Source organism: Cruoricaptor ignavus (assembly GCF_900141665.1).
GTDB lineage: Bacteria > Bacteroidota > Bacteroidia > Flavobacteriales > Weeksellaceae > Cruoricaptor > Cruoricaptor ignavus.
Map to the genome: position 1 here is coordinate 1 of NZ_FQYI01000012.1, position 49,414 is coordinate 49,414.

General features: G+C 44.7%; 66 protein-coding genes. 5 read left to right on the forward strand and 61 right to left on the reverse strand.

Features of this window, described 5'->3' with window-relative positions:
• Positions 1–202 precede the first annotated feature (202 nt).
• Entirely contained in the window at positions 203–1,444 is a 1,242-nt protein-coding gene (locus BUB43_RS10175; RefSeq protein WP_073180794.1) for a tyrosine-type recombinase/integrase, read from the forward strand.
• 157 nt (positions 1,445–1,601) lie between these two features.
• On the opposite strand, the gene BUB43_RS10180 is transcribed toward BUB43_RS10175, so the two are convergent.
• The 26 genes from BUB43_RS10180 to BUB43_RS10305 all read right to left on the reverse strand — a co-directional run bounded on the left by BUB43_RS10180 (position 1,602) and on the right by BUB43_RS10305 (position 22,403).
• Positions 1,602–1,859 carry a helix-turn-helix domain-containing protein gene (locus BUB43_RS10180; protein WP_083541284.1) on the reverse strand — a complete coding sequence of 86 codons (258 nt, stop codon included), beginning with the start codon at positions 1,857–1,859 and terminating at the stop codon, positions 1,602–1,604.
• A gap of 2 nt (positions 1,860–1,861) precedes the next feature.
• Positions 1,862–2,854, reverse strand: coding sequence for a site-specific integrase (locus BUB43_RS10185; protein WP_073180798.1), 993 nt, complete (start codon positions 2,852–2,854; stop codon positions 1,862–1,864).
• Positions 2,851–3,432, reverse strand: a complete 582-nt coding sequence (locus tag BUB43_RS10190; protein WP_221404008.1) for a ParB N-terminal domain-containing protein — start codon at positions 3,430–3,432, stop codon at positions 2,851–2,853. Before BUB43_RS10190 ends, BUB43_RS10185 begins: the two co-directional genes overlap by 4 nt.
• Complete coding sequence (locus tag BUB43_RS10195) at positions 3,429–4,559, reverse strand: phosphoadenosine phosphosulfate reductase domain-containing protein (RefSeq protein WP_083541289.1); 1,131 nt, start codon at positions 4,557–4,559, stop codon at positions 3,429–3,431. Before BUB43_RS10195 ends, BUB43_RS10190 begins: the two co-directional genes overlap by 4 nt.
• Positions 4,537–5,391 carry a hypothetical protein gene (locus tag BUB43_RS10200; protein ID WP_073180800.1) on the reverse strand — a complete coding sequence of 285 codons (855 nt, stop codon included), beginning with the start codon at positions 5,389–5,391 and terminating at the stop codon, positions 4,537–4,539. Before BUB43_RS10200 ends, BUB43_RS10195 begins: the two co-directional genes overlap by 23 nt.
• Positions 5,388–7,028, reverse strand: coding sequence for an SNF2-related protein (locus tag BUB43_RS10205; protein ID WP_073180802.1), 1,641 nt, complete (start codon positions 7,026–7,028; stop codon positions 5,388–5,390). The genes BUB43_RS10200 and BUB43_RS10205 overlap by 4 nt, the downstream gene beginning before the upstream one ends.
• Entirely contained in the window at positions 7,028–7,567 is a 540-nt protein-coding gene (locus BUB43_RS10210; protein ID WP_073180811.1) for a hypothetical protein, read from the reverse strand. The genes BUB43_RS10205 and BUB43_RS10210 overlap by 1 nt, the downstream gene beginning before the upstream one ends.
• Positions 7,568–7,579: 12 nt before the next feature.
• Complete coding sequence (locus tag BUB43_RS10215) at positions 7,580–8,167, reverse strand: hypothetical protein (protein WP_073180813.1); 588 nt, start codon at positions 8,165–8,167, stop codon at positions 7,580–7,582.
• A 41-nt stretch (positions 8,168–8,208) separates the two neighbouring features.
• A complete protein-coding gene (locus tag BUB43_RS10220) occupies positions 8,209–8,463 on the reverse strand; it encodes a hypothetical protein (protein ID WP_073180815.1) in 255 nt (84 codons plus the stop codon).
• Positions 8,464–8,465: 2 nt separating this feature from the next.
• A complete protein-coding gene (locus BUB43_RS10225; RefSeq protein WP_073180817.1) occupies positions 8,466–8,681 on the reverse strand; it encodes a hypothetical protein in 216 nt (71 codons plus the stop codon).
• Between the two features lie 41 nt (positions 8,682–8,722).
• Positions 8,723–9,412, reverse strand: coding sequence for a hypothetical protein (locus BUB43_RS10230; RefSeq protein ID WP_073180819.1), 690 nt, complete (start codon positions 9,410–9,412; stop codon positions 8,723–8,725).
• Positions 9,413–9,812: 400 nt separating this feature from the next.
• A complete protein-coding gene (locus BUB43_RS10235; protein WP_073180821.1) occupies positions 9,813–10,160 on the reverse strand; it encodes a hypothetical protein in 348 nt (115 codons plus the stop codon).
• A gap of 216 nt (positions 10,161–10,376) precedes the next feature.
• Positions 10,377–11,117: a LamG-like jellyroll fold domain-containing protein gene (locus BUB43_RS10240; protein WP_073180822.1), complete on the reverse strand. Its 741-nt coding sequence runs from the start codon at positions 11,115–11,117 to the stop codon at positions 10,377–10,379.
• The gene (locus BUB43_RS11300) at positions 11,117–11,812 is read right to left on the reverse strand and encodes a hypothetical protein (protein WP_221404009.1); all 696 of its coding nucleotides are present in this window, start codon (positions 11,810–11,812) and stop codon (positions 11,117–11,119) included. The genes BUB43_RS10240 and BUB43_RS11300 overlap by 1 nt, the downstream gene beginning before the upstream one ends.
• A gap of 57 nt (positions 11,813–11,869) precedes the next feature.
• Positions 11,870–12,316 carry a M15 family metallopeptidase gene (locus BUB43_RS10250; protein WP_073180824.1) on the reverse strand — a complete coding sequence of 149 codons (447 nt, stop codon included), beginning with the start codon at positions 12,314–12,316 and terminating at the stop codon, positions 11,870–11,872.
• Positions 12,317–12,320: 4 nt separating this feature from the next.
• Positions 12,321–12,977 (reverse strand): hypothetical protein, encoded by a 657-nt coding sequence (locus BUB43_RS10255; RefSeq protein WP_143154096.1) that lies wholly within the window; start codon positions 12,975–12,977, stop codon positions 12,321–12,323.
• A complete protein-coding gene (locus tag BUB43_RS10260) occupies positions 12,974–13,261 on the reverse strand; it encodes a hypothetical protein (RefSeq protein WP_073180827.1) in 288 nt (95 codons plus the stop codon). Before BUB43_RS10260 ends, BUB43_RS10255 begins: the two co-directional genes overlap by 4 nt.
• An 8-nt stretch (positions 13,262–13,269) precedes the next feature.
• The gene (locus BUB43_RS10265; protein ID WP_143154097.1) at positions 13,270–13,701 is read right to left on the reverse strand and encodes a hypothetical protein; all 432 of its coding nucleotides are present in this window, start codon (positions 13,699–13,701) and stop codon (positions 13,270–13,272) included.
• A gap of 1 nt (position 13,702) precedes the next feature.
• Entirely contained in the window at positions 13,703–16,909 is a 3,207-nt protein-coding gene (locus tag BUB43_RS10270) for a phage tail fiber repeat family protein (RefSeq protein ID WP_073180831.1), read from the reverse strand.
• Between the two features lie 3 nt (positions 16,910–16,912).
• Positions 16,913–17,212, reverse strand: a complete 300-nt coding sequence (locus tag BUB43_RS10275) for a hypothetical protein (protein WP_073180833.1) — start codon at positions 17,210–17,212, stop codon at positions 16,913–16,915.
• Positions 17,202–17,759, reverse strand: coding sequence for a DUF6712 family protein (locus BUB43_RS10280; RefSeq protein WP_159430246.1), 558 nt, complete (start codon positions 17,757–17,759; stop codon positions 17,202–17,204). Before BUB43_RS10280 ends, BUB43_RS10275 begins: the two co-directional genes overlap by 11 nt.
• A gap of 4 nt (positions 17,760–17,763) precedes the next feature.
• Positions 17,764–18,975, reverse strand: a complete 1,212-nt coding sequence (locus tag BUB43_RS10285; protein WP_073180838.1) for a hypothetical protein — start codon at positions 18,973–18,975, stop codon at positions 17,764–17,766.
• Positions 18,976–18,980: 5 nt separating this feature from the next.
• On the reverse strand, positions 18,981–19,484 hold the full coding sequence (locus BUB43_RS10290) for a hypothetical protein (RefSeq protein ID WP_143154099.1): 504 nt from the start codon (positions 19,482–19,484) through the stop codon (positions 18,981–18,983).
• Positions 19,485–19,522: 38 nt separating this feature from the next.
• Positions 19,523–20,107, reverse strand: a complete 585-nt coding sequence (locus BUB43_RS10295; RefSeq protein ID WP_143154100.1) for a hypothetical protein — start codon at positions 20,105–20,107, stop codon at positions 19,523–19,525.
• 16 nt (positions 20,108–20,123) lie between these two features.
• On the reverse strand, positions 20,124–21,254 hold the full coding sequence (locus BUB43_RS10300; RefSeq protein WP_073180844.1) for a hypothetical protein: 1,131 nt from the start codon (positions 21,252–21,254) through the stop codon (positions 20,124–20,126).
• A gap of 6 nt (positions 21,255–21,260) precedes the next feature.
• Positions 21,261–22,403 carry a Clp protease ClpP gene (locus BUB43_RS10305; protein ID WP_073180846.1) on the reverse strand — a complete coding sequence of 381 codons (1,143 nt, stop codon included), beginning with the start codon at positions 22,401–22,403 and terminating at the stop codon, positions 21,261–21,263.
• A 133-nt stretch (positions 22,404–22,536) separates the two neighbouring features.
• Here BUB43_RS10305 and BUB43_RS10310 point away from each other — a divergent pair, with 133 nt between their 5' ends.
• Complete coding sequence (locus tag BUB43_RS10310) at positions 22,537–22,848, forward strand: hypothetical protein (protein ID WP_073180848.1); 312 nt, start codon at positions 22,537–22,539, stop codon at positions 22,846–22,848.
• A gap of 123 nt (positions 22,849–22,971) precedes the next feature.
• Here the strand turns inward: BUB43_RS10310 and BUB43_RS10315 are convergent, their stop codons facing one another.
• From BUB43_RS10315 to BUB43_RS10480, 35 genes are all read right to left on the reverse strand, one after another.
• Positions 22,972–23,205, reverse strand: coding sequence for a hypothetical protein (locus BUB43_RS10315; protein WP_073180850.1), 234 nt, complete (start codon positions 23,203–23,205; stop codon positions 22,972–22,974).
• Positions 23,193–23,498 (reverse strand): hypothetical protein, encoded by a 306-nt coding sequence (locus BUB43_RS10320; RefSeq protein WP_159430247.1) that lies wholly within the window; start codon positions 23,496–23,498, stop codon positions 23,193–23,195. Before BUB43_RS10320 ends, BUB43_RS10315 begins: the two co-directional genes overlap by 13 nt.
• A gap of 11 nt (positions 23,499–23,509) precedes the next feature.
• On the reverse strand, positions 23,510–26,977 hold the full coding sequence (locus BUB43_RS10325) for a phage tail tape measure protein (protein WP_073180854.1): 3,468 nt from the start codon (positions 26,975–26,977) through the stop codon (positions 23,510–23,512).
• Entirely contained in the window at positions 26,959–28,905 is a 1,947-nt protein-coding gene (locus tag BUB43_RS10330; RefSeq protein WP_073180856.1) for a hypothetical protein, read from the reverse strand. Before BUB43_RS10330 ends, BUB43_RS10325 begins: the two co-directional genes overlap by 19 nt.
• Positions 28,902–29,732 (reverse strand): hypothetical protein, encoded by an 831-nt coding sequence (locus BUB43_RS10335; protein ID WP_073180858.1) that lies wholly within the window; start codon positions 29,730–29,732, stop codon positions 28,902–28,904. The genes BUB43_RS10330 and BUB43_RS10335 overlap by 4 nt, the downstream gene beginning before the upstream one ends.
• Entirely contained in the window at positions 29,729–30,193 is a 465-nt protein-coding gene (locus BUB43_RS10340; RefSeq protein ID WP_143154102.1) for a hypothetical protein, read from the reverse strand. Before BUB43_RS10340 ends, BUB43_RS10335 begins: the two co-directional genes overlap by 4 nt.
• Positions 30,117–30,479, reverse strand: coding sequence for a hypothetical protein (locus BUB43_RS11305; RefSeq protein WP_159430248.1), 363 nt, complete (start codon positions 30,477–30,479; stop codon positions 30,117–30,119). The genes BUB43_RS10340 and BUB43_RS11305 overlap by 77 nt, the downstream gene beginning before the upstream one ends.
• A 537-nt stretch (positions 30,480–31,016) precedes the next feature.
• Positions 31,017–31,511 carry a hypothetical protein gene (locus BUB43_RS10350; RefSeq protein WP_073180864.1) on the reverse strand — a complete coding sequence of 165 codons (495 nt, stop codon included), beginning with the start codon at positions 31,509–31,511 and terminating at the stop codon, positions 31,017–31,019.
• A 36-nt stretch (positions 31,512–31,547) separates the two neighbouring features.
• On the reverse strand, positions 31,548–32,777 hold the full coding sequence (locus BUB43_RS10355; protein ID WP_073180866.1) for a phage terminase large subunit: 1,230 nt from the start codon (positions 32,775–32,777) through the stop codon (positions 31,548–31,550).
• Entirely contained in the window at positions 32,767–33,201 is a 435-nt protein-coding gene (locus BUB43_RS10360) for a hypothetical protein (RefSeq protein ID WP_073180868.1), read from the reverse strand. The genes BUB43_RS10355 and BUB43_RS10360 overlap by 11 nt, the downstream gene beginning before the upstream one ends.
• The gene (locus tag BUB43_RS10365) at positions 33,201–33,437 is read right to left on the reverse strand and encodes a hypothetical protein (RefSeq protein ID WP_073180870.1); all 237 of its coding nucleotides are present in this window, start codon (positions 33,435–33,437) and stop codon (positions 33,201–33,203) included. The genes BUB43_RS10360 and BUB43_RS10365 overlap by 1 nt, the downstream gene beginning before the upstream one ends.
• The gene (locus BUB43_RS10370; RefSeq protein WP_073180872.1) at positions 33,406–34,875 is read right to left on the reverse strand and encodes a DNA-methyltransferase; all 1,470 of its coding nucleotides are present in this window, start codon (positions 34,873–34,875) and stop codon (positions 33,406–33,408) included. The genes BUB43_RS10365 and BUB43_RS10370 overlap by 32 nt, the downstream gene beginning before the upstream one ends.
• A 345-nt stretch (positions 34,876–35,220) precedes the next feature.
• Positions 35,221–35,457, reverse strand: coding sequence for a hypothetical protein (locus BUB43_RS10375; RefSeq protein WP_073180873.1), 237 nt, complete (start codon positions 35,455–35,457; stop codon positions 35,221–35,223).
• 49 nt (positions 35,458–35,506) lie between these two features.
• Positions 35,507–36,424: an amidoligase family protein gene (locus BUB43_RS10380; protein WP_073180875.1), complete on the reverse strand. Its 918-nt coding sequence runs from the start codon at positions 36,422–36,424 to the stop codon at positions 35,507–35,509.
• An 88-nt stretch (positions 36,425–36,512) separates the two neighbouring features.
• A complete protein-coding gene (locus BUB43_RS10385) occupies positions 36,513–36,944 on the reverse strand; it encodes a hypothetical protein (protein WP_073180877.1) in 432 nt (143 codons plus the stop codon).
• Between the two features lie 68 nt (positions 36,945–37,012).
• On the reverse strand, positions 37,013–37,450 hold the full coding sequence (locus BUB43_RS10390; protein ID WP_073180879.1) for a RusA family crossover junction endodeoxyribonuclease: 438 nt from the start codon (positions 37,448–37,450) through the stop codon (positions 37,013–37,015).
• A gap of 138 nt (positions 37,451–37,588) precedes the next feature.
• Positions 37,589–38,179: a hypothetical protein gene (locus BUB43_RS10395; RefSeq protein ID WP_073180881.1), complete on the reverse strand. Its 591-nt coding sequence runs from the start codon at positions 38,177–38,179 to the stop codon at positions 37,589–37,591.
• A gap of 53 nt (positions 38,180–38,232) precedes the next feature.
• Complete coding sequence (locus BUB43_RS10400) at positions 38,233–38,640, reverse strand: hypothetical protein (RefSeq protein ID WP_073180883.1); 408 nt, start codon at positions 38,638–38,640, stop codon at positions 38,233–38,235.
• 94 nt (positions 38,641–38,734) lie between these two features.
• Positions 38,735–39,445, reverse strand: a complete 711-nt coding sequence (locus tag BUB43_RS10405; RefSeq protein WP_073180885.1) for a hypothetical protein — start codon at positions 39,443–39,445, stop codon at positions 38,735–38,737.
• An 11-nt stretch (positions 39,446–39,456) separates the two neighbouring features.
• Entirely contained in the window at positions 39,457–39,642 is a 186-nt protein-coding gene (locus tag BUB43_RS10410) for a hypothetical protein (RefSeq protein ID WP_073180886.1), read from the reverse strand.
• 16 nt (positions 39,643–39,658) lie between these two features.
• Positions 39,659–40,090 (reverse strand): hypothetical protein, encoded by a 432-nt coding sequence (locus tag BUB43_RS10415; RefSeq protein WP_073180888.1) that lies wholly within the window; start codon positions 40,088–40,090, stop codon positions 39,659–39,661.
• On the reverse strand, positions 40,087–40,401 hold the full coding sequence (locus BUB43_RS10420) for a helix-turn-helix domain-containing protein (RefSeq protein WP_221404010.1): 315 nt from the start codon (positions 40,399–40,401) through the stop codon (positions 40,087–40,089). The genes BUB43_RS10415 and BUB43_RS10420 overlap by 4 nt, the downstream gene beginning before the upstream one ends.
• Positions 40,402–40,415: 14 nt before the next feature.
• Positions 40,416–41,285, reverse strand: a complete 870-nt coding sequence (locus tag BUB43_RS10425) for a hypothetical protein (protein WP_143154103.1) — start codon at positions 41,283–41,285, stop codon at positions 40,416–40,418.
• On the reverse strand, positions 41,188–41,814 hold the full coding sequence (locus BUB43_RS10430; RefSeq protein ID WP_143154104.1) for a hypothetical protein: 627 nt from the start codon (positions 41,812–41,814) through the stop codon (positions 41,188–41,190). Before BUB43_RS10430 ends, BUB43_RS10425 begins: the two co-directional genes overlap by 98 nt.
• A 224-nt stretch (positions 41,815–42,038) precedes the next feature.
• Positions 42,039–43,694 carry a DEAD/DEAH box helicase gene (locus BUB43_RS10435; protein ID WP_073180896.1) on the reverse strand — a complete coding sequence of 552 codons (1,656 nt, stop codon included), beginning with the start codon at positions 43,692–43,694 and terminating at the stop codon, positions 42,039–42,041.
• Positions 43,675–43,914, reverse strand: a complete 240-nt coding sequence (locus tag BUB43_RS10440; RefSeq protein WP_073180898.1) for a hypothetical protein — start codon at positions 43,912–43,914, stop codon at positions 43,675–43,677. Before BUB43_RS10440 ends, BUB43_RS10435 begins: the two co-directional genes overlap by 20 nt.
• Before the next feature lie 14 nt (positions 43,915–43,928).
• On the reverse strand, positions 43,929–44,375 hold the full coding sequence (locus tag BUB43_RS10445; protein ID WP_073180899.1) for a hypothetical protein: 447 nt from the start codon (positions 44,373–44,375) through the stop codon (positions 43,929–43,931).
• Positions 44,375–45,136, reverse strand: a complete 762-nt coding sequence (locus BUB43_RS10450) for a hypothetical protein (RefSeq protein ID WP_073180901.1) — start codon at positions 45,134–45,136, stop codon at positions 44,375–44,377. Before BUB43_RS10450 ends, BUB43_RS10445 begins: the two co-directional genes overlap by 1 nt.
• Entirely contained in the window at positions 45,111–46,070 is a 960-nt protein-coding gene (locus tag BUB43_RS10455) for an ATP-binding protein (RefSeq protein ID WP_073180903.1), read from the reverse strand. Before BUB43_RS10455 ends, BUB43_RS10450 begins: the two co-directional genes overlap by 26 nt.
• A 4-nt stretch (positions 46,071–46,074) precedes the next feature.
• Positions 46,075–46,215: a hypothetical protein gene (locus tag BUB43_RS11310; protein WP_159430249.1), complete on the reverse strand. Its 141-nt coding sequence runs from the start codon at positions 46,213–46,215 to the stop codon at positions 46,075–46,077.
• Positions 46,216–46,370: 155 nt separating this feature from the next.
• Positions 46,371–46,634, reverse strand: a complete 264-nt coding sequence (locus BUB43_RS10465) for a hypothetical protein (RefSeq protein ID WP_073180908.1) — start codon at positions 46,632–46,634, stop codon at positions 46,371–46,373.
• Positions 46,635–46,644: 10 nt separating this feature from the next.
• Positions 46,645–46,857, reverse strand: coding sequence for a hypothetical protein (locus tag BUB43_RS11145; protein ID WP_143154105.1), 213 nt, complete (start codon positions 46,855–46,857; stop codon positions 46,645–46,647).
• 8 nt (positions 46,858–46,865) lie between these two features.
• On the reverse strand, positions 46,866–47,045 hold the full coding sequence (locus tag BUB43_RS10470) for a hypothetical protein (protein WP_073180910.1): 180 nt from the start codon (positions 47,043–47,045) through the stop codon (positions 46,866–46,868).
• Positions 47,042–47,320 carry a hypothetical protein gene (locus tag BUB43_RS10475; protein WP_073180912.1) on the reverse strand — a complete coding sequence of 93 codons (279 nt, stop codon included), beginning with the start codon at positions 47,318–47,320 and terminating at the stop codon, positions 47,042–47,044. Before BUB43_RS10475 ends, BUB43_RS10470 begins: the two co-directional genes overlap by 4 nt.
• Positions 47,321–47,424: 104 nt before the next feature.
• Positions 47,425–47,661 (reverse strand): hypothetical protein, encoded by a 237-nt coding sequence (locus tag BUB43_RS10480; protein ID WP_073180913.1) that lies wholly within the window; start codon positions 47,659–47,661, stop codon positions 47,425–47,427.
• A 124-nt stretch (positions 47,662–47,785) separates the two neighbouring features.
• On the opposite strand from BUB43_RS10480, the gene BUB43_RS10485 reads away from it, so the two are divergent.
• From BUB43_RS10485 to BUB43_RS10495, 3 genes are all read left to right on the forward strand, one after another.
• Positions 47,786–48,565, forward strand: a complete 780-nt coding sequence (locus BUB43_RS10485; RefSeq protein WP_073180915.1) for a S24 family peptidase — start codon at positions 47,786–47,788, stop codon at positions 48,563–48,565.
• Between the two features lie 127 nt (positions 48,566–48,692).
• Positions 48,693–49,040 (forward strand): hypothetical protein, encoded by a 348-nt coding sequence (locus BUB43_RS10490; protein WP_143154106.1) that lies wholly within the window; start codon positions 48,693–48,695, stop codon positions 49,038–49,040.
• Positions 49,030–49,263, forward strand: a complete 234-nt coding sequence (locus BUB43_RS10495; protein WP_073180919.1) for a helix-turn-helix domain-containing protein — start codon at positions 49,030–49,032, stop codon at positions 49,261–49,263. Before BUB43_RS10490 ends, BUB43_RS10495 begins: the two co-directional genes overlap by 11 nt.
• The last annotated feature ends 151 nt before the right edge of the window (positions 49,264–49,414 follow it).

The following is a 49,414-nucleotide window of genomic DNA, read 5'->3' on the forward strand; positions in this document are numbered from 1 at the left end:
GGAAATAGTTGATTTTCAATCATTTGCATTTTTGAGATTAGTAGACAATTCATTACGGCTCAGAAGGTTACAGGTTTGAATCCTGTCGAGCTCACAACGGCTAAAGCCTTTCCCACAACGGGTTTTAGCCGTTTTTTCTTACTTCTCGACCTGACTGGCAAATGCTTGATGTCAACATGAATGTCAACATTATGCTAATCTTATGCGCAAACAATTAAAAGAGCTCCCAAACGGATGCTCACGCACCGAGGTCTACATTTCGCCGAAAAACTACAAGACGATCCGCTCAAAATCTCAGATGCCAAAATATTGGTTCGTAGAGTGCCGGTTCTTCGACCCGAAGTTTTCCGAGAAATATCCCAATGGTTTCCAGTACCGTCGTAAATTTACAGCGACCGACCCTAAAGAATCGAAACTTTATGCTGAGGTTTACAAAGAAGAAATGGAAAAGGCGTTGGACGAATTATTCTATAATCCTATAACTAAGGAATTCGCCGCCGACAAATCACGGAAGCTTCACCCCGGATTACTTTTCTTCGATGCCATCAAAATGGCGAATGAAAAGATTTCGCCCGGCTACAAAAGCAAGAACCACGGCGTTCAGGTCCGGTGGATGCTCAGCCGCATCAAAGAACACCTATACATCTCTCGGCTTTTCGAAGTTCGGATTTCCGATGTGCGCACCTGGCACATTAAAAATCTGCTTGATATAATGGATTTAACGCCATCGGTTTATAATCGCTTCCGCTCCTACCTGATGCGATTGTTTACAGAGCTTGTGCAATACGGCTGTGTTGAGCATAACTTCATCCGAGATATTTCCAAGCAACAGGAAATCCCGAAAGTTCGCGCCGTGATGTCTCCGGAAAAGTTTGACGCAGTATTCAAATATCTGGAAATCCGCTGGCCCAACCTGTTCCGCTACGCAATTATCTTCCATTACTCCGGTGCGAGAAGCACCGAGCTGATGAAGCTGAAGGCAAAGGATGTGGATTTGGCGAAGAGAGAATTTCAGATAACGATCATCAAAGGTCACCAAAATTCCCGGGTCAAGAAGGCTATCATCCCATCGGCATTACCATATTGGGAAAGCCTGATGAGCGAGGTTAAGGATGGCGAAGAATTCCTTTTCAGCAGGTATCAGAAACCCGGAAAGATTGAAGTTGATGCGAGAACGATAACGGTAAAGTGGCGTAAGTATATTAAGAATTGTAAGGAAATTAAAGATGCTAACGGAAACATTATCGAAGTAACCGAAGATTTTTACTCGCTAAAGCACCTTTTCTTAGATAAGCTCGACAAGTTACAGCACGAAGCTAAAATCATCGACATCAATTTGGCGCAGGGTGCCGCAAGCCACACCAGCTCCAGAACTACGAGTATCTATACGGTCGGAAGTAAGGATAGGGCGATTGAAACATTGAAGCGGATAAACATTAAATAGAGGTATGTCTGCGACATCGATGTCGTAGGCATATTTTTTATTAAAAGAAAAAACCGCCTTATGGGGCGGTTAAAATCTTATTCGCAATTCACTTGGTTCGATTAAAAAGAAGTAATACTTAAATTCCATCAGCGAACCACGCTGCAAATATATTAATTTAAATTATATCGTCATTCAACTTCACTTCGATTTCCAGCACATCAAAAATCCTAACCAGCAAATCCCAGTTCAAACTGAATTTCCCCATCTCGAACCGCTGAATGGTTGACCAGCTCATTTCCGTGGCATTTGCAACTTCCTGCTGTGTCAACCCCTTCTCTTCCCTGATTTTTCTTACTGTTTCAGCTAATTTAGTCCGTTTTTTCAGTACCTCCTCGGTTACCGCCATTTCATAATTTTCCGCAAAAATATCCATTTTTATAATTCTCGTGAAAAAAAGTTGTGATTTGATATATCAATTGCGCTTTCCAGCTTGCCAATTCTAATGTAGCTCATAAAAGCCCCCTCGGTCTTATGCCCGGTAATCTTCATAATGCTCGGCCTATCTATTTTCGCCAGTTCCGCCAAGCTTGCAAATGTTCTCCGCGCCGTGTGGCTGCTTATTTTTGAATATTTCGGCACCGTTTCTTCAACGAATTCTCCTCCCTTCGTATAGTACAGTCTAACCGTATCAGTCAATCCGCACTCAAATCCAATCTTTTTAAGATAATAATTATAATGCTGGTAGCTGAACTTCCTGCCAAAATCGTAGTTGTGCTTTTCCAAAATCTTCTTAATCATCGTATGCATCGGCACCACCGCTTCAATCTTCGTCTTTTGGGAAAAATAATGGATGAACTGCATTTCCTCAACCTCAATTATGAACTTCTTGGGATTTCTAATGAATGCCAGAAAATCAGAAATTCTCATTCCGCAAAAGCAATGCATAATGAATATGTCACGAATTCGGCTCATGGCCTCACTATCAAACTCGTAGTTATAAAGCGTCTGCAAATCCTTCCAGCTCAAATAAATTTGCACGGACTCCTCCCTGATCTGTCGAATTCCAAAACCAGTCCGCATCGTCAAACCTGCGAGATGAGCACGATTAACAATGCTCTTCAACTTCGCAATGTTGGTGGAAATCGTATTCTTCCGAAATTCAAGCTCGGAAGTAAGGAAGTTCCTGTACAGTTCCGCCCAATGTGGCGATATTTCGTCAATGTAGACGGTGCCATACTTTTCTTCATATTTCTCAATCGTCATCAGGAAGGTTTTGTAGGTGCGAATGCTTCCGCCGCTGTAAATATTTCCGTCCGGCGTAAGGATTTCGCCGTTTTCTGCCGCCCTCAAAAACTGCCGCACCACCGCAACGAATTTAATTCTTACATTGCGAACAGGTAGGTTTCCAGATTTCATCACCTCGTTCATATCTCCCACGATTTTGAAAATTCCCTGTCAATATATACATCCGCAATCTTCCGCAACCGCTTCAACCTTAGGAATTCATCCGCATCAATTCCCAAAGTCTTGCAGATGACTATTTCCTCAACGCCTTCATTCAACATCCTTTGCACCAGCTCGGCGTTACCCTCAATTCTATGAACGCCTCGTGCCTTGTTGAACTGCATAGTCGCCGCCAATCGCTTGTCCATCGAATGATTCAATACTATCAGCGGCTTGTAATTGAGCTTCAGCCACTTCTCTCCGGTAATCTGGTTGCGGTGGTCTCCATCCACGATGACGAACTTCCTCTTCTCATAATCAAATATGGAAATTATCCCGAAGCAGAAACCGTTTTCCTCGATTGAAATCTTCAACAGCTTCATCTTGTCTTTCGCAACATAATTCGGGTTATAGTCGTTCGCCTCCACCAGCGACTTATGCACCATTTTTGGATAAAGCACCGGAAAATCAATACCTTTTTCGTTGTAGATTTCCTGCTCCTGCAATTGTAGGAAGTCTTCTACCGTGTCGATGAACGGCACCTTGATATCTATCGTTTTCATAAAATTTCCATCCATTTTTGCCTTCTTTTTTCCGCCGGGTCAACCTCGGCGTTGTCAATAGGCTTGTAATTATTTATGTCTGTAATTAGAATTTGGTTGACCTGCTGCCTGAAAACATAGTTGTTCTCAAACTGCTTTGAAAATCTCTCGCGAAAAATGGTCGCGTGCTCCTGATTTGGAAGCGTGTCCAAAAGGTAATCGCGATATTCCTTCCAGCTCGAAAACCTTTCCGGAAGCGTGTTTGCCTTGTAAATTCCATCCCTACCCGCATATTCCTGCGCCGTTGCGGTGCCGGGAATCCTGTCAATCATTTTGTCAACTGTTTCCGGCTCGAATTCCTGCAAAAGCCTTATGCACTCGTATGATTTCGTGTGAATCAGATTTGCCAACCTCATCTTATTCGGATTCATCCCCTTCCAATAGAACAAGTCGTAAATCTTGTTGTATGGAAGTTGGAATTTGCCGAGATAAGTCCACACATCAGAAAACCGCCAGTCGTAAATCGGATAAAAATTCACGCTGTTTTTCCTCTTCGTGCTCCACGGAATACCCGGAACGCCTTCATTCTTCGTTACGGCCCGAAACCTGTTCAAACTCTCGTCAGCTCTCAACCCGATAATCTGGGCCACGCTCTCCCTACCTGCGAACATTTCCTCCATACACTTAATCAAGCTGACGAAACCATACATTTTGATTGAAGAATCGTTCATCTTGCTGGCTCCGACCTTGCTCACATCCCAATCGATAACCTTTTTGGAAATTTCGTTCTTCGGTCTTATCCAGATTTCCTCTTTCTCCGGGTTCCACGGGTCTAAGACATTCGTGCTGATGCTTGAAGGATTCGGCAGCTTGGCGTGAATCTGAAACCAAATCGGAATCACGAACTCATCCGCCATCATCTGCTCGATGAAGTCCACCGTATGCTTATACTCAACTTCTTGATCAAGGAAGAACAGGTAAAACATCTTGTTATGTTTCCGTGCCGCCTGCAGAGCCAGATGAGTAGTCACCGTGCTATCCTTTCCACCGGAAAGACTGACTACAATAGTTTCATAATTTTGAAATATGTAGTCCATCCGCTCGACTGCGGCTTGGTATACATTCTTATTGTTGTACTTCTTCACCACTTCGCAAAATATTTATCAATTTGTTGTGCCGCAAAATCGCATCTCTGGTGTTTTTCAACTGTAGTTCGTCCGCCCCGAAGATTCCAGAAGATAAGAACACGATTTTCCCGACCTTCTCCTTCTTCAGCACATCGTAAATCTTGAACTTCAACTTCGGCTGGTTGCTCGTAACCACATATGCATCGCCGTATTGATTTGAATTCGCTAAAAACGCTTCCTGCTTCGATTTCAGATTGTCCACATACTTAATGAGCTCGTGAACTACCTTCGAACGCGTCTGCTGTTGCTCAATTACCAGCTCACGCTTCAACTTCTCATACCCGGCGATTTCTTCGTCTGTAGGTTGATAGTTAATCGTCACGCACTCGATTTCATCCACTCTGCAATCGATAAACGGTCGAATATCCTCGGCATAATTTTCGACCGTGTTCTCCTCTCCGGCGTGAAAATTCAGCATCGAAGTTCCAAAAACGGAAGTGTCGATGAACAGGAACGGTCGCACAATATTCTTCTCATCGTAGCGAAACATAAAATCATCGATGATTATAGTTTGCTTCGCCAGTTCCGTGAATCTAAAAATCTTACCATATGGATGCACATAAATTCCGTTCTTAACCAGCACATCCACGAGGAATAGCGTGGTGTTGGAATCGCACAGCATTATTTTTTCCAGAAAATATTCGTCCTGCATAAGCCTTTTCATATCGATTACCTCATCGAAACCTTCCAGCAATGGTGACTCCGAGTGGTAAATCGCTATTTTTTTTCCTTCAATACCGCTGATGAACGCAGCTCTCTCGTCGAAATCTCTGCTGACTAAAAATTTTTTCATAAATGTTTTTTGATGTAATTCTTAAGTTCTGTTTTATCTTTCAACATCGTTTTAATCTCTTCTGAAAGGTTTCCCTTCCTTGCCAAATTATTGGCTATCCGATGCTCGATTCCGCATTCCGTCCTGAAGTCGTAGATGTCCATTTCACGCGTTTGCCCCTTGCGGTCAATCCGCCCGATGCACTGCTTCCGCTCATTGTATTTAAATGAATTGCTCCAGAAAATGATGCGGTTGCAATGTTGAAGTCCGTTCAGTCCTGTGCCTCCGGAACTCATCGTCGCCACGAAGAACTGCTTCTCACGGTTCGTGAAAGCCTCCTTCTCTTCATTCCTATTGTTCCTGTTGTTTCCCGTGAACACGGCACAGTTTTCCGGCCCGAGAAACTCAACCAACCTTTCCAGCTCGTAGATATACTTGCAGAAAATTATCGTCTGACCATTCCGATAATCAGCCTTTTCCAGCAAGCTGTATTTAAAAGTGTTCAGATTAGTAATGCCTTCGTCGGTAGCTTTGAAACCGCAGGAAGCCTGTTGCATCTTCGTGAAGTAGAGGAAAATAAGCGCCGCCGGCACAGGCATATCTTTATCGAACTTGTCCATTTTTTCCAGCAGCTCTTCCTTCAGCCGGAAATATTCTTCGGATTGCTCCGGTGTCATACCACATCTGAACTCGTGGAAATTTTTCCCCGGCAAATCCATCACATCTTCTTTCCTAACTTGGTAGGTGTATGGCTCCACGAGGCCCATCAGGTAATCCACATTCTTATAACCGATAATGTCTCCACGGTCATCGCAGATGAGGTACTTCTCCTCGAAGCTTAGCCAGTTGCGCTCCCCGATAATCAAATCTGAAAGTAAGCCGTACTGCATAAACATATCCTTTATGCTCTCCGCCGGCGTTCCAGTCATAATTAGTTTGTACGAAGCTTTATCACAAACTTCCTTTATTCTTCGGGAACGCTTCGCTGTCGGCGTTTTGCAGTTGTGGCTCTCGTCAATGATGATTTGCGTTTGGTTGTCCACGAATTTCATCACTTCCAGAACGGTTCGGTCGCTTGAGCTCATTGATTCAAGTCCTACGATTTTCCATTCCAGAGTGGTGTTTTTCGCCCATTTGTCGATTTCTTCGCGGAAGTTTTTCTTCGTGGAAACAGGGCAAAAAATCAAAACCTTGTTGATTTGACCAGCTTCGAAACGGCTAATTGCCAAGTCCACCGCAACCTTTGATTTTCCCGTACCGGTGTCGGCGAACAATGCCGATACTTTCATAGAACAGCAGAAGCGCAGGGCTTGCGCCTGATGAAGCATACTGCCTTCGTGAACTGGTGTCACATCGTCTTTCAATCGCTCGTGCAGCGGAATTTTGCGGCGTTCCTTCTCGCACTTGTTGATGACTTCGTGGAACTGTCGATAAATGGAATCTACGATTTCGTTCGCCTTGCTTTCCTCCCAATTGGGATGCTGGGCGGGGCAGTAGACTTTCACGAACGGCTTGATTTTGTCGTTTACGATTTCAAACCAGCAGCTGTATTTGGTTTGACCGTAGTTGCGTTTGTACGAGAAGTAAAGGCGATTTCCGCCTTTACTTTCGTATATTTTAGATCCTTTTATGCGGCGTTGAAGTGCTTCCAGATCCATTACTTTATTTTGATATCCACATTGAAGAAATCAAACCAGCGTTTCTCAATTTCCCGCTGGATGTCTTCCCAAGTTTCCATCTTCCTGGGGTAAGCGGAAGCTCCCGGTGCGAAGAAAGAAATCATATTGAAATCCACCACCAGCTCATCTGTATACATGTGGCTAAACTGGGTGCCTGATGTGGTTCCGATGGCGATTTTCCTCGACTTTACAAGGTCTCTAATGGCAGGTAATAGGAATGGTGAACCGCTCGACCATATAATTTCTTCTACCTCTTCCTTTCCGCCGAAAATCTTCGGCTTGAACTCATCTAAGTGGTGGATTTCCCAGAAAATCTTCTGGAACGATCTTGGATGCGGGTCGTAGTCTACTATCCAGAATTTTTTACCTTCAGAAAGGTATTTAAACTGTAAAACATTCATCCCTCCCTCATCACCGTATCCGGAAATGGTATGGGACAATTTCCAGTCGTGGTTTGGATTTGGGGTGCCTCCTTGGTACCCCGTGCTAATTGTAAGTTTTTTAATATCGATTGACATTTTTTTAAGTATTTAAAGGTTTTCTAATTCTGTTTTTAATTGTGCTAAAATATCTTCTTGCTTTTTAATTTCTGCTTCGATGTCTTCCCTCCGGCGTTTCTTTTTCGGCATTTTGATTTCGCACCAGCCTTCGGCGATGGCTTCCTGCACATCGTCAAAGCGAGTGCGAGCAACAGGAAAATTCTGAATCTCGAAGTGTCCGTTTTCTATCCGGGTATTCCAGTTCTTTACAGAACCGCCAGATTGATATGTACCGGAAATCCAGATTATATTGTCGCCGAGCTTGGCTCCGGAATCCCTTCCCCAAGCCTTGGCGATTGTTCTGCCGAACAGCTCAACAGCTGCACGATCGCCTACGGCACGGAATTTTTTTATTAGAAGTGAGCAGGTTTCCACCGGCTCTTCACCGGTAGTGCCGTATATTTCCATAAGCGCCGCCTTTACATAATCTTCGATGCTGTCGTCGAAAACCCATTCTTCGGTTTTCTTATCCCAAGACCCACGAAGGTTGCGGGCCTTGGTTACGAACTCCCTGTTGAAAGGTGTTTTTACACGTATTTGGTAGTTTTCTTTGTCGTGTGTGAAATTGAAGTCTGACATGATTTCTGATGCCGAATTGCTGTTGCCGCCAGATTTAGATTTTAAATATTTATTTCTTTTACCCAGTTTTTAATTTCAAATTGTAGGTTTTCCACATCCTGATTTTTCTGCACGAAAAGGTAATCCGGATGGTCAGAGAACATTACCACAAGGTCAAAGTCTCCCCATACATCCACGACATCTGCAGCTTCTGTCAGTTTGCAATACTCATCGAATGTTAATACATTCATCAAAGCGATATTGCCAATCGCAGTCTCTTTTTTAAGTCCTTTAAGGATTATTTCTTTCGTTATCATTTTTATTTTCTTTTGTAATATTTTTCAATAAAATTTTCTGCACATTCTTCTGGATTATCTCCATCGATTCCGGAAAGAAATACAAACCCGGGAAGGAATGCTATCCACTTTGTTTCTCCCGGCATAGCATCGGCTAATACGACATAGCCAATTATTTCATCATTATCATTTCTCCTAATTTGCTGTCTTTGATAATCGTAATCAGATAAGTAATACATAGTTTATAAATTTTGATTTTAATTTTGAAAAATTGGCTGCCTTACGCAGCAGCCTTAGCGTTTTTTCTTGTGTATGGTTTTCTTTTTAATTCTTGGTAGCTGTTGTATTTCCGAATTTCTCTCGTGCTACCATCGTTCAGCAAAATCTGGAAACTGTTTCCTGTTTTGCTTTCCCATACCAGCCGCCCGACTAAATCTTCGGTCCCGGCAAACTTTACATTTCTTCCGGATCCACTCCACACATTTACATTTACTGAAACCCAGATTTTTTTGTTCTTAATTCTCAACGCGCGGTTTCTTTCCCATCTGCGCTGTTCTAAGTTTCTAACAATCTCCTTGATTTTCTCTTGGCGTGCAGTAAGCTTTTCCTTTCTGTTTTCTTCCCGGAAATCCACTTTTTTCCGGAAGGCCGTGAAGTCTTTTTTGAACGATTTTAAGATTGTGTATTTCCCAGTTTCAGCCGAGTATACACCAACGCTCCAGCAATCATCTTCCACATTGTTGGAAGTTTCGCAGTGCATTTCGCCACGGCTAAAGAAATTCCAGTGGTCTGAAATCCTGTAAGAGCCGTCCGGTTTGTGGCCCCAAGAAATGTTAGTTGCTGAGTAAAATGAATCGGAATAAGGCGATTTTGAAGCGATTTCAACGCCTTCGATAAGTTCCTTAATTTGGCTGATTGTTAATGCCTGATTAAGTGCGCGGTACAGTGCCGCTTTAGCTGAATTTTTCATAATGTTTAACGCCGTGTTTATAGTGTTGCCGACACTTTTAGTATTAATTACACTGCAAATATATAGCGTAAACGCTATATGAAGCAAGTTTTTAAATGTTAATTTAATGTTAAATTTTATATTTTTTTTCGTCCATCTTACTTTAAAAATTTGAAGCCAAAAAAGCGGCTACAAACCGTAACCGCTTTTCATCTCTTTTAGTAATTCACTCTGCTCGGTGTGGACTTTCTCAAAATGTTCGAGAAGTTTCTCAAACTGATCATCGGTAAACTTGTGATAACCAACGCTTCCAACCTTCTGCCTGACCGAAGAGTAACTCAAACCCAACACTTCTGATACCTGCCGAGAATTGTAACAGAAGGATTTGATTAAAGTTAATGATTTCTCGTGATGTGTCATTTTATTTTCTGTACTTTTCTTTCAGGTCTTCATACCTGTACTCCATCTTAGCGAGAGCTTCTCTAAGCATCTCAGAAGTCGGCTCAACCTCTACCGCGAAGATTTCTGAGTCATAGAATATTGACTCGCTCTCTTTGTTTTCTGAAACCTCAAAAACGAGGTAGAATCTGTTACTTACATAGTCTATACCTACAAAGTAGGTATTCTCTTCTTTGAATCGCTCACTGGATTTCACGAACTCTTGAAGTGTTCGTGTCCCTATTCCGCCTTGGTCTCTTAGTTCCATGTTAAGACCTAAGAATCTTTCTTCTGGTTGATTCACTTCTCCGATGATCTGTAGTGTGTTCATGACTTTAAATTTTTAATTATTATTGTTTGTTGTTTTATTTTTACACTACAAAGATACAACATTTTTTGATATATACAAAATAAACATATATAAAATATTAATTTATAACCATTATAAATAACAAAAAAAACCGGCAACTCGTGCCGGTACAGATGAAACATCTCACTTTCCTGCGAGTAGTTAGCGCAGGTTTTTCACATATTCACAAGGAGTAGTTTACTCATTGTATAAAGCAGTTATTTCCTCTTTGGACAATACTCTATTGTAAATCTTTAAGTCTTGTAAATTACCAATGAAAGGAAACGATGATGCACCACGCTGACCGATGAAGAGAATATCGTTAGCCCAATTTCCTATTAAATCTCCTGCATAAGAATCGTGTTGTATGTAAGAAAGTGAGCCGTTAACGTAGATTTGGTTCTGTGTAACGCCTAAACTCCTGTCGATTGTCGTCACTATATGAAACCAATTCCCGTTATTTATGTTTACTGTTGAATTACCTATGTTATACCCCCAAGGATGATGGTCAGAAATTTCCACTCTACCTACAAGAAAATCATTTGTAAAGACTCCAAAAGCATTATTGTTATTAAAGTTCGTGGATAATTCGACAACAACTCCTGTTTCCGTCTGAGTTGTCTTAATCCAAAACGAAATACTCACTTTATCTGAATTAATAGGTAACGGCAAAACAGTTTTAACACATCCATTTATAAACTTCAATGATTGAGTTCCTTCTTTTCTACCAGTATCGAAAGTGAGCGTACCAGTCATTATACCGTTTAATCCATTCACGGAACTATCAGCAGTATTGCCGTTAAAATTGTATGCTAATATATAATCAGTTAGTAATGGGAATGTTTGCCAAAAAACCACTCCATTTTTTGCCAAACCTTTTACGATTTGACCATTGATAGCAACTCCTTTGAAAACCTGATTATTCTTAACTGCTCCCATTATGCCCAGTAATAAATATTATTAGGATTAGAAGCACTCAATGTCTTAGCTGTGGCTTCATCTGATGCGAGAATAACACTTACTGATGTGCCATTTGCACCCGTGTCGCCCTTATCGCCTTTGTCTCCTTTCACGCCCTGAATACCTTGTATTCCTTGCGCTCCCGTTTCTCCCTTATCTCCCTTATCTCCCTTATCGCCTTTATCTCCTTTCTCTCCTTTAATCACGGAAATTTCACTCTTCTTCGCATAGTCTGAAAGTTCCTCCCTCCTTACATAACCTTCCAAACTCGCAGCGCCTCCGATGTTAATAACGCTCGTCTGAAGATTAACAGGCACCGAAACATCCCCATCCACTATCGTGAACGGCTGTATCCCATCATCCCCGCAACCGCAAGGCTCCCTGCTTATCTTTACCTTCGCCCTGTAAAACGGCTGCCTTTTTCCCGCAATCTTGGCAAAAAACCACACGGAAAACACATTCCCCGCACCTTTCTGCTTCAAAGGATTTAAGTCAAATGCCACCGTATTCCTCTGCTGAATCCTCGGTAATTGAATTCCAATAGTCCGCTCTCCAATCCTTACCTCCGCCTCCACATCGGATATACCGCTCATATCCTCGAACGGCAATAAAATGTTCGGAAGCGTGCTGTCAAATAGGTAGCAAAAACTTCCTGTTGTTAAATTACACGCCATTTTTTTACATATAATTTTTTTCGTGTTAAGAAAATCGAAAAAAATTAACCTATAGGTTTATTTCTTAAGTTCAAAATGTGGTGGATCCGTGAACCTCCAGTTTCCACCCCATTCTACCTTTATTCCCAATTTCTGCGCTGTTAAAAGAATGTGTACGGCAATCTCTTTCAACCTTCGTTCTGCTTCCCTGCCGCTTACCTGCACCTTGCCATCGAAATACGGATACAAGTCCACAGCATACCCGTATCCATCGGCTTTTGGCTGGTGGTTGCTCTTGTTCTTCACGCCATCGGCGTTGGTTACCTTCGGGCCCGGCTTCGTTCTGCCCTGCGCATACAGTTCCTGCTGCCTCTTCACAGTCCTCACGCCTTCCACCACAGTGAAATCGTGCGGAGAAAACCTTATAGCTTCTGAAAGCACCTTTACCAAATCAGGATGCACGCCTTCCAAACTCTTGAGTGACCTGCCTCCAAATGAATACTTTGGTTTGTCGCAATTTTCCATTTTCTTAGAATCTTATTAAGTTATACGAAACGCCAACGCCAATCGCTGGAAACGCCCTATTCATCTCGGGCGAATAGTAATAGCCTCCCTGAACGCCAATCCCAAACTTTTTTTTTGGAATAAAAATCTCCTGCCGGAAGGTTTCAATTCCGTCCACCTTAAAATTTGGATCGGGCGATGTAACGCTAATCTCTGTGGCGTTGCCGTGCTTATCTTTTTTTGTTGCAACGATTTTTATGTCTGCGTTGTAGGAATACTTAACGCTGTTAGAATCCTTGTTGTAAGCTATCTGCATATATTTTCCCTTCCAAGTTTGGATGTTTGATTTCAGTTCGCTGATTTCGGCATCCTTGGCGAGAAGTTCGCCTTCCAGTTTCGCCTTGATTTCCGTGAGTTCCTGGATCTTCTGCGTTCTGCGCTGAACATCGGGGATGAGGTTGTCTAACTTTTTCTTGAGAGAATCGCTGTGAACGACCTTCGTGATTTCCTTCTCCCTGATGACCGTCGTGGTCGCCACGGTGTTGCCCGATGGCGTGGTGTAGGTAATGGTTCTGTTCTGCGGAACGGGAACATATTGAATTTTCGGATTTAGTTTTAACCACACATTAAAACCAACAGACACAAGCAAGAGTGCCAGTAGTATGTAGACTATTTTCTTCATTTTATCTTCGGTTTTGCGATTTGTTCTGCCTTCGTGAGAGTGGAATCAGCACGCTCTATCAAAAGTTGCTGCTCCTCGTTCTCGTGCCTTAATGCCTTGTTTTCCGTTCTCATTTCCCAAACCTTGTCAGTCAGTTCGTTTACCCTGTCCACGGCTTCGTCACGCTGCCTGCGCATATCCACATAGGCGGTGACGCTCACGGTGGCTATGGTTGCTGTAAGACCGTAGAATGTCCAGTTGATGAAATCCTTTGGATTCGTTAAATCCTTCTTCTGCTCTGCCACCGTTCATATTATTTTATCCAATAATTAAAATTAACCCCGAAGGTCAGCCGCTCCTTCACCCTCCTCTTCGTCGTCACCTGCTGCCACCACATCCCCGTGGGTTCTATACTGAATCGGCTGGTTCTGTCCATAATAATCGGTCCGACACTGATTCTCACATAGTCCCCGTTCGTATCCGCCTGCATAAAGCCGAGCCCGTCGAAGTTGTATCGTGCCCCGATGCTGTAGGAGAATTTGTCCTCCAGATTTCTGTAGCCGATGCTCCCCACTGCGTAGAGGCTCCCCGTGATGTTGTAGCCCCCGCTGGCGAATACTTCCCAGTCCTTACCGATAATAGGCTCCCCCGCCTCGCTGGCGAAGCGAAAAGCGTTGGAGTTCAGCCCGATGAATGCTTGGGCGGAGAACAACGCTGGTAGGAGAGTGAGTATTAGATTTTTCACATCAATAATTATTAATCGTTACGAAGTAGGTATCCTCATCTCTGTAGACATTAGCGGTTGACCCCTGCTTGCCGCTAACGGCATCCCCGCCCGCCATTGCGATGCTTACGCCGCTGCCCGCCTCGAAGCGCACATTGCCCTGCCCAATCTTGATGTATGTGGCGATAAAGTTTTCCTCCGCATCCTTGGACAAGGTGATTACCACATCTTTGCCGCTCTTGACCTTTACTTGGCATTCGTTCTGGTGGACGCCGTTGGCACCCACATCTGTGTTTAGTGCAGATTGCACCACTACCGACTGCCTGATGCCCCTGATCTGGTCTATGTAGTTCTTGATGGCGTCGCTGTTGGGATTTCCAAAGAAAAACTTCACGAGTGGGTATTGGTCTTTAGCCTGCTCGAAATTGCTCCACCCCACCCGTATGGTCTTGTATTCCTTGTCAAATGTTGACACATCCTCCCGAACATTCTGCGAGCTCCAGTCGTACCCGTAGATTAGTGGCTCTGCCGTTCCATCTTCGGTAATCCCGAGTGCGGTGACATAGGCTTCAATATCCCCGCTCACGGGGCGGTAGCCTTTAAAAGATATCCCCTTCACCCCCCTGCCATCGAAGTCCTTCCACTTGTTCACGGGCGTATCGAAGTATCCCTCATCGGGGAAGATGGTGCCATCTGCCTTCACATACCCGTAGTTCCACCCCGTTTCTGTCACTTGGCTTACCTCGTCCCCCTTCAGGAAGGATTTAAGTATCAGGTCGTAGGCTTCGTGCGTGTGGTTGATGTCGGATTTTCTGCTGAGAATGATTGGCAGGTTGTCAATATCCTTAATCTCGTGCCTATGCTCCTTAAAACCGTTGATTTCTAAGTTTCCATTACCTATCAGGGATTGCCCGTTGATGGTTTTTAATTCTTCCCTATGCACGAAGGTGTCAGCCAAGCCATCCCAAAACCCGTCTATCCCGAATTCCTTGGTTACGATGCCATCATAATCGTGGTACTCTATCCCTATGGTATTATCGGTCAGGTAAATGGATTCTATATATCTTACCCCTTGAATACTCCAAGATACATATTGCTCGTTACCATTCTGGTCGGTATAATCTAATATTAGACTTCCATCATCTTCCCAAAGACTGTCTATGCTTCGGATGCCTTGGGAAGTGCCCCCGCCTCCAACCTCTATGTTGGATATCATCTCTAAAACTTCCTCCGTGGTCATCACATCCAGCCTCCGAAGCCAAGCCTCAACATCAAAATCGTCAAGGTTGCCAGCATCCCTGTCAGCCTTGTGAGAAACTATCAAATTGCCAATATTCACAATAACAGCGTTCCAAGCCGACCCATCAAATGTCAACAGAGCAAAGCTGTTCGCAGGTACCACAATGTTGCTCGCATTAGGATATGTACCCTCGCCAGCAAAACCCCAAACCTGCCCCGCAGGAATCACCGTGGATGGCTTTATCATCCCCAGATACTTCACCGCATTGTTCCTGAATAATTCCGCAATCACCCTTCTGGTGTTCCCATCCTTGTCCGCAAGTATCAAATACTGGAAGATGTCATTAGGAGATTCCAAGTTTTGAACAGGCTTGTCCAATTTCCTTGAAATGTCCGCAGCCAGCTTAGCATCGGCATCCTTCCTTGCCGCAACCTCTTTCCCCAATTCTGCATTCACCGTGTTCAGCCCAGCCTGCAAAGCCGAATCCGCATTCTTCCTGTTGTTTTCCTCGGTTTCCAACCTGCCCAGAATCGCCGCATCCGCATCATACAATTTCTTATTTACCTCCGCCTGCGCCCTGCTTATAGGCTTGTCATAATCCGAAGTATTATCCACGCTTCCCAACCCCAAGTCAGCCTTTGCCAGATGTACGATTCCAGTCTTTCCATTGACCGACTGCACAGCACCACCCGATGAGGTAATGTTCGGCAGCTGATGGTATGGCACCTTGCCATCAGCCCCGAGCGTTGCCAATCCTCCCGCTACACCAGCAGTGGATTTATCCAGCTTGGAATTAATCGCCTCCCGTGCCTGTCTTGAAAGCGGCTTATCCTCGTCTGAAGTGTTGTTTACGGCTCCAAGTCCGATTTGCCCCTTGGTAACTCTATGCGGGTTGCTAAAATCACCAATATGCGCATCCAGCGCTGCCTTGCCTGCTTTTGTGTCCAGCTCGGCTTTCTGGGCTATGGAAATCGGCTTCTGCGAATCGCTGGTGTTATCCACATTTCCCAGACCGATGTCAGATTTGTCAATCCTTACATCCCCGATTTTTCCGTTGACAGATGTAACTTTTCCCTGCGCATTTATTCCGATAGGCAATTGCTCGGGCTTCACTTTTCCATCCGTTCCCAGAGTGGCAATGCCATCTGGCTTCCCCTCCCTCGCTGTGTCTATCTTGGTTTTTAACGCTTTCGAAACCGCTTCAGAAATTGGTTTGTCAGCATCAGAAGTGTTATCAACATTCCCCAGTCCCACCTGCTGCTTGCTAACACGGTGCGGATTACTATAATCGGAAATGTGATTGTCAACAGAACTTTTGGATGCCTTGGAATTCAATGCTTCCTGCGTGGCTTTTGAAACTGGCTTGTCGGCATCTGAAGTGTTGTCAACACTTGACAATCCTAAATCAGATTTACCAAGCACCACATCCCCAGTTTTTCCGTTCACAGAACTTACCTTCCCTCCGGAAGATATCGCCGGTAGCTGCGAAGCTGTAATCTTACCATCTGTACCCAAAGTGGCAACTCCCCCGGGCTGCCCCAATGCCGACTTATCCACCTTCCTGTCTAAGCCCGCCTGAACAGCCTGAGAAATCGGCTTCTCTACATCCGCCGTATTATCCACTCGGGAAAGCCCTACATCTCCCTTCGTAACCCGATGCGGATTGCCGTAATCCCGGATATGCTGGTCTAACTTAGCTACATCCGCCTTGGAAGCCAGTGCCTGAACAGCAACATACGATAGCGGTTTTTCCTTGTCCGAAGTATTGTCAACCCTGCCAAGACCAACCTGATTCTTAGACACCCGATGAGGATTGTCAAAATCTGACAAGTGGTCTTCGATGTCAGAAACATCAGGAATGTCTGCCTTGTTCGCCTTGGTTTCGTTGATGTCGTCAATCACATCAGCTACCCTGCCCCGAGTGTTTCCGTATTTGTTAGTTTCCTGCCGAATCTGCAGGGATTTATCGTTTATTGATTTTTCGCTCATTTCCTATTCAAATGTGTCATCAAAAGACAAGTCAAATATTTTCATTTCATCAACCTCTCCCGGCTCGTGGCGGTACTCGCAAACACAGTTGTAATTGTACAGCACATCGGTAAGCTGGTTGATGCTATTTATTTTCTCTCCGTTTACCGTTATAGAATCAAATGGGATGTTTTTAAATAATACCCCGCCAGTCAAAATGTTGTCAATGGTCACCAATCCCTTCAAATCACGAGCAGAATAGATTCTTGCATAATAATCAATCCCAACCCGAAAGGTCTTGTAGTCAATAATCCTAAAATCCACCGCTAATCGTTTTGAATCTCACCCCAGTTAGCTTTTTTGTCTTCCCGCAACTGCACGCGCCTTTACATCCGCATACTTTCGGGCATCCGCAATCATCAAACTTTTCATAATCCTCACGAACTCTGCACAAGTATTCCTTCACGCTCTCATACGCCTCCCTACCCATTGACCGATATTTGTTGCTGAAATCCGTAACCTCCTTCAAAGGCGTTGGCAAGCTGAATTCATTGTTCTTCCGAACCGTGCCGTTCGCCGTGTCATTCATCTGGTTTATCAGCAGGTACCGGGCATAGCTGTAGTAAACCCACACGCGCTTGAATCCCATATTTAGGTAACTCCTGCCGTTCCATTCATAACTTCCGCAGCCTAACAGCCGCTTCCATTTCTCTTCTTCGCTGTCAAAATTTTCCAGAATCTCCTTCACGAAGTCGTAGCAGAACAGCGGAATAATGTCAAACTGCAAGGCTTCGTCCACCGCGATGCACAGCTTCTTCAAATCGCAATGAACAGCAACATCACCGATGCAGTCAAAGTCTCTAGGAAACAAATACTTATTGTAATGCTGGCACTCCATTTTCTACGCCTTTTATCGGTATAAAACTTATCTGCCTTCCCAGCAGTTTTGACATCACTGTTTCCAGCTTGAATCTTTCGGTTTCATTCTGCTCCCAGTAAAACCGCTTCATCTCGCTGTATGTGTCCGCAGATGTGCCGAACAGCGCGCCGCTACCCGAGAAAACCAGCGCCTCCGGAATGTTGTTGAAAGCCCCCGTTATCTTCTGCCGAAGCGATTTTTCCGTGCTCTCAAACAACTTGTCATCAAACTGCGCCTTTATAAGGTCTATCTTGAAAACCTTGTCAATATCATCCGCAGACCCAAGCGGAACATCCACCACCATCACATCCGCAGCGTTATCGCTGCCAAGGTTGTCCTTTAATACCTTGTTGAACTCATCCACATCCCCCGGCTCCGCCTCGTCATCTTGGAATTTCTTTACTATCACCTTCCCAAGCCACCCGGTCCTCGCCTGAGAGTTGTTGTAAACGCTTATCCTGTATTCCGTGTCCATATCGTTATACACAGAGTCCCAAGGCGGTAATGCATATGGATATTTCGGTGTCAGATTCAAATAATAAACCTGACCGCGATAATTTTCCACCAAGTCTTTAGGCGTAGGATTTATGATTCCCTTCAACCTGCAGTCGTTCAGCATCTGTGCCTTAACAATTGTGGGATCCTCGGTGTATGGATAAAACCACTTCGTGGCTTTGTTTTCGGATTTCTGGAAAATACTCTTTCCCTCCTCCTGTACCAGCTGGTAGAATTTCCCGGGAAATTCGTCATCATCTTCTTTGCTTCTCGCCATTAAAACAGAATCCAACACCCTTAGGTTATACCTCTCTAACTGTAGCTGTGATGACTGCCTGAATTTCCAAAATATGTGAAAGAACACGCCATAGTGCATCGCGATTTCCGCCGCAGCATTGTCCGCAATGTCGTTAATGGTTTCTCCGCGCGCGTTAACCACGATATTGTCGGTAACCCCATCACCCGAGATGTATTTAGCCATCATATTACTCGCCCTTCTTCCTGTTGGAGAATTATGAATTATCTTCTCCATTCTCAGGGGATACAGATTGTCGGAATCCCTCAGGTATATCTTTTTGTCGTCTGCCGAAACAGAATTATCCCTGCCGAACAACTCAAGATTGGTCGCACGCAGGGATTTTTTCTTTGCCTTTATCTCTCCAAAAGGAAGCATAAGATTTATTTAACTTCTTCGTCTATCTCTTTGGATTGCAGGTAAACTTCCAACTCATCTTTTTTCAGGCTTTTCCATTCCGATTCCTCATAACCTTTTTCAGCGGCTTCCTTCTGCATCTCCTTCAATGTTTTAGTGTTTTTTTCTTCAGGCTTTTTCCCTTCCGCCTGAGGAAGAACTTTGAATTCAGCCTTCCTATCTTTTAGCTGCTCATCCGTTCCAATCTCCAGATATTTTCTTGCGAAATCTTCCGTCATCTGGTGCCCATATGTCCTTATCTTGAATGACCTGCCCGCACCTTCGTCATATTGCTCATAAGTGTAAATCTTGTGCGCATCCCTTAGCTGAAATGTCTTGCTTGTGTCCATAGTGGTGGTTTTTATTTGTTGGTTAGCCGTGAACTTCGCCCAGTCCTGATTGAAAGTACACGGTACGCAGCTCGGCATATACCCGAACTTTTCTTTGAATAATCTCTTATACTCATCAAGCAGCTCGGATGAATTCCTCACCCGAGAACTGCCTAATGATATCAACTCCTCATATGTCATTACGCCGCGAATAATGAGTCAAAATCCGCTACCGCATTGCTACCATCTCTCGGCTTGTAAACCAATGGTGCGTACTGCTCCTGCGCATCCTCATCAGACTGAAGCGGAATCAGCGCAGGACCACCATTCTCAACAATGTCAAATGTATAGTCCCCTGTGCTTAGCCCGTTTTCAAATCCATAGATTTCAATCACATCGTTGGATGCCTGCAAAGCAACCACGAATCTGCCGTGATCAAGCTTGTCAAGAATACACTTCTGCTCAGATGTCAAGCCCGCCGAAAGAATGTTCACGGTGTGGAGGTACTGCACGAATCCGTTGTCATTCTTGGATTTAGCATAAAATCCTTTTATGGAATTTGAACTGGAAGGAAGCTTTATCCTCACTCCGGTTTTCCCCGGCTTAAGTACCAGCGATGTGGTAAAGTCGCAGTTTGCACCAGTCACATTAATGGTGGACGCTGACCTGTCAATGTCATTCCAGTTAATTATCACCGCTTCCTGATGGTATTTCCTCACTAGCGAGCGCACGCACGAAAGGTCAAAACCCTGTTGTAATTCTGCACAAATATTAGCTGTTGCCATTTCCCTGATTTTAAGTTTAAATAGCTAAAAGGACATTATTCTTCTTAGGCATTGCCGGCCCGAAGTAGCCGCCGCCCTTCATATACACCTTGTCATCATCTCTGGAATACCACATATCGAAGAAGTTCAGGTTTGATGTTTCCTGCGTTCCGATAAGAAGATTTTCCTTGTAGGTAAGCAATATCCTGTTCGGATTCACCCTCGCCGCGTTAGCATTGGTAATCTCCCTTCCATTCCAGCCGCTGTTCAGCTCGGTGGTTTTGTTGATGATTTCATCCCAAACTCCCATAACGCGGATTGGAATATTGTGGAAGGTCAATCTTTCATAATCAAAAGCCGGAGCCCCAGCTACCTTCTGCGGGTCGATAACCTGCAATCCGTTGCAGCAGCTCTTGTCACTAAGCCTGTTGAAATACAGGGCAAGCGCCATTGCGTTTTTCTTTGTCATCCTGAACTCAACGGGCTTGTCAGTCATCCAAGATTCGTTGTAGAACCTCACATACATCTGCTCCAATATCTCATACACCCGCTCCCCGGAAAGCTCCTGCTCCGCATAGGTAGCACCTTTGTTTTCCGCAATCGCAATGGTGTTCCCCGCAGCCTCAGCACGAGTAAACCATCCGTCTACACCATTGAAGAAGCGAGAATTTGAGGATTTGTCCCCGAAATAAGCTACCCTCCATTGTGCCGCGAGATAGTTTGTTGTGAACTTTCTCTTCATCCACTCCACTATTGCAGACTGCATATACTCCTCGTTTTTCGGCTGGTCAGTCTGTACCATCTTCCACTGGCGGAAGAACACTAGGAACTCATCCGAGAATGACCTAAGACAAATTGATGTTTTACACTCAATCAATCCTAAATCCCAACGGTCTGTTGAAAAATTCAGTTGTGAGTCACATTCCGGGATTTCACAGACATTCGGGTCTGAGAACGGGAAGGATTGATAATCCGGCTGATCATCAATAATCGGCACCAAGCTGCCGTGTCTCACACCGGTAATAACGGTGTGGTCGTTTGCGATGTCCGCTACATCCACCGATTCGGTGAAAATAGCCTCAGAGAACAGCATCTTCTCAGCTGAGGTAAGGTCGCTCACCATACCTACAATCTGGTCTCTGAAATTTCCTTCAAAAGTATTAGCCATGATATGTTATTTTTTAAGATTTAGAAACGCTCCCCTAATTTCCGACCTACCTTCTTCCTTTTTGGTCTCTCTCGGCTTGTCCTCATCAATTGGTTTAGCGAAATTTTGATAAGTTTTCACGAGCTCCGTAGCCTCGTTCAGCCTGTTGGAAACAGATAAGTTTTCGGCTTTCAGGTTCTCAATCTCTTTCTTGAGTTCCTGAATTTTTCTGACATTGGCAGCATTCTCAGCCTTGATATTCTCTAATTCCTCGATGGTTTCATCCGTTTTCTCTACAATTTCAGTAAGCTCCTCGCCACTGAATCTGAAAGTGTCTCCGTTTTGCATCAAATATTCACCACCGTTGCTCTCACCTGCCGGCTTACCGTCAAACCTCGCCTTGTCGCCAATCTTCGGCGTGTCGTCCTCGCCAAGCTCGAAGAAGTCTAGCTCGTTGTTTTCCGCAGTGTAGAGAATCTTGTTTTTCGGTCCTTCGCCGAATAGGAAATTCTCCACTCTCTTGAAGAAATCTTTCTTCTCTTTTTCAGTTTTGTTCATATAATGTCTTTTTTTAGTCCGTTGCTCAGCGTTCCTGCTCCTTATGGAATTCATCACGATTGAATTCTCAGGCGCATACACATTTTCAAACTCCGTGTAAAAGCCATACTTAAGCGCCTCATCGGCACTCACGAAGCTATCTTGCGCCATCAGTTGCAGCGCCTCCTCCCTGCTGATATTCGTACGCTCGGCATAAAGGCTTGCGATCTGGCTGTCTACCCTGTCAAGCAAATCTGCTGTCTTCTTATGTTCTTCACGATTCCCTACGGTGTAGCACCACGCATTGTGGATGAAAGGCTCGGCGTACTGGTTACCTATCCTCTTATCTCCGGCAAGCAGAATGATTACGCCAGAAGAAGCACAGTAACCGTCCGCCCTCGTGGAAAGGCTCACGCCGTTCCTTGTCTTATAGTTCAGTAGCTTGTTATAAATCGCAAAAGCAGTGGTCGTGCAACCTCCGAGAGTGTGGATGTTGACCATCACTTCATCGCCGCTTTCCGGGTTGATGGAATTCAGCGCCGAATTCAGGCTCTCAATGTCGAACTCGGTGCCGTCGTCATACCATTTGAATGGCACTATATCTCCGTAGATGTTAATTTCGTGCGTTGTCACAATTTTAACTTTCTCTAATACAAAGATTTAGAGATAAAATCGTAATTTTGAGCTGAAACGATGTGTTTCAAAATGCCCGAAAACCCCGTATTTATCGGCATTTTGGAAGGTTTAACAGTAAATTCTGCGCAGCTTGATTACCTTTTTAATAGTATTTTTCGTGTTTTTCTTCACCTCCAAGGCTGTGATTGATAGAAATCGCAGAAGGAAGAAGCGCCGTACAGCTTGGCTTTTAGAAGAATCACTGCCAAAATCGGATGGTCAAAACACCGATAATAGATACATTTTGTACCACGAGAAGAAAATGGCAGACGATGCCGCCTATGAAGAGTATGTAGAATGGTGCAAATTCCACGGCGAAACCCCGATGAACAAGGAAGGCTTCGGATTAATCAGAAGTGAAGAATGGAAAATCGAAGAGAAGATAAGAAAGGCATTGAAATAAACTGGTACATCATCTACGCCGTGGCAATTGCCGCTCTCGCTTACTACGCAGGTTGGTTAAACCGTGAACTCAGGGAAACTAAAGAACTCTTGGAAATGTGCGAATACCGTTACTACAGGGAAATCAAAGTTTTTGATGAAGAAGGCTCAACGCCTGCTCCACCTTCCTTACGGAAACCTTAAACCTGCTCGCAACAACGCCCTTCCTCTCCTTCGGGCTCTGGATAAACTTGTGTTTTTCGTACTCCTCACAAATAGTTAAATAGTCTATTGCCGCGCTGATAGATTTCACACCGACGCGGTCAAGTCTGTATAGGTATTCTAAATTTTCTGATATAAAATCCTTTACTCTTTCCAAAAACGGCAGGGTTTTACCGATTGTCTTAATTTAAAGCTTAGTACGCACCCGCAGTCACCACAGCTTTTCCCGGAAAGCCCCGGTATATCCCTGTCTGCAACCCTCTCACTCGCAATCTTCTCATCAACGAAAAAATCACAATCGGCACAGAAATTCTCCAGCCGGTCTTCCGCTATTAGATTCCATCTCTCAGAATGCGATAAAAAGTTCCGTATGCCAACTATTACAGCCTTCAAATCTGTCTTATAGCTTGGATTCTCTTCTGACTTCCACTGTTCCATCAGTGTCTTCACCTTACTCCACATTATATTTTTGAATTTTCCATTATCATCTTGCTCTCCGACAACTCACTGATACCCCTCTGACTTCCAGAATGCGTACCCTCGGCAGCTCCCTTGGCGACTGCGATTCTCAAAGTTTCCGCAAGCATTTCGCTATCAATAGATTCTTTGAATATATTCTGATTGCTTGCCACATTGGAAGGTACCACTCCACCCCTTGCGAATAACGGAACACCGCCCCCCGCCATATTGATTGCGGAAAGCTGCGGTGCAAACATCTGCGCACTGCGCTTGTTGATGATAACCTCCCCGCCTTCCGCTTCAATCATTCCGGAAGGCGTCATCATCTTCACGCCGCCAGCGGAGTGTGAAGGCCCGTTTATTTTCATTCCTCGTGCCGCTTTTTTAGGTGAAGCGTTCACGCCAGCAATCTTAAGAACCATCGCCAAACCCTGTGCAATCTGTGCGGCGGACATTATCCAACCGATTGGTCCGGGATATTCTGCCAGCAACCTACTTACACCTAAGTAGGTATTAATTGTAGCTTGAGCAATCGATAGCGCTTTGTATGCCGCTGTATTTTCTTCAAATAATCCCGCAGCTTGACCCAATGTGTTAGCAATGGCTTGTAGTTTAGAATCTTCAACGGCTTGGCGGATGCGTTTCTCTTTCTCGGCGTATTGCTGCTCGATTAATGACTTCTGTGCTTCGAAATTCTCGAAGGAAATAAGCTGATTGGCATAATCTTCCTCAAGCTTTTCCATATTCACGCGCCTCTCCTCCTCTGCCTGTGCCTGTCTGATGGCAAACTCTTGGCCTCCCTGCTCCTCCAAATCTATTATGCGCTGCTGGAATTCTATTTCCCTGCTAAGCCTCTCATCTTCCCTCTGCTGTTCTCGGAATTTCTTGCTGATGTCCCCAATCTTCTGGTTGTAATCGGTTTCGTTTTCAAGTCTCTTGATGCGGAATTCCTCAGCAATGGCGTCAATTTCCTGCTGGTCTTTGATGCCAACCTTCGCCTTTTCTTCCTCAAGCCTAAGCTCCTCGTCTCTTAGTTGCTTTAATTTTTTAAAATACTCCAGCTCGGAATTGTATCGGTCTTGGTTGTACCGCTGGTCTGATTTTAACTTCTCGGCATTTACGGCGATGTGATTTGCAAGCTCGTTCTTGGCTATATTCACCGCCAAATCCGCAGATTTCTTCAGTTGCGCCAAACGATCTCTGGCTTCCTGCTCAGCGAGCCGCTGCTGCTCCTTAATCAGTCTTTCCTGCTCTTTCCTCGCCTGTTCCGCAGCCCTAACCCGAGCATCGGCAGATTTCTTGCCATCGGCATCGTCTTTCGCTCTGGCTTCTCCAACCGCACCAGTGACCGTCTTGTTTTTGTTTTTCTCCACCTGTGCTCGTGCTGCCCTTTCCGATTCTACCTTCGCCTGCTCCCTTGCGTTTATGCTTCCAACATTCCTGCTGTTGATGCCACCCAAAGTCTCTCGGTTCTCAGTAATTGCCTTTTGCGTCTGGCTCTGGAAATTCTTAACCTTGCCAATCAGCGCATCAATGCCCTTGCCCAATCCATCAACATCGAAGGCAAACGCCGCCCTGATTATATCTCCTGCCGTTCTCGCAATCTCGGCGAACTGCAACATATCACCACGCATCCCCCTCAACACATTTGCGAACATCGTTGGAATTGAAGTAATAGCATCGCGGACATTCATAAACGCAAGCTGGAAACCCTTCATCGCATCTCCCAGAAACTTCTGTATCGCCGCCAAAGAATTGTACCAGCCAATCTGAATGTATTTCCAAGCCTTTTCCACATCGGCTTGGAAAGCGATTACAGAATCGGACTTAAACGCTTCATCTTTCGCCTCCGCCAAATCTTTGTTTAGCTCCGCCAAGGTAACGGTCTGCCGCTGAAGCTCAGTCATATTGTCTATGGTATACTCCTGCGCTTTGTTCAGAGCCTCAAATATCTTTACCGCACCACCCGCATCCTCGCCAGCACCCCGAAAAACATCCGCAGTGATTTGTGCTAACTGCTGCTGGTTGAGATTTGCCTCCTCGGCTTTCCTTGCTATCTCATCCAAGCCTTTGGCAACCGTGGTCTTTCCGTGCTGAATTCGAATTAACAGCTCATCCGTAAACGGCGCTCCAAAAGCATTTACCAGCGCATCGCGTGTTGCCTTCGTCTGTTCCTTCAGCGACAGGTATCCTTCCTTGATGGCATCTGGCAGCTTGTCATTATAGATGTCAAGCTCAATTCCGGCATTGAGTATGTTTATGAATTCCTGCGCCGAGTATCCTGCATCTGCGAGCAGCGGCCCATATTCTCTCACGCTTTCCGCGAATTCGTCATTCAGAACTCCTCCTCTCGCCAGTCCCTCAGTGTAAATTTTAAAGGCTTCATCTGATGTGATGCCAAAATCTTTCATCAGGGAATTCAACTCCCTAACTCGCTCCTGAAACTCGCCACCAAAAGTTTCCGAGAGTGCGGAAGCATTTTTCCTGAGAGCATCCGTGGCTTCCCCCGAAGTCTGGGCAAGCTGCTCCACCTCCCTGTTCAGTACTCTTATCTCCTGATTGTATTCCCACATTTCCTTCACATAGGCACCCACAGCCACAACTATGGCTCCCAGCGTTACCAAAATGGGATTAGCGGCAATAGCCGCCCACAGAGATTGGAACGCTGTCTTCAATCCGGTAACCATCGATTTTGCGGCACCCTGAACATCCTCCGTCATTCCTTTGATGGCATTTACAGAACCGAGCACATCGCCACTCCTCAGAAGCTCAGGCAGATCAGCAAATGCCTTCTTGATGCTGTCTGTATAATCACCTACCGAGCGCTGATTGTCACCAACGGCTTTATCCAGGGCTTTGAATTCGTCATTCAGGGCATCTGCTTTTTCCGAAACTTTTTCCCACTGCTCTTCCAACCTTCGATATTCTTCGGTGTTCTCCTTCCCATCCATTCTCAACTTCACGAGCTGCGCACCGAGATTTTTAGATTCGATTTTCAGAGCATTCAGTTCCTTGTTCAAATCACGGTAGGCACCCTCGTTTCCTACAATCTCTGTTCTGTTCCCCGCCAATAACTTGTTGAGCTCGGCATTAGACTGCCTTAGCTCCGAAACCTGCCTTTCCTGCTCGATAATCGTTTTTATATGCCCAGACTGAGCGGAAGCAAGTTCCTTTATAGAATCCTTGGTTTTATCCGCCTCCTGTTTTATCATCTGGGTAGCCTCCGCATACTCCTCTGCCGAGATAGTACCCTTGGTGAATTCCTCGTTTACCTCCTCCTGAAATTTCTCCAGCGCGGACAAAGTCTTACCATATTCAAGGATTGTTTTCTTATCCTCGTTCAGCGCCTTTTTGTTCACCGCCAACGCCGCCGAAAACGCCTCTATCTGCTTTCTGTTTTCAATTATCTGTTTTTCAATCCCGGATAAATCGAAATTGAAGGTCGCTAAGTTTATATTTCTTTCTGCCATTGCTGATAATCGTTTAACCTTATGAACTCAGCGGATGCCTCGGACTCGCTGTAGTTCAGCTTGTTCAAAATATAGTACTGTTGTTCCTGTGAGAAGTAATATGCCGAATAAAGGTCTAGCAGAAGAGCATCGGCAGGGAATAAATTAAGCTCTATAGTGTGAATCCTCGCCTCATCAATCACCCTTTTCATATCGGGGTAATAATTGTTTATTACTTCCTGATACCCGATGAATCTTGCCGAGTGCAGCTCCGTTGCCGTTCTTTTTTCCTTTGTGGCTTCGCTGATGAGCTCCAAAGTCCCTGAATACGCGTTGCTTTCTACGAAATAGTATCGGTTGGATGCCCCCTTATATTCTATGTGCGTGTTGCCATCTTTATCTTCTTTGACTTCCTGATTGTACATCTTCAGAACTGGAAGGCTTGCCAAATCTGAAGTGTAGGATTCCGCGGCGAACGAAAAGGATTTGTAAGCGGTCTTGCTATCGTTCAGGTTTTTATTGTTCACGGGGATAACGCCGTCATAATGGCTCTGCCCCTCCTCTGTGTATTTGTATTCAAACGAGTTCAGCTGTGCGTAGTCGTCATAAACGAAAGTTTCCGTTTTCCTCCTTATGTACTTGTCCGACCAGTCTTTTGCTGTTTTGGGATTTAGCCTTTCGTCAACTTTCACATAATGCAGGTTTTCGGAAAACTCATCGGGATAAGCAGTTAGGCCGAAGCGATTGTAGATTTCCTTTATGAAGTCGGTAGCCTTCATATCTCCTATAGCCTCGGTGACATCGATGTTCTCATCGGGGACTTTTGTAACCTTGATGCTGAGTTCACAATCCAGCACCGCCGTTATCTCGTTTCTATACGAGGCAAACAAAGTGAATGCTATGCTGTCCCCTGCGTTGAGCATTATTGACTTTTGGAAATTTATCTCCGAATTCCCGCTAGCTTTTATGATAACTTCTCCAGCTTTGTGCGCCTCGTTAGCCTTCCTCCCTTTCTGATTTACAGAATATTTAAATTCATAAGACATGCTGGAAGGCTTCTTGATGCTGCCCTCTACGCTTATCTTGTACCTTCCCGCTTCTTTGACCGTTATCCATCCTTCTTCCTTCTTGTAAATCGTCAGCTTTCCATAAGGCGTAACCTCGGCATTTTCTACCCTATACCCATCCGCAAAGTCTATGAAGTAATATGCCGACCGAGGAAGCGGTGAAAAAACAGGATATGACGAATATGCCACGAACCGATTGGAATTTCCAGTAAAGACATCCTTTGATTCGGCGTATACATCAGAGAACTTCGGGTAACTCATCCAAAGTCGGTTAAACCTATCATCATCCACGATGCTGCCGCTATATGTGAATCCCACGCTCTCGTGAATCTTGTCAAAGATATACCTGCACCTCATAAAAGGTATCAAGTAATCTATATTGATAGCTCCCTGATACAATGTTTTACCCCCAAAATCCGCAATGAGATATCGGTAATATTCGCTGCTTTGAGAATTTATTATCGCTGTTAAATTCTTCTTATGGTTGAACACCCCAAGCCAGTTCCCAGAGCTATCCGAAAGCTCCCTCAAAGTCTTGTTGGAAATCGCCTTGAAGAAGTTGATAATCCCCGAATAAATGTAGATGCGGAAGGATTCGGAAACCTCCGAAATGTTTAGCCACCCCTTGGTTATCAAATCATACCCATCAATCTTCATCTGGGCGAAAGGCTTTTCGTAAGGTATCTGCGATGTGTCCGAAGGAATCCCTAATCCATCAAGAATCTGGATGTTTTTATCGGTCTTCGGCACGCTGAACGCATTGGTGTACGAAGCCTGCCTGTCCTTTAACTCGGCAATATCGTTCACCTGCATCGTGTACTTTATATCCGAATCCTGATATAAGTCCAGCGGCCTTCCGTTTACCCAAATCTGCGTTATCATGATATTATCTGGTACTCCAGCTTGTTTTCATATACAAAGTCCCAATTGTTTTCTATCACCTCGTTGTCTAATGGCAACAGCCTTTGCCACATCGCCTGATCATCTGCTCCATTGGGATTGTAGAGATATACCTCCGGGGATTCTATCAAATCTGCAATCACCTCCTGAGCCTGCATCGGCGTTCTTGAGAACAATGTTATCGTTCTCTCGGGCTCGGTCCTGTACTCCGGAATTGTGAAATTGTCAAACCTTAGCCTCTTCCTCATCGTTTCCACGGGCTTCCTCTCCTCGGTTTTTTTCTTGACTTCATACCGGTCGAAAGAATAATACTGCCAGCCGGCAAGCGAGTTCCTAAACCTTAGCACGGCGGCGCTGCAATGGTTGCTAATGAACATATCAGGCTCGGGGAAAAAATCGATGATTTCATTTCCTTTTATTCTCTGCGCAGGGAAGACGATGTCTGTGCCGGAAAACTTTATCCACTTGCCTACGATGAGTTCCTGACCGTCCCGCAGGAACCATTCCCTGTTTCCATCCTTCCTTCTGTGACCTAAAAGGAAGTTTTTCGTGAAAATCTTCACACCCCCCCTGTTCCGGAATTCAAATTCAAACCTCCTCATCCTTCCGTTATCCATCAGCGCCCGCACCGCCTGAGAGATGTTAAACTCCACGATGTTGTTTAAAGAAGGCTGGAATTTAAAGTGTAATTCTTTCTCCGTGTCCAAGTTTTTCACCTTGAGATACACTATTTCGGCAACACCGGAAACGGTAAGCCAGATGTCATTCCCGCACAGGTAGTAATTGTTTTCAAGTCCGCTGATGGTCATACCGACATTTTTTCTGCGTTTCTAATTAATTCTTCCGCCACTACAACTGTAATAATCTGCCCGATTTTTTTCTCCACAAACTCTTTCACCTCGTTCGATTCCAGAACCTCTATCAAATCGGAACCTCCACGCTGATACCATGTGGTTCCCTTCTTCTCTATGCTTTTTGCCACCGCCCAAGCCCTGCTCCTCGCCTCGCTTCCCTGTAATCCGAACTTTGCACGCACCCATTTTTCAATAGCCTCAACAGGCGGCATGGAGCCGGGCTCCCTACCTTTGGCGAGCTGTTCAGAATAATGCCTACCCCAAACCTGCCCCCCTTCTTCAGTAGCCTTCACCTCCAAACTTCCAAGCCACTCTCCCGTGGCGTTCATTTGAAGCTGGTTAAATTTCGGTATCAGGAACAAGTGGACCACCTCCAGCATAATATCCTCTATCTGCCTGTCTGTTATATAGATCATCTGCGTAAGTTCTAAAAGTTCCGTATATCTTCAGCCCGCTGAAATTCTGGTCACCCAGAAACAAAACAGCTTCCGCATTCCACTGCTTAATCTCGATATCCCCTATCCCGAGCAGGCACCAGTCAATGACATTGTCACAAGTAAGACATTCAAACAGCGGCTCCACGATGCTGTCGCTGATAGATTCGCAGTACTCGTGGCCCGGGATTTCGTTTCCATAATTGGTGCCGAGATTGGATGTCTTAACTGCGTATAAGATGAACTGGTCATCACAAAACCTATCCACTATCCCTCCGGTATAATATACCTTCCTCTCTGAATACAACTTCCTCTGCCAAGTAAGTATCAGATGTACGCAGCACTTTTCATCCTCTGTGAGCCTTATGCTGTTCATTCCATCTTCCCCGTAGGCGTGGCGGAAGCTCCAGCAGAATCCACACTTCTGCTCGGCATTCAATACTTCGGATAGGTTTTTAAAAACAGCCGGTATTCTCATACATCACCTCGTTAATTATTTTCCAGATTATTAGCGCCAGAGCTCCTATTGCGCATACAGCCAAAAGGAATTCCGCTAACAGCTTTCTGTGCATATTATTAGCTTTTAGCGCAGGGAGCAGGAATCGAACCCGCCCACTTGGTTTTGGACCTAGTCGCCAGCCTTGGAACATTCCCCCGCTTTCGTCACACTCTCGCAGTGACCGCGTCCCTGATGCTCTTGGGCGTTAATTCCTTATCAGGCGGCAGCCACCCACGCAGATCATCTGTGTCTAACCCAGCCGCGAGACAACGGCACAAGGAATGAAACGCTACCGCCCTTACCAAGTTATCTTTTAGCCTTACCCGCAATTATATTGTGGTAATCCTTCTCTATTTCCCTGTTCACCTTGTCAAGCTTCAGCTTCTGGTAGACCGCATAATACGGCAACTGCATTATCGCTTCGTGCTTCAGAATATCTCCCCCGGCAAGAGAATCCACCGTTGCGTAGGCTCCGAACTCGTTCAGCCGCTGAACTCCAGCTGCAAGCATTGCCGGCTCGGGATCGGAAGATAAAAACCTCTCCTCCAGCTCGGCAATCTTCTCTACCTCGTCATTCAACCACAACAGGAAATAGGTAATCTCGTTTCCGCTAAACTTCTCAATGTCAAACGCGGGATGCTGGCTCTTCATCACCGCAACCACCTGATCGTTGGCATCCTCTATTCTCGGCAATTCAACCCGCACCAAGCCGTACGGCAGCTCAATCAGCGGCTTGCTTCTAAATCCGCCAATGGAATCCGACCGCTTGCCAAACCTCTTGATTTTCTCCTCGATTGTCACAATGCAAAATTAATAAACTATTCGTTTACTTTTATCTCACGAAATCTTGTAGGCAATCTTCGTTCTTTCCTGATTGTAAATAAAATAGCCCGCCGCTTCCGTAGGGTGGTCATATCCCGAAGATTTATCAGGCTCGCCGTTCTTGTAAGTCTGCTTCTCCAAGGCTTCCGCATAGTTCGGGCACTGGTCGTCGTTCACAAAATATGTGGCGATGCCTTCCTGATTCTTGAATGCCAAGTTCATCCGCGTAACCCTGTCTCGCACCGCTGGATTCTGCTTCCCGGAACGAACCACGAAACCGTAAGAACGAATAACATCGTGGTCGGATTTGCCTGTGGTCTTTCTGTTCGCACCAGACGCATCTGGGTAAACAATAACCTTGTGACCGAAATACTTAGTCTTGATTAACTCGCAGAGTTCCTGCGTATCGTAGGCGTTCACAATCTCATCAACAGCGGAAATAATCTCGCCATCCTTGACATGAACTATGGCGTTCATCTTCGTGACATTGAAGTCCATGCCGATGTGCAGAACATCCTTCGGCTGAATCGTTCTGTCCGTGCCGTTGAGGAAGCGGTCGTAATTCCTGTAAACCGTTCCCGATGTAAGATTGACGAATTCGCCGTTCAGATATGCCGCAAGCTGCTGTTCCGTGTATGTGGCTCTAAGAGTATCAATGTAGTTGGGCGGCAGGAAAGGATTATCGGCTGTCTTTGCGCGGATGATTACCCGATCCGCCGAAGATTCCTTCACGAAGAATTTATAGGCCCACTTGAAACCTTCAGGCGTTCCCACTACATCAGTCTTGTTGATTTCGCCATTCGGCAGCTTCAAACGATTACGAGCTATTATCATCGCAAACACTTCTTCCATCTTGTTGGCAGGAAGTATGTCCGTTTCGTCTATCAGCGAATAACCCACCTCGTAACCTACGATGGATGAAGGATTGTCCATTGAACGCAGAATGATTCTGCCAAGCGGCGTGACGAATTCCTTATCCGACCTGTTCAGTTTGAAAGCCATCCCGATGTCGTTGAAGATTTGCGAAAACTTCGGAAAGGCGATATCCCGAATCAGCCCGTATGTCGGAAGATAATACGCAACATCGATTCCCGGATAGCGAAGCTTCATCATTACGGCCTTGAAAATTCCGGCAAATGACTTGCCCGAACCGTAGCCACCGATTAGTCCGGTGTGCCGCGATTGCGAAAACAAAAACTGCTTCTGGTGTCGAAGCAGTCCGATTTGTGCCTTTTCATTGCTCATCTGGTGGCGGAATTTCGTAAACCTCTACCGCTTTTAGCGTTGTATCAACCTGCAGGGCTCCGCCATCAGCACCAGTAACTTCCACCTTCTTGGGCGGCGTGATGTTCTCCAGCTTGATGATTTCCTTTTCTACATCCATAATCGCTCGGATTCCCATAGGCGTGCCCTTGTAGTTCTCCTTTAGCGAACGCTTGAGCTGCTTCAGCTCGGCAATCTTGGCGGCCCGCTTCAGCTCTACAGTGATGTTCTCGTCCGACTTCCAACGCTGGTAGGCTTCACGCAGGTAATTCCGTGCCTGACGAATCTTGATTTTCCACTGCGTCTGCATCTGCTGAAGAATAACCCCGTCCTGAACGCCATCGATAATCCAATACTGCACCTGAATTAACCGCTTCTCACTCTCTATTTTCGTCGCTTTCTGCATTATGTCTCATTCGGGTACATCCTCTTGATTACCTCGATGTGTCTTTTAAGTTCGTAAATTCTGTCACGAAGCTTGATGGCTTCGCGCTCCCTCATCTCGCGAATTGTCTCGGAAACATCAGCAATCGGTGATTCGTATGCCACCAAGGCATCTTCGTTTATGCTCTTCTCGCTCTCGAGATATTTAACTATCTGGTCTCTCATCTCAATCAGCGCTTGGTAGTTTGATTCGTTCATTTTCAAAATCTTCAAATGTTAAATTGCCGTTTAAGTGGCTAAAATTAACATTTATCCCTCGCTTCTCGCAGTAGTTTAAATACCGCAATATGCATCCCTGCACATAAACCGGCTCAACTTCGGTAAATCTTCCAAGTCTCTGGGTGTGCTCACAGGCGATTAACGCCGTTCCCGAACCAAGGAACCAGTCAATCACTATGTCTCCGGGATTGGTCGTGTCCAAAATCGCATCGGCAATCATCACCACCGGCTTCGGCGTTGGATGGTTCTTCAATTCAAACCTATCGGGATTCGCTCTTGAAATGGCACTCGGATATTTCCAGACATTGGTTCTTATGCGGTCTTGCAGTTCGAGGTGTGAAAGGTGCTTCGCTGAATCCCCGTTCTTGAAGATGTAGCACCACTCGCTGTTGTCTTTGTAAAATTCTCCGCCGTTATCCAGCAAATCCTTGTTCCACAGCGCCTTCGCTCTCTCGTCTGAAAATATGAAGCATAACTCGTGCTGTGCTCGATAGAAAGAACCGTTCGCCATTAGGTCTTTCGCCCAAACGCAAACCTGCTTCGGCTGAGGATTGCCGTAAACCCTTCTCGCTGCTTCAGTCATATGCCAAGCGTGTCTGAAATCCATGAAGATGTAGTGAATCGCTCCGGGCACCGAATTTTCCACCGATGCCTTCATTATGCTGGCTAGGAATTCCGCAAACTCCTCATCATTCATCTCTCCCGAACCTTCGGCAAAATCCTTGTGCCGCTTGGTCGTCGTGTTCGTGAAGAAATCCGCAGGTAGATTATATGGCGGATCGCAATTCACAATCCGCGCCAGATCACCGCCCATAAGCTGTGCAACGGCTTCGGAATTTTTGAAGGAATCACACAGGATGCGGTGCCCGTTGATTTCGAAAAGGTCGCCAGCTTTAACGATGCAGTCCTTGTCCAAAACATAGACTTCCTCTTCCTCGGCACTCTCAACATCGAACAAGTCAAACTTCTGTTCAAATCTCGGCATCGAAAATTCTGGAATTGATATCCGTTCACCGATGCTCGGAATGTCCAGATTGAATTTCTCCACGAAATCAAACAATCCCTGCTGGGTAATCTTTGCGTACGCTGATGAGTAAACCAATACCAACTCCGCCGCTTCTTCAACGCAGGCGCAGTCGATGAATGTTGCTGGCAATTCTTCTGGCACTTCGTGACCGAGCTGAACCAAGCGTTCCAAATCCAGCGTTCTGTGCTTCCCATCCAAGCAGTAGATTTTTCCTTCGTGCTCCCAAACCTTGAACGGATCAACGAACTGATACTGCAAAATGGAATTGATGAGCTTCTCGTCGCCATCGTCAATCCATTCCTTGAAATTCTCATCTTGGATGAATTCCAGTTCACGCCAGCGGATGTTCTCGGTCTTGAGAATTCGGCTTCTGATTTCTTGAGTCTGCATTTATAGGCATAATTTTGCAACAAAAATAGTAAACTATTAGTTTACATTAAAATTCCTATTACATAAGATTAGTAAACCATTCGTTTACTTTTGATGGGTTGGTAAACCATTCGTTTACTTTTGATGGGTTGGTAAACTATTAGTTTACTTTTGATCTGTTGGTAAACTATTCGTTTACTTTCAAATCCCTTCATTGATATGGTCTTCTGCACACTCTTACAAAAAGTAATTGTGAAGTAATACTTACTCTTTACTTTTTCTGTTTTTTGGGAACAAAAAATGCCACCCGTATTATCAGGTGGCTGGTGTAATTAAAAAACTGAGGGAGCAATCCTCTACAATCCGTTATTGGTTTACGATTTCGATATGCCTAAGCCTTACAAGGTCTCGGATGAATTCCTGTTCGTTGGTGGCTCTGATATCTTCGTTGGTGAGTGCTACGGCACGCTGGGCGTAGCCTATCATATACTCGTGGTTGTCAGCTGCCATAGCGTGCGGTGCGTTAATTCGCATCTGCGTTACGATGTCGCCATAATCTGCGGCGTCAATGATTTCACCGTTGCAAGTGAATCTTATTTTCATTGTGTAAAGATAGGGAAATCTTACCAATCTCCCTATCTTTCTGATTAGTTTAGGCGCTGAGGTCGATAGCCCTGTCCGCCGTGTAGTCAAGTAAACTTTCATTTAAGAATGCATTAAAGTTATCGGTTTCACCGTTCTGCTTGGCGTAGTCCACCAATCGCATACAGATGAGAATCCAGTTTTTGATTTTCGAGTAAGTCGTCGTGCCTGAATGGTGGCGGAATTCCACCGTGCCATAACGAAGCACGCTTTGCAGATTCAGCTTGAAATACCTGCTGAGGAAAAGCCTCCTGATACCTTCAAAGCTGCCAGTGTTCTGAATCCTCCGCTTGATGTTGTCTCCCACCGATGAAAGATTCCTGCAGTACTGGTTGTTATTTCCTCTTCTGGACACAGGCTGAATTTTATCAAACTCGCCTTCAAGATTCACGAAGGATTTGCACAGGCTCTTGAAGTTCTCCGGAAGGAAATCGTTTACACCGATGTGAAGGTGAAATCCGCAAGACTTATTCACCTTTGCTTTCGCCCTGTTGAGAGCTTGGCAAACCTTCTTGATTTGCTCCAGTCCGTCAGTTCCCCGAAGCACCGGCGATACGATTTCATTTCCGTTGCCACCCCGGATTGAAGAATCAGTAACGATCTTCCAGTGGTCTCTCGTAAGGTGGTTGTAACCTTCGAACTGAATGTTGATTCCCACCCTGTTCATCTCTCTGACGATGTCTTCCCTGCTGGCACCGTAAACTTCCAGCTCGATTCCGAATGTTCTCTCGAAGGTGAATTCGAACGGAAGGTTTACGATTTCCGGACCTCTCTGGCTCATCCATTTTTTCCAGATGTTATGGGCGAATCCATAATTCCCATTCGTGATGTAGTGTGCAACATCTCGTCTCGTGAATCCAAGCTCATACAGTTTGTAAGCTTTTTGAGTCTTGTTCAGATTGCTGTTTAGAATCTCTTGAAGCGTCATAATTCCCTGATTTTTAATTACATATCTAAGATAAAGCGTTGTAGTAAACAGGGCAAGTCATTTCAAAAGATTAACTCTTAATTAGCAATTACTTAGCACTGACAATGCGGTCCACGATTTCGCGGCGTTCCGTGTCCAATCTGTAGTAGTGGTGGATGATGAAGTTCCGCGCGGTGGTGTTCCACTCCGAAGGCGTCTTGAAATCCCTGAAGTTCAGCGGCTCGATACTGTCGTCGTAACGAAGCTCCCGAACGATTCGTGAGAGGTCTTGAATCTCGTCGTTGGCATCCGCCCAGCTCTCGGCATCTTCCGGAAATCGGCTTAGGAAATTATGCAGTCGCTCCTCCATTTCCTCTATGTAGCATTCTTCATCAAAGTTAAGCATTTCCTGCATCACCTCCAACATTCTCTGGTAGGCGTTCTTCTCATCGACCGAAAGGCTGGCGATTCCTTCGTTTTCGATTGCATCTTGGCAGTCACGCAGGTCCTGAAGTGTGTTCTGGAACCTGCAATAGGACATATTTGGCATAATGTTAAAGATTTAAAACTATGGCTAAACTACCGCTTTGTTTGATGCGGTAGTAATTTTTAACTGTTAATTAACTCCGTGAATTTCAGCTCGATTCTCGGCACCGTGCCGTATATCTTCCTGCTGTGCACTTCGCTTATTTGCGAATCGTTCAGATAGACTATGCCTTCCAGTGAGTCAGCCGTGAGCTTGAAGAGGTTGTCTTGAAGGTCTGGCTTGGTGTCTTTGAAGAAGACTTCCCCGTTTTCTATTTTCCGGATTTTCGTCTTGCTGAACGATTTTAGCGGCGGAAAAACGAAGGTTGCATCCACTCTGACCGGGCCCGTGAAGGGCTTGAAGTTTGGCGGCAGTTGGGACTTTGCATCGTAGGCGAGGTTGCGCTCGTGGTTGGTAACGGTTTCGGATTGGTATTTGTGAATCTTTCCGTTTCGGACTGCGAATCGTGCGGACTGCTTGGGCTTCGGCTCGCCGAGAATCGTTATGCTGATGTGTTTCATTGGTTAATTATTCGTGGATGTTTCCGATTAAATCCACTTCTACTACTTCCTTTTCCACAGGAATGTCTTTAAAATCTTGCTTTCTCATAATTTGTAACTTTTTCGGAATCAACCGCAGGAATTTGTGTTATCCTGCGTTTATTGGTTTTTCACCTGCTGTTTTAGTTCGTTTAATTGCTTTTCTAATTCAGCGATTTCTCTCAATAACGGATTTTTAGAATCCTTTGTGAACGCTTCAAATTCTTCTTCTGATACTCTTTTACCTTTCACTAGAAAAATGCCAGCAGAATTTTTGAACGTTAGTTCATTTCCTTCGTCATCGTAGGTTCGTTCGTCCCAAAACCCAACAGAATTTTTGAACGTTAACATATTGCCGTCCTCGTCATAGGTTCGTTCATCCCAACAACCGTTAGAATCTTTATAAGTCAGTCGGTTTCCATTCTCGTCATATGTTCGCTCAGACCAAAACCCACTATAATCTTTATAAGTTAATAAGTTTCCTTTGTCATTATAAGTAGATTCAATCCAAAATCCGTCAGCGTCTTTGTAGGTTAATCGATTTCCAGTATCGTTATAGGTTTCTTCAGTCCAGAAACCTTCAGAATCTTTTAAAGTTAACTGGTTTCCTTTGTCATCGTAGGTTTCTTCAATCCAATAACCATCATCTTTGATATCTTTCTTATAAGCAATTTGCGAACTGTTGATGTGATAATATACTATTGTTTCCATTTTTATTGATTTTTCGGTGAAATATTAAATTTTGTTCTCAGTTATTGGCAAGGCTATGAAACAGTATCAACTTTTGAACGGCTAATCTGAATATCAAATTCAGGCTTATTCCCTTTTATGATGGTGCGTACAAATCCTTTACTACCTTCGGGTATGTCTTCGCCTTCCGTTGCCCAATTAATTAAAGCGTGAATGAATTGCTGATTGACTTCTTTTTTCGCAATCCACATATTTCCCTTTGAAATTCCAACAAATGGTGTTTGCGTAAGTGGTGAAATTCCGAAATCAATCATTCTGAAAATACCGTCCACTATTTCGTGGAAAGTATCGATATCAATACCCCACTTATCAGCAAGTGCATTTTCCGTGATTAAATAATCTTCGTCTGGATTTTCCGTGTTCGTAAGCACGGCAGCAATTTCTTTTGCTTCGTCCCAATCTAATTTTACTGTTTTTGACATTTGATTTTATTTAATTTTTGTTTGTTAATGTGAACTACCCACTACCCTAAAGGGATAGGGGATTTCTTGGATGATCATTTTTATTTACAACTTTTTACAAACCAAATTTGATTATAGCGACTTCGATTATGGCGAGGTATTCCTTTGCGTGCTTATTGTCGCCGTGCGTTTTTCTGACTTCCTTTTCAAACTCGTCTATAGAACCCGTGAAGCATCCGCAGTTGACCTTTATGTTGCCACCACCTTCCCTGAAGAAAGTCGTCGTGCGATTGTGCGAGCCGAAGTTCTGGAAGCTGCAGAAGTCATCGTTGGATGTAATTGTGGCGTTTCCCGAAATCCACGACATTACTTGAAGACTCGCAACTCCATTAACCCATGCGTTTCCTAAGATTCTTGAATAACCGCTAACCACAGCGTGATCAAAGACCTTGGCATCGTCTTGGATAATTACATGGTCAAAAACATAAGCACTGCCAAAAATCTTTGCGTTTCCACAAACCTTTGCATTACCGAATACTTGTGCTCTTCCATAAACCCTCGCTTCTCCATAGACTGATGCATTCTCATAAATTAACGCATCCCCATTAACCAATGCGTTATTTAAAATTTTGGCATTACCGAATACTTGTGCATTGCCAGCGACCCAAGCGTTGTCTGATAGATTTCTTTCTTTCTCAACCCATCCCCCTAATTCTCCTTCGTCTGCATACATTGAATCTTTGGTTGCTTGAATCCTGAAGAGTTTTACCCCCATTGAGTTTATTATGGATTCCTCCGTTAGTTTGAAGTGTTTTTCCGTGTTCATTTTAGTTGGTTTTAAAATTCGTCATCGTCAACCTCCGTAGCTAGCCAGTTCTCGTAAGCCGCAGTAAAACTCAAAACACCATCTTCCCTCCGGAATTTCGCCTTCAAAAGACTGATGGCGTGCTCCTCGCTGTCCGCCCATACCGTGTAACTACCCTTGTAGCAGCCATTCGCCACATCAACCCTGTAACATTTCATAATTTAAATTTTTAAGTTATTTCCTTCTCTCAAGTAATTTTGTCACGAATTTCACGATGCGGTTCATCTCCTCGGCATCCGCCAGCGAAAGATACCAGTACAGGTTTTCCATTTCCATTCTCGTGCTCCTGTAATGTTCCTGCCGCTCCTTCGTTAAAAACTTCTCGAACGCTTCAAACTTCCGTTCCAGCAATTCCGCATAGCGAGCCGTCTCATCATCAGCAGGCAGAAATCCTTTCTTAACCAGCTGTTTGTTATGCCATGCAGCATAATTCATAGCTAAAATTGCCTGCGTTAATCTGTGCCCTACCTCCGCCTCGTTCTCCGGCGTTACCATAATCTGACTCCGCTTCCGCTCTTTCTGCTTTTGCTCGTAGCGCAACCTTTCAAGTCCAATCTTTTTGGCATACTCCGTGTCCGGTGCCTGTAAATATTTTGCCGCTGTCATTGCTTTGATTTTTGAATTCTTGACCTCAATTCACTGTACTTTACGGCTCTGTCTTTCGCCGCCTCAATCTCTCTCCGGTAATTGTAAACCGTAGTCCTGCTCACGCCATACTTCTTCGCTATCGCTCCAACGCTCTCCCCAGCTTCAATTGCCTTAATCACTTCCTCCTTCACATCAACCTTTGGATTCGGCTTCAATGTGAACACCTGACCTTTACGCAGGTACACCGTCTTCCTTCCAGTTTCTTCCTGAACCCTCTTCGCTATCTCCAAAGCCTTCTCGGCTTGTTTTTTCAGCTTCCGCTCTTCCATCGATTGCTGATTTTCTATGTACATAAATCTTCGTTTTCTTTTAAAAATTTAACCACCAATAAATTCTTCGCCTGCTGGTACACATAGCCGTTCAGCTCGGTAACCTTCACCGTTTTCGGCTCTTCTGACAACCTGCGAACCAGTTCGTCGTGACCTTGTTCCAACACCCTGATGTCGTACCGTGTGAGTAATAGCGGATTTGCCTTCTCCCTCGCTATGAACTTCCGAAAGCAAAAGTTGTATGCCTGCGGAAATTTCCGCCTGTACGGAATAAATTCCTTCCGCTCGCACAGGTAGTTGTAAATCAAAAACGCCTTCTCACTGCTGCCACGCTCAGAAACTTCCCCACGGACGCTATCGATTATTTTTCTACTTGCGATTTCCTTCTCCTCCTGGGTTGGTTCTGCTGTTGGCGGTTTGAGAAATCCGCGCAACTTCTCTATGCCCTTCGTGTGCGCCACGCTCTCCACCTTGAAGTTGATATAAGCCGAAAGTATTTCCCCTGCCTGTATGGTGCTGAGATTGGGATAAACCTTAATCGGCTCCCCATCGGCATTCGGCAACTCTTTTTTTATCGCCATACGGTATGCCTCTATAACCTCCTGCGCCGTTAGCGAGTAGCTCCTGAGCAGCGTTCCGAATTCAGCTTGGGCAAGCTGCATCTCGGCATCGTCCGTGAATTTCACCCCAAGCATCGTGATTATCCTCGCCGTAAGTTTCTTACGCTCGGAATGTCCAAGCTCCCTGTCGTTCAGCTTCGGCGACATTATCTCTCGCTTGACGATGTCAGGTAAACTCGAAATATTCCGCGCCGTTAGCGAGTGCACTTGTCCCAGAAATCTTATTTCCGTTGGCTCCTCCGTTTTTTGTAACTCGTTTTTCATTTTCCTCTTTCCTCCGTTGTTCCCAGGTCCTGACCGCCGCTTGCCAGTCCTTCATCTTGTTTTTTCCAATCACCCAGCCTTTACTCTGATAATGCGCGCAGAAAGCTTCGGCTGATATCCCGTTGTTGCGTTCGTTACAATACGCTTGCACCTCAGCGACTTCGGGCACCACAAAAACCTTTTCTTTTTTTCGCGCAACTTTTTTTCTTTTGGAAATTCCTTTTTGAGATTTACCAGATAAATCATCCTGAAGAATTTCAAAAAATTCGTCTTGCGATAAATCTCCCTCTTTTGGTTCTTTTTCTAAAAGAACATTGTTTTGTTTTTGTTTATGTTTATAATAGTCGTTACATTGGGGTGCCTCTTTGGGTACCCGATTGGGTTCCCTTTGGGGTGCCCGATTGGCGTTAAAATTTCCCCCCAATCGTACCCCCTTTATGTTACTTTCATCCTCATTGGCGTTAAAATTTACCACCAAAGAGTAGGTACCAAATGCCCTTTTCGACTTCCCAGAATGATATTTTATCAAACCAGCGTTGATTAAATTTTGCCTCCACGACCGCAAACTTTTTTCGGTACACTGTAGAGCGTTCATTAATTCCCCGTTGGAAACTTGAAAAGACTGACTCCAGAACTCCTCGTTACAGATGTCTACCAGCTCTTGGTAAAGCGCCTGCTCGGAAGCCGTAAGAGAAAATCTCCTCCTCGTTTTCTTCAAAATATTTCTGAAAAAGTAACCGCTTAACTCCATTCTCAACTATTAAACAAAGACATAACATTGTCCACGATGGACATTTCCATTTTATCCGTAGCACCAGATATCGTGTTCGCAATGTGCCGCTTCGACTGAATCATCTGGTATAGCTGTTCATCAATCGTATCCTTCCCAAGGAAGTAGGTGCACATCACATTGTTTTTCTGACCGAAGCGGTGAGCCCTGTCCTCGCACTGCACGCAGTCTGCATAAGTCCACGGGAACTCGATGAACGCCACTCTGGAAGATGCGGTAAGCGTCAAACCGACACCTGCCGCTTTAATGTTTCCAATAAAGATCTTCGTGTTTGGATCCGCCTGAAACTTGTCAACCGCCGCCTGCTTCTCATCCATTGAAGATAGGCCCGTAACGCTCACCGCCTTCGGATACCTTTCCTTCAACGCGTCAACGATTTCGTGCAGGTTGCAGAACAGTATGATTTTTTCTCCGGCTTCCGTAATATCGTCCACGAAGTCAAAAACCGCATCCAGCTTTCCTCTTGCGGAAATCCTTTTCAGTTCTCCCATCTTCACCATAATCTCTCCCCGAAGCTTGCGCCTGATTTCTTCGCTGTTGCATCCGTTATCACGCAGGAACCGAACGAAATCATTCTTCGCCTTCTCGTAGGTTTCCCGAGTCGAAATTTCACAGATAATCGTTTGCCGTTCCTTTTCTGGAAGGTCGTCAAGAACATCTTTCTTTTCCCTTCGGAAATAGCAGTGCTTGTTAAGCAGGTAATTCAGCTCCTTAAGATTGGATGCACCTTTGCCACCTTCGCAGTATCGGTTAAGGAAACCTCGCCTTCCTCCGAAATCTTCCAGCCTGTTCATAATTGCGATTTGCGGAAAAAGGTCGGCTGGCTTATTCACCACCGGCGTTCCGGAAAGTAGAATGACATTCTCTTTGCCGTGTGCCATCCTAAGCGTAAGTTTGGATTGTTGCGTGGCGGTTGATTTGCACTTGTGGCTCTCGTCCACGATTACGGATTTGAAAAGTTCGATGCGCGAATCCATCTCAATATCTCCGGCGTTCTTCATTCGCTTGGGATAATTCTTCACGAAGAATTTCTTAAGGCTCTCGTAATTGACGATGAACACATCCGCCAATCCGAGCTGCCAGTAGTTCTGCCAGTTATCCTTCACCTTGTCGTTCAGAATCATCACCTTTTTGTCGCTGAACTTTTTCCACTCGCGTTCCCAGTTCATCTTCAGCGATGCAGGCACGATGCACAGGCACGGAAAGGCACCGCCGTGCACCTTGTCGATTCCGATGATTGTGCCGATGGATTGAATTGTTTTACCGAGTCCCGGCTCGTCGCCGTTCAGCAATCTGCGCAGCTGAACACCTTTTGCGATTCCCTGCTTCTGGTAATGGCGAAGTTCCGCTTTGATAGGAATCTCAACCTCTAGTTCCGGCATCGGCTCTATGTTTCCGATTTGCTCCGGCTCTACATTTCCCACGATGATGTATTCTGCTCGATATTTTTGCGCTATGCGCTCTACATCAGCTCGGTAGATTAACGGCACCTCCCAAACTTTCTTCTTGAAGTTCCACTGTCTTGTTGGCAACTTCTTCACATCTTCCAGCTTCCTGTCTTTTTGGTAATTGAAAGGAATTGAGATATGGAAGCTGTCTTTAAATTCCACTATTTGCATTATAAATATCTTTAATGTTGCAGGGAAATTTTTGACCGTTGGAATTTTCGAAGGTCAGCGCCGGTGGATTTACACTGATGATTTTGACGAGGTCGCCTTGTTTCCCGTACACTTTACCTCGAAATACTACATCCTTGTTGAGCATCTGGATAGTTCCTTCCAGGTGGTGTTTTTTTTTGCTGATGTAAGAATCCACGAATTCCCTACCTTTTTTAGTCATACATCCACCAACTTTTATTTAAATTCTAATTTTAATTGCTCGTTCGGCTCCGGTAATACCTCGCCGAAAAAATCCATAGCCAGCTGCGCCAGCTTCTGCTCATACTCCATCCAACCTTTCGTGGAAAGCTCCGTGGTACTCATCGGAACTCTTAATACCTCTCCAGTTGCGATGTTCACGATTTCGCGATAATTGCACGCAGCCTTCAAGATTTCGTGCGTGTCCTTCGCCGAGTGAATCTCGCACCATTCCCTATAGAACAAGTCCTGAAAGAATGGCACGATGAAACCCCAGTAGAAAGCGTTCTGCGAATTCGTTCTCCTCCGGAAAACTCTCTGGATGATGATTTTTACTTGTTTGCCGGCGAACGATGCTAAAACTCTTCTGATTTTAAACCTGCTCGCCTGCGGAAGATTACCATCTTCCAACACCACCGCATCAATTTCCAGCTTCTCCCTCATCAGGATGCTTTACAGAAAATTTTCCCGTCAGTAATTACCTCCCTGTTAGCTTCCAGAAACTCAATAAACTGCTCCACGATTTCAACCAGCAACGGCAGATCCCTGCCCTCCTCATACCGATACTCTTCTTCGAAGATTTCCCCTCCATCCTTCTTCCACTTGTAAATCAGGTAGGTGAAATCGCTGACGAAATTACCGTTGAAGTGCATCAGATAAGGATAAACGATGTGTTGCCAGTTCTCCCGATACTTGAATGCTGAATAGTTGCTCGTGGTCTTCAGGTCCACAATCCTGAAAGGCAGAAGGAAATCGGTGAAACCGTACATCCTTACTACTCCGTATCTTGTTTCCAGAAAACCTTCGTGGAAAGTTTGGCAAACCGAACCCTTGAGCGCACCTGCAATCGTCTTGCAATCGTGAATGTTGAAACCTTCGGTGATGCCTTTCCACTGCGCTACGATGAGGTGATTTTCAATATCGGAAACCAAGTGCATTTGCTTAGACTTCCTTCTTTCCACGAGGCAGTCAATAATCTCATTGAACATCGTTCCCTTGTCTGCCGCATAGCTATCTTCAAGCGGAACGCGGTTAATTTTACCGATAAGTTCACCGAATTTTTTCTGTTCAAATTCCTCTTCGGAAATCTGCGGGTTCTCGGTAAATCCATAGTACTTCTGGTACACCTGCGAGCTGTTGAGATAGCTCGCAAATGCATCCAGAAGCGTAGGGTAAATATTATACTTCGGCTGGCTCTGCAACATCTTTGTGACTGTATTTTTTGGTTTCTTTATCGAACTTAAGGCCGAGCTCATCCGCCTTATTCTTTAGAAGTTTTCCTGCCACCGCCTTAGAATTGCCGATGTGGTCAAAGGCATCAATCCTTTTCACGAAATCATTTGCCATCGGCGCATCAGTGATTAAGTTGATTTCGCCTCTGATTTCTTCCATCACCTCATCGTATTTTTCCTGCTCCTCGCCGGACTGCTTTAACCGGTTCTCGTAGGCTTCGATTACCTGCTTCGTAAGGAACTGATTTGGTGCAGTCTGATTTCCATCGGCATCTACGATTACTGGAAGCTTCATCACCGCCGGAAGATTGCAGGTGTTTTTCCCATCGTTCCTGCTGGTAGGATTGAAAGTAATCGTGCGTTCAGTACCGTTCATCTCTATGTAACCTACCAAATCCAGCTCGGTAACGAGCGAATCGTAGTTGGAACCGCCGAACAGCGGCACATATCTGGTATCATCGCCTTCCGTTCTCGTTTCCCTATGCGCTACGAAAACGATATGCTTCTTCATAATACCAACCTTCTTGATTAGGTTGGTAAACATCGCTTTTCGCTCACCGTAGCCTTGCAGCGTAAGCATTCCGTTCGGGCGGCCCATCTTTGGATTATTCTTCACGATGTAGTCAGCCATATAGTCAAGCATCTTACCCCCGGTATCAATCACCAGCGTTTGATAGCTTGACAGATCCTCCCCAAGCACATCGATGAAATCTTGGTATGATTTTATTTGCACCGTGTCCACCCTGTGACTAGGGTGTACCCTGTGAATACCGCCATCGAAATCGAACAGCAGCGGTTTTGGTGCAGAAAGCGCCAGTGTAGTTTTTCCCGTACCGGCTTGCCCATAGATTAGTGCCTTGATGTACGGATTGATTTCCAGTTCGTTTGGTTTTTTAATTAATGCCATCTTGTTAAGGATTTATGTTTTTTAATTCTTTATAGAAATTGTCCAGCGCCTGCATTTCGGCGTGCGTGAGCTCGTCGTGACCAAGCCTTTTACCGTTGACATACCATATGCCTCCGATATTTTTTATCTCAATTATTACCGTCATTTGTTAAAAAATTTATTGAGAGTCTTAGAACCACCGCAACCGCAGTAATGATGAATAGCAAAATAGTGTCGGTGTAAGACACTTCCGCTGGTGGCGTTGTTGCCTGAATTTCGCACTCGCACATAAGAAAGAATGCGGAAACCGCTATTAACAGATTAAATACCGTCTTCATCTTTGCTTGATTTTAAATCCAGAAAAGCTTCGCAAGCGGCAAGAACTACCTTTGCGAAATTGTCGTCGTTCTGCATCACCAGAAGGATGTTCGCCGCTATGCTTTTAGCATCCCCCATCACCGCAGACATCAGCCTATCTGAATCTGCTTCCCGGGAAAGCAACAGCAAGTTGTTACCTTCCGGCATCTTCTCTAAGGCATTGTCGATAGCCTGCTCGAATTCTGTTCTTGGTTTTTTCGGTTTCATATCTTATAATTTATCTGTAAATTCTTCTGTATCTATTTTCCAATCTCGATATCGCTCGTTTGGTTATATCGAAATCGTGTTCGCATTTGGCAGCGATTTTCGGCATCTCGAAAAACCTTCTATAGTTTTCCTTATGCGTTTCCAATCGACTGTACGCTAACTCGATAAGGTCCAGTAATTCATCGGCTTTTTCCAGCCGTAGTCTTTCTTCGTGTAAATCCATTAGTATTTTTATTTGAACATTCTTTCTCTTGCCTTTGCCCGGATTTCTTCCCGGTCTTTCCTTTTCGGATTTCCGTGGGCGGTTCCCACGCCGCCCCGGATATCCATCAGCTTTTTCTCGACCTGACCGACAAAAGCCTTTATCGTTTTGACCTCTCCTAAGAGAAGGTCTAATTCCTGTTCCGTCATATCCTGAAACTTCTTTCAATGCCGTACATCATATCGAAAACACCGGCCTCTGCCATACGGCGTTTCCTGTCGGATATGATTGAATTGCGAATGTCCATAGCCCTTAGAATTCTCCGAGAAATCTCTTTTTGCTCCTCCTCAGGCAGCTGTCTAAATTTCTCACCTCCATTATTCCATTTAAACTCCCTCCACTTCTCGATATACTCTTTAAGAAGTACTTCTCTTTTTCCGTTGTGAAAGAATGCTGATAAATCCAGCTCGATGATTTGTCCCATAGTTTGACTGTTTTTTAATTACTCCACAAAGGTAAACAAAAAGGTAAAATCTACCAAATATTTTACCATATTTTTTACCTTAAAAAGTAAAATTTTTTGGCAAACTATTGAAGTCCAGCTGCAAAATCTTTTTGTGTAAACCGTTCCGGATGATTTTTTTTTAATCTCGCAAATGTCTGCTTTACACTATCAAAACTTTTATAATAGTCGTTATATCTTGATAGCAAAGTGTTGAAAACCGTTTTCTGCTCGGCGTTCGGCATACTCATCAATAAGTTGTATTCATCAATCATTTTAAAGTGTCGAAGTTTCGTAGGAGATAAATAATCAGCTTCTACCATATTAAATTTTTATTAATTTGTTTACTTTTTGATTTATTTTTATATATTTGAAAGTAAAATATATCACAAAGGTAAACAATTTTATAATTTTTTACCTAAACTTTTACCTAACAAGTTACTAACAATGGGATTGACCGAAATAAAAAAGACAATCGAAATCCTAAAGAAGGAGCGTAAATTCAAAAACCAAGCGGAAATTGCAACGCATTTAGGTTACAACCCTTCCTATTTCAGCCGTGCCCTGAACTCCGGTGAAATCCCGTTTGAATTAGAGGAAAAGTTTTTTGAAGAATTCCCGAAGAAAGAATTTCTTTACAAAGGTATTGACGAATTCTTCTGGAAAGACATCCCGGAAGAAACTCCAAAAGAGAATCCCGATGTAGCTTCCGTAATGAACAGGCTTTTCCAAGTCACTAATTCAAAGCCTGTTGACTCAGTGTCCAGTGTTGCAGAGGATGATTATTCTTGGGTTGAATTCCAAGATCTTTCCGTTGCTGCCGGTGTAATGGGTGGCGCTAACCCCGATGTATTGCCCGATACTAAAAGGAGATATATCCGAAATGAGTTTGAGAAAGGAAATTACCTCGTAGTTCGTGTGGATGGCGACAGTATGGACAATGGCGGAAAAGAAAGCATCCCCGATGGTTGCGAAATTCTCATTCGTGAATTCATCCCGAACGGTGCTATACCAATCAGGAATAACCTGTTCGTAATCGTTACCCGGGAAGGCACCGTACTTAAACAAATCGTAAAGCACGATATCACAACAGATTCGTTAGTGCTGCACTCTTACAACCCCAAATACAGCGATTATGAAGTGCAGATGGATGATGTTTTACAGCTTTTTATTTTCAGGCGAATTACAAACTATCGCCCAATCGTACCCGATAATTATTTAAAATGATATGAAAAAGTTATTTATTCCCACTCTTCTATTCTCTGGATTGGCATTCGGTCAAATCAAAGAACAGAAGAATAACTTAAAGTGCACCACAGTTGGTGAATTCGGACACGGGGCACCTCTTCAACAAATGAAGAAATGCCCCGGCAATACATATATGTTCGTTTACTTAGACGACCAGTACCGCAGACTGAACGAATTCAAAAGTTTTGCATTCAAAGATGTGGATGGCGCTTTCGATAACCTCTACAACACATTGATTAGAGTGCTTGAAGAGGAACCAATCGAACCAGTAATCCTCGACCTGCCAAACGATAAGCTTCACATCAATTTCAGTAAGGTTGGCGGAAAATCTTATGTTTCAATCACACAGCTGGTCAATAAAAGTTCTTCAAGAAGAGGTTACACCGGAAATATGAATCGTGAGCGAATCGATTTACTGTTTGGAAAAACAAAATCCGATGACGATGGCAGATAAGAGAATGCTCGAACTCATTACCATTCTCAAAACCAATGGCACCATCCGATTCGCACAGCAGTTCTGCGATGCGGTAGGCCTATCCAAGCAGCACCTTTCCGCAATCAAGTCCGGAAGGCTGAAATTCTCTGCGGAACACATCGAAAAGGCGTGCCGAGAATATGACATCAACGCCAATTGGATACTTGGTTTGTCGGAAAAAATGTACGGTTGCCGTTGGTAACATTATTGTCAACATCAAACATAAAAACTAACTAAAACGGTAAAAATTAAATAATAGGAAATAGTTGATTTTCAATCATTTGCATTTTTGAGATTAGTAGACAATTCATTACGGCTCAGAAGGTTACAGGTTTGAATCCTGTCGAGCTCAC

Coding starts and splice junctions, on each gene's coding strand:
- BUB43_RS10175 (WP_073180794.1), top strand. CDS start 203: ATGCGCAAACAATTAAAAGAGCTCCCAAACGGATGCTCACGCACCGAG.
- BUB43_RS10180 (WP_083541284.1), bottom strand. CDS start 1,859: ATGGATATTTTTGCGGAAAATTATGAAATGGCGGTAACCGAGGAGGTA.
- BUB43_RS10185 (WP_073180798.1), bottom strand. CDS start 2,854: ATGAACGAGGTGATGAAATCTGGAAACCTACCTGTTCGCAATGTAAGA.
- BUB43_RS10190 (WP_221404008.1), bottom strand. CDS start 3,432: ATGAAAACGATAGATATCAAGGTGCCGTTCATCGACACGGTAGAAGAC.
- BUB43_RS10200 (WP_073180800.1), bottom strand. CDS start 5,391: ATGAAAAAATTTTTAGTCAGCAGAGATTTCGACGAGAGAGCTGCGTTC.
- BUB43_RS10205 (WP_073180802.1), bottom strand. CDS start 7,028: ATGGATCTGGAAGCACTTCAACGCCGCATAAAAGGATCTAAAATATAC.
- BUB43_RS10210 (WP_073180811.1), bottom strand. CDS start 7,567: ATGTCAATCGATATTAAAAAACTTACAATTAGCACGGGGTACCAAGGA.
- BUB43_RS10215 (WP_073180813.1), bottom strand. CDS start 8,167: ATGTCAGACTTCAATTTCACACACGACAAAGAAAACTACCAAATACGT.
- BUB43_RS10220 (WP_073180815.1), bottom strand. CDS start 8,463: ATGATAACGAAAGAAATAATCCTTAAAGGACTTAAAAAAGAGACTGCG.
- BUB43_RS10225 (WP_073180817.1), bottom strand. CDS start 8,681: ATGTATTACTTATCTGATTACGATTATCAAAGACAGCAAATTAGGAGA.
- BUB43_RS10230 (WP_073180819.1), bottom strand. CDS start 9,412: ATGAAAAATTCAGCTAAAGCGGCACTGTACCGCGCACTTAATCAGGCA.
- BUB43_RS10235 (WP_073180821.1), bottom strand. CDS start 10,160: ATGAACACACTACAGATCATCGGAGAAGTGAATCAACCAGAAGAAAGA.
- BUB43_RS10240 (WP_073180822.1), bottom strand. CDS start 11,117: ATGGGAGCAGTTAAGAATAATCAGGTTTTCAAAGGAGTTGCTATCAAT.
- BUB43_RS11300 (WP_221404009.1), bottom strand. CDS start 11,812: ATGGCGTGTAATTTAACAACAGGAAGTTTTTGCTACCTATTTGACAGC.
- BUB43_RS10250 (WP_073180824.1), bottom strand. CDS start 12,316: ATGGAAAATTGCGACAAACCAAAGTATTCATTTGGAGGCAGGTCACTC.
- BUB43_RS10255 (WP_143154096.1), bottom strand. CDS start 12,977: ATGAAGAAAATAGTCTACATACTACTGGCACTCTTGCTTGTGTCTGTT.
- BUB43_RS10270 (WP_073180831.1), bottom strand. CDS start 16,909: ATGAGCGAAAAATCAATAAACGATAAATCCCTGCAGATTCGGCAGGAA.
- BUB43_RS10285 (WP_073180838.1), bottom strand. CDS start 18,975: ATGCTTCCTTTTGGAGAGATAAAGGCAAAGAAAAAATCCCTGCGTGCG.
- BUB43_RS10295 (WP_143154100.1), bottom strand. CDS start 20,107: ATGGCAACAGCTAATATTTGTGCAGAATTACAACAGGGTTTTGACCTT.
- BUB43_RS10300 (WP_073180844.1), bottom strand. CDS start 21,254: ATGGCTAATACTTTTGAAGGAAATTTCAGAGACCAGATTGTAGGTATG.
- BUB43_RS10325 (WP_073180854.1), bottom strand. CDS start 26,977: ATGGCAGAAAGAAATATAAACTTAGCGACCTTCAATTTCGATTTATCC.
- BUB43_RS10330 (WP_073180856.1), bottom strand. CDS start 28,905: ATGATAACGCAGATTTGGGTAAACGGAAGGCCGCTGGACTTATATCAG.
- BUB43_RS10335 (WP_073180858.1), bottom strand. CDS start 29,732: ATGACCATCAGCGGACTTGAAAACAATTACTACCTGTGCGGGAATGAC.
- BUB43_RS10340 (WP_143154102.1), bottom strand. CDS start 30,193: ATGATCTATATAACAGACAGGCAGATAGAGGATATTATGCTGGAGGTG.
- BUB43_RS10355 (WP_073180866.1), bottom strand. CDS start 32,777: ATGAGCAATGAAAAGGCACAAATCGGACTGCTTCGACACCAGAAGCAG.
- BUB43_RS10360 (WP_073180868.1), bottom strand. CDS start 33,201: ATGCAGAAAGCGACGAAAATAGAGAGTGAGAAGCGGTTAATTCAGGTG.
- BUB43_RS10365 (WP_073180870.1), bottom strand. CDS start 33,437: ATGAACGAATCAAACTACCAAGCGCTGATTGAGATGAGAGACCAGATA.
- BUB43_RS10370 (WP_073180872.1), bottom strand. CDS start 34,875: ATGCAGACTCAAGAAATCAGAAGCCGAATTCTCAAGACCGAGAACATC.
- BUB43_RS10375 (WP_073180873.1), bottom strand. CDS start 35,457: ATGAAAATAAGATTCACTTGCAACGGTGAAATCATTGACGCCGCAGAT.
- BUB43_RS10380 (WP_073180875.1), bottom strand. CDS start 36,424: ATGACGCTTCAAGAGATTCTAAACAGCAATCTGAACAAGACTCAAAAA.
- BUB43_RS10385 (WP_073180877.1), bottom strand. CDS start 36,944: ATGTCCTATTGCAGGTTCCAGAACACACTTCAGGACCTGCGTGACTGC.
- BUB43_RS10390 (WP_073180879.1), bottom strand. CDS start 37,450: ATGAAACACATCAGCATAACGATTCTCGGCGAGCCGAAGCCCAAGCAG.
- BUB43_RS10395 (WP_073180881.1), bottom strand. CDS start 38,179: ATGGAAACAATAGTATATTATCACATCAACAGTTCGCAAATTGCTTAT.
- BUB43_RS10400 (WP_073180883.1), bottom strand. CDS start 38,640: ATGTCAAAAACAGTAAAATTAGATTGGGACGAAGCAAAAGAAATTGCT.
- BUB43_RS10405 (WP_073180885.1), bottom strand. CDS start 39,445: ATGAACACGGAAAAACACTTCAAACTAACGGAGGAATCCATAATAAAC.
- BUB43_RS10410 (WP_073180886.1), bottom strand. CDS start 39,642: ATGAAATGTTACAGGGTTGATGTGGCGAATGGCTGCTACAAGGGTAGT.
- BUB43_RS10415 (WP_073180888.1), bottom strand. CDS start 40,090: ATGACAGCGGCAAAATATTTACAGGCACCGGACACGGAGTATGCCAAA.
- BUB43_RS10420 (WP_221404010.1), bottom strand. CDS start 40,401: ATGGAAGAGCGGAAGCTGAAAAAACAAGCCGAGAAGGCTTTGGAGATA.
- BUB43_RS10425 (WP_143154103.1), bottom strand. CDS start 41,285: ATGAAAAACGAGTTACAAAAAACGGAGGAGCCAACGGAAATAAGATTT.
- BUB43_RS10435 (WP_073180896.1), bottom strand. CDS start 43,694: ATGCAAATAGTGGAATTTAAAGACAGCTTCCATATCTCAATTCCTTTC.
- BUB43_RS10440 (WP_073180898.1), bottom strand. CDS start 43,914: ATGACTAAAAAAGGTAGGGAATTCGTGGATTCTTACATCAGCAAAAAA.
- BUB43_RS10445 (WP_073180899.1), bottom strand. CDS start 44,375: ATGAGGGAGAAGCTGGAAATTGATGCGGTGGTGTTGGAAGATGGTAAT.
- BUB43_RS10450 (WP_073180901.1), bottom strand. CDS start 45,136: ATGTTGCAGAGCCAGCCGAAGTATAATATTTACCCTACGCTTCTGGAT.
- BUB43_RS10455 (WP_073180903.1), bottom strand. CDS start 46,070: ATGGCATTAATTAAAAAACCAAACGAACTGGAAATCAATCCGTACATC.
- BUB43_RS11310 (WP_159430249.1), bottom strand. CDS start 46,215: ATGACGGTAATAATTGAGATAAAAAATATCGGAGGCATATGGTATGTC.
- BUB43_RS10465 (WP_073180908.1), bottom strand. CDS start 46,634: ATGAAACCGAAAAAACCAAGAACAGAATTCGAGCAGGCTATCGACAAT.
- BUB43_RS11145 (WP_143154105.1), bottom strand. CDS start 46,857: ATGGATTTACACGAAGAAAGACTACGGCTGGAAAAAGCCGATGAATTA.
- BUB43_RS10470 (WP_073180910.1), bottom strand. CDS start 47,045: ATGACGGAACAGGAATTAGACCTTCTCTTAGGAGAGGTCAAAACGATA.
- BUB43_RS10475 (WP_073180912.1), bottom strand. CDS start 47,320: ATGGGACAAATCATCGAGCTGGATTTATCAGCATTCTTTCACAACGGA.
- BUB43_RS10480 (WP_073180913.1), bottom strand. CDS start 47,661: ATGGTAGAAGCTGATTATTTATCTCCTACGAAACTTCGACACTTTAAA.
- BUB43_RS10485 (WP_073180915.1), top strand. CDS start 47,786: ATGGGATTGACCGAAATAAAAAAGACAATCGAAATCCTAAAGAAGGAG.
- BUB43_RS10490 (WP_143154106.1), top strand. CDS start 48,693: ATGAAGAAATGCCCCGGCAATACATATATGTTCGTTTACTTAGACGAC.
- BUB43_RS10495 (WP_073180919.1), top strand. CDS start 49,030: ATGGCAGATAAGAGAATGCTCGAACTCATTACCATTCTCAAAACCAAT.